50 protein-coding genes (1 of these 50 only partly in view) are annotated in these 50,120 nt (G+C 56.0%); 24 read left to right on the top strand and 26 right to left on the bottom strand.

Going from position 1 to position 50,120, the window contains the following annotated elements; all coding sequences use genetic code 11:
- Positions 1-446, top strand: a 446-nt coding sequence (locus tag EE949_RS05140; protein WP_122663289.1) for an isochorismatase family protein, incomplete at its 5' end; no start/stop codon positions are given.
- A gap of 309 nt (positions 447-755) precedes the next feature.
- Complete coding sequence (locus EE949_RS05135) at positions 756-1,349, top strand: GNAT family N-acetyltransferase (protein ID WP_122663288.1); 594 nt, start codon at positions 756-758, stop codon at positions 1,347-1,349.
- Positions 1,350-1,430: 81 nt separating this feature from the next.
- Here the strand turns inward: EE949_RS05135 and EE949_RS05130 are convergent, their stop codons facing one another.
- From EE949_RS05130 to EE949_RS05120, 3 genes are read right to left on the bottom strand one after another with little or no spacing between them, the layout of a single operon-like run.
- Positions 1,431-2,540, bottom strand: a complete 1,110-nt coding sequence (locus EE949_RS05130; RefSeq protein WP_122663287.1) for a beta-glucosidase — start codon at positions 2,538-2,540, stop codon at positions 1,431-1,433.
- A 37-nt stretch (positions 2,541-2,577) separates the two neighbouring features.
- The gene (gene glf / locus EE949_RS05125) at positions 2,578-3,765 is read right to left on the bottom strand and encodes a UDP-galactopyranose mutase (protein WP_122663286.1); all 1,188 of its coding nucleotides are present in this window, start codon (positions 3,763-3,765) and stop codon (positions 2,578-2,580) included.
- Positions 3,753-4,922 (bottom strand): glycosyltransferase family 1 protein, encoded by a 1,170-nt coding sequence (locus EE949_RS05120; protein WP_122663298.1) that lies wholly within the window; start codon positions 4,920-4,922, stop codon positions 3,753-3,755. The genes glf and EE949_RS05120 overlap by 13 nt, the downstream gene beginning before the upstream one ends.
- A gap of 336 nt (positions 4,923-5,258) precedes the next feature.
- Here EE949_RS05120 and galE point away from each other — a divergent pair, with 336 nt between their 5' ends.
- Together galE and yghU are read left to right on the top strand one after the other, a co-directional pair.
- Positions 5,259-6,284 (top strand): UDP-glucose 4-epimerase GalE, encoded by a 1,026-nt coding sequence (galE, locus tag EE949_RS05115; RefSeq protein ID WP_122663285.1) that lies wholly within the window; start codon positions 5,259-5,261, stop codon positions 6,282-6,284.
- 131 nt (positions 6,285-6,415) lie between these two features.
- Entirely contained in the window at positions 6,416-7,252 is an 837-nt protein-coding gene (yghU, locus tag EE949_RS05110; protein WP_122663284.1) for a glutathione-dependent disulfide-bond oxidoreductase, read from the top strand.
- 490 nt (positions 7,253-7,742) lie between these two features.
- On the opposite strand, the gene EE949_RS05100 is transcribed toward yghU, so the two are convergent.
- Both EE949_RS05100 and EE949_RS05095 read right to left on the bottom strand, forming a co-directional pair.
- A complete protein-coding gene (locus tag EE949_RS05100; protein WP_122663282.1) occupies positions 7,743-8,123 on the bottom strand; it encodes a RidA family protein in 381 nt (126 codons plus the stop codon).
- A gap of 336 nt (positions 8,124-8,459) precedes the next feature.
- Complete coding sequence (locus EE949_RS05095) at positions 8,460-9,389, bottom strand: LysR family transcriptional regulator (RefSeq protein ID WP_122663281.1); 930 nt, start codon at positions 9,387-9,389, stop codon at positions 8,460-8,462.
- Between the two features lie 260 nt (positions 9,390-9,649).
- Here EE949_RS05095 and EE949_RS05090 point away from each other — a divergent pair, with 260 nt between their 5' ends.
- The gene (locus tag EE949_RS05090; RefSeq protein ID WP_122663280.1) at positions 9,650-10,777 is read left to right on the top strand and encodes an alkene reductase; all 1,128 of its coding nucleotides are present in this window, start codon (positions 9,650-9,652) and stop codon (positions 10,775-10,777) included.
- A 355-nt stretch (positions 10,778-11,132) separates the two neighbouring features.
- On the opposite strand, the gene EE949_RS05085 is transcribed toward EE949_RS05090, so the two are convergent.
- The gene (locus EE949_RS05085; protein ID WP_122663279.1) at positions 11,133-11,546 is read right to left on the bottom strand and encodes a winged helix-turn-helix transcriptional regulator; all 414 of its coding nucleotides are present in this window, start codon (positions 11,544-11,546) and stop codon (positions 11,133-11,135) included.
- A 102-nt stretch (positions 11,547-11,648) separates the two neighbouring features.
- On the opposite strand from EE949_RS05085, the gene EE949_RS05080 reads away from it, so the two are divergent.
- Positions 11,649-12,605, top strand: a complete 957-nt coding sequence (locus EE949_RS05080) for an aromatic alcohol reductase (protein WP_122663278.1) — start codon at positions 11,649-11,651, stop codon at positions 12,603-12,605.
- Here EE949_RS05080 and EE949_RS05075 read toward each other — a convergent pair.
- Positions 12,576-13,505, bottom strand: a complete 930-nt coding sequence (locus EE949_RS05075) for a DMT family transporter (RefSeq protein WP_122663297.1) — start codon at positions 13,503-13,505, stop codon at positions 12,576-12,578. The genes EE949_RS05080 and EE949_RS05075 overlap by 30 nt on opposite strands.
- 132 nt (positions 13,506-13,637) lie before the next feature.
- Positions 13,638-14,105: a DUF1203 domain-containing protein gene (locus EE949_RS05070; protein ID WP_122663296.1), complete on the bottom strand. Its 468-nt coding sequence runs from the start codon at positions 14,103-14,105 to the stop codon at positions 13,638-13,640.
- Positions 14,106-14,283: 178 nt separating this feature from the next.
- Here EE949_RS05070 and EE949_RS05065 point away from each other — a divergent pair, with 178 nt between their 5' ends.
- The 3 genes from EE949_RS05065 (at position 14,284) to EE949_RS05055 (ending at position 17,210) form a co-directional block, all read left to right on the top strand.
- The gene (locus EE949_RS05065; protein ID WP_122663277.1) at positions 14,284-16,005 is read left to right on the top strand and encodes a PAS domain-containing hybrid sensor histidine kinase/response regulator; all 1,722 of its coding nucleotides are present in this window, start codon (positions 14,284-14,286) and stop codon (positions 16,003-16,005) included.
- A 111-nt stretch (positions 16,006-16,116) separates the two neighbouring features.
- Positions 16,117-16,455 carry a hypothetical protein gene (locus tag EE949_RS05060; RefSeq protein WP_122663276.1) on the top strand — a complete coding sequence of 113 codons (339 nt, stop codon included), beginning with the start codon at positions 16,117-16,119 and terminating at the stop codon, positions 16,453-16,455.
- A 224-nt stretch (positions 16,456-16,679) separates the two neighbouring features.
- On the top strand, positions 16,680-17,210 hold the full coding sequence (locus EE949_RS05055) for a glyoxalase superfamily protein (protein WP_162874487.1): 531 nt from the start codon (positions 16,680-16,682) through the stop codon (positions 17,208-17,210).
- 141 nt (positions 17,211-17,351) lie between these two features.
- On the opposite strand, the gene EE949_RS05050 is transcribed toward EE949_RS05055, so the two are convergent.
- The 7 genes from EE949_RS05050 to EE949_RS05020 all read right to left on the bottom strand — a co-directional run bounded on the left by EE949_RS05050 (position 17,352) and on the right by EE949_RS05020 (position 23,918).
- Positions 17,352-18,773, bottom strand: a complete 1,422-nt coding sequence (locus tag EE949_RS05050) for an FAD-binding oxidoreductase (protein WP_122663275.1) — start codon at positions 18,771-18,773, stop codon at positions 17,352-17,354.
- Between the two features lie 406 nt (positions 18,774-19,179).
- The gene (locus tag EE949_RS05045; RefSeq protein WP_122663274.1) at positions 19,180-19,782 is read right to left on the bottom strand and encodes a hypothetical protein; all 603 of its coding nucleotides are present in this window, start codon (positions 19,780-19,782) and stop codon (positions 19,180-19,182) included.
- Between the two features lie 222 nt (positions 19,783-20,004).
- Positions 20,005-20,328, bottom strand: a complete 324-nt coding sequence (locus tag EE949_RS05040) for a hypothetical protein (RefSeq protein ID WP_122663273.1) — start codon at positions 20,326-20,328, stop codon at positions 20,005-20,007.
- A gap of 12 nt (positions 20,329-20,340) precedes the next feature.
- The gene (locus tag EE949_RS05035) at positions 20,341-21,579 is read right to left on the bottom strand and encodes a hypothetical protein (RefSeq protein WP_162874488.1); all 1,239 of its coding nucleotides are present in this window, start codon (positions 21,577-21,579) and stop codon (positions 20,341-20,343) included.
- Between the two features lie 156 nt (positions 21,580-21,735).
- Positions 21,736-22,917, bottom strand: coding sequence for a hypothetical protein (locus tag EE949_RS05030; RefSeq protein WP_122663271.1), 1,182 nt, complete (start codon positions 22,915-22,917; stop codon positions 21,736-21,738).
- Between the two features lie 231 nt (positions 22,918-23,148).
- Positions 23,149-23,514, bottom strand: coding sequence for a hypothetical protein (locus EE949_RS05025; protein WP_122663270.1), 366 nt, complete (start codon positions 23,512-23,514; stop codon positions 23,149-23,151).
- Positions 23,511-23,918, bottom strand: a complete 408-nt coding sequence (locus EE949_RS05020) for a hypothetical protein (protein ID WP_162874489.1) — start codon at positions 23,916-23,918, stop codon at positions 23,511-23,513. Before EE949_RS05020 ends, EE949_RS05025 begins: the two co-directional genes overlap by 4 nt.
- 500 nt (positions 23,919-24,418) lie before the next feature.
- Between EE949_RS05020 and EE949_RS05015 the strand changes: the two genes are divergently transcribed.
- From EE949_RS05015 to EE949_RS05005, 3 genes are all read left to right on the top strand, one after another.
- Complete coding sequence (locus EE949_RS05015) at positions 24,419-25,147, top strand: helix-turn-helix domain-containing protein (protein ID WP_122663268.1); 729 nt, start codon at positions 24,419-24,421, stop codon at positions 25,145-25,147.
- An 80-nt stretch (positions 25,148-25,227) separates the two neighbouring features.
- Positions 25,228-26,172 (top strand): DMT family transporter, encoded by a 945-nt coding sequence (locus tag EE949_RS05010; protein WP_122663267.1) that lies wholly within the window; start codon positions 25,228-25,230, stop codon positions 26,170-26,172.
- A gap of 304 nt (positions 26,173-26,476) precedes the next feature.
- A complete protein-coding gene (locus EE949_RS05005) occupies positions 26,477-26,995 on the top strand; it encodes a cysteine hydrolase family protein (protein WP_122663266.1) in 519 nt (172 codons plus the stop codon).
- 153 nt (positions 26,996-27,148) lie between these two features.
- Here EE949_RS05005 and EE949_RS05000 read toward each other — a convergent pair whose 3' ends face one another.
- Entirely contained in the window at positions 27,149-28,063 is a 915-nt protein-coding gene (locus EE949_RS05000) for a LysR family transcriptional regulator (RefSeq protein WP_205505024.1), read from the bottom strand.
- 159 nt (positions 28,064-28,222) lie between these two features.
- On the opposite strand from EE949_RS05000, the gene EE949_RS04995 reads away from it, so the two are divergent.
- Entirely contained in the window at positions 28,223-29,233 is a 1,011-nt protein-coding gene (locus tag EE949_RS04995) for a zinc-dependent alcohol dehydrogenase family protein (protein WP_122663265.1), read from the top strand.
- A 173-nt stretch (positions 29,234-29,406) separates the two neighbouring features.
- Here EE949_RS04995 and EE949_RS04990 read toward each other — a convergent pair whose 3' ends face one another.
- Positions 29,407-30,324: a LysR family transcriptional regulator gene (locus tag EE949_RS04990; RefSeq protein ID WP_122663264.1), complete on the bottom strand. Its 918-nt coding sequence runs from the start codon at positions 30,322-30,324 to the stop codon at positions 29,407-29,409.
- Between the two features lie 217 nt (positions 30,325-30,541).
- On the opposite strand from EE949_RS04990, the gene EE949_RS04985 reads away from it, so the two are divergent.
- The 5 genes from EE949_RS04985 to EE949_RS04965 all read left to right on the top strand — a co-directional run bounded on the left by EE949_RS04985 (position 30,542) and on the right by EE949_RS04965 (position 33,427).
- Entirely contained in the window at positions 30,542-31,183 is a 642-nt protein-coding gene (locus tag EE949_RS04985) for a hydrolase (protein ID WP_122663263.1), read from the top strand.
- 72 nt (positions 31,184-31,255) lie between these two features.
- Positions 31,256-31,621 carry a putative quinol monooxygenase gene (locus EE949_RS04980; RefSeq protein ID WP_122663262.1) on the top strand — a complete coding sequence of 122 codons (366 nt, stop codon included), beginning with the start codon at positions 31,256-31,258 and terminating at the stop codon, positions 31,619-31,621.
- Positions 31,622-31,751: 130 nt separating this feature from the next.
- Entirely contained in the window at positions 31,752-32,054 is a 303-nt protein-coding gene (locus tag EE949_RS04975; RefSeq protein ID WP_122663261.1) for an ArsR/SmtB family transcription factor, read from the top strand.
- Between the two features lie 62 nt (positions 32,055-32,116).
- A complete protein-coding gene (locus EE949_RS04970; RefSeq protein ID WP_122663260.1) occupies positions 32,117-33,091 on the top strand; it encodes a zinc-dependent alcohol dehydrogenase family protein in 975 nt (324 codons plus the stop codon).
- 42 nt (positions 33,092-33,133) lie between these two features.
- Positions 33,134-33,427 (top strand): antibiotic biosynthesis monooxygenase family protein, encoded by a 294-nt coding sequence (locus tag EE949_RS04965; RefSeq protein WP_122663259.1) that lies wholly within the window; start codon positions 33,134-33,136, stop codon positions 33,425-33,427.
- A 928-nt stretch (positions 33,428-34,355) separates the two neighbouring features.
- Here EE949_RS04965 and EE949_RS29385 read toward each other — a convergent pair.
- The 3 genes from EE949_RS29385 to EE949_RS04935 all read right to left on the bottom strand — a co-directional run bounded on the left by EE949_RS29385 (position 34,356) and on the right by EE949_RS04935 (position 40,006).
- The gene (locus tag EE949_RS29385; protein WP_430735957.1) at positions 34,356-37,745 is read right to left on the bottom strand and encodes a GAF domain-containing protein; all 3,390 of its coding nucleotides are present in this window, start codon (positions 37,743-37,745) and stop codon (positions 34,356-34,358) included.
- A gap of 262 nt (positions 37,746-38,007) precedes the next feature.
- On the bottom strand, positions 38,008-38,571 hold the full coding sequence (locus tag EE949_RS04940) for a type 1 glutamine amidotransferase domain-containing protein (RefSeq protein WP_122663257.1): 564 nt from the start codon (positions 38,569-38,571) through the stop codon (positions 38,008-38,010).
- A gap of 229 nt (positions 38,572-38,800) precedes the next feature.
- Positions 38,801-40,006 carry an MFS transporter gene (locus EE949_RS04935; RefSeq protein ID WP_122663256.1) on the bottom strand — a complete coding sequence of 402 codons (1,206 nt, stop codon included), beginning with the start codon at positions 40,004-40,006 and terminating at the stop codon, positions 38,801-38,803.
- Positions 40,007-40,128: 122 nt separating this feature from the next.
- Between EE949_RS04935 and EE949_RS04930 the strand changes: the two genes are divergently transcribed.
- The 3 genes from EE949_RS04930 to EE949_RS04920 all read left to right on the top strand — a co-directional run bounded on the left by EE949_RS04930 (position 40,129) and on the right by EE949_RS04920 (position 41,735).
- A complete protein-coding gene (locus EE949_RS04930; protein ID WP_122663255.1) occupies positions 40,129-40,755 on the top strand; it encodes a TetR/AcrR family transcriptional regulator in 627 nt (208 codons plus the stop codon).
- 150 nt (positions 40,756-40,905) lie between these two features.
- Positions 40,906-41,358, top strand: a complete 453-nt coding sequence (locus EE949_RS04925; protein WP_122663254.1) for a thiol-disulfide oxidoreductase DCC family protein — start codon at positions 40,906-40,908, stop codon at positions 41,356-41,358.
- Positions 41,355-41,735 (top strand): DoxX-like family protein, encoded by a 381-nt coding sequence (locus EE949_RS04920; RefSeq protein WP_122663253.1) that lies wholly within the window; start codon positions 41,355-41,357, stop codon positions 41,733-41,735. Before EE949_RS04925 ends, EE949_RS04920 begins: the two co-directional genes overlap by 4 nt.
- A 290-nt stretch (positions 41,736-42,025) precedes the next feature.
- Here EE949_RS04920 and EE949_RS04915 read toward each other — a convergent pair whose 3' ends face one another.
- The 4 genes from EE949_RS04915 to EE949_RS04900 form a co-directional block, all read right to left on the bottom strand.
- Positions 42,026-43,480: a hypothetical protein gene (locus tag EE949_RS04915; RefSeq protein WP_205505026.1), complete on the bottom strand. Its 1,455-nt coding sequence runs from the start codon at positions 43,478-43,480 to the stop codon at positions 42,026-42,028.
- A 223-nt stretch (positions 43,481-43,703) separates the two neighbouring features.
- Positions 43,704-44,240 carry a hypothetical protein gene (locus EE949_RS04910; protein WP_122663252.1) on the bottom strand — a complete coding sequence of 179 codons (537 nt, stop codon included), beginning with the start codon at positions 44,238-44,240 and terminating at the stop codon, positions 43,704-43,706.
- A 110-nt stretch (positions 44,241-44,350) separates the two neighbouring features.
- On the bottom strand, positions 44,351-45,049 hold the full coding sequence (locus EE949_RS04905) for a substrate-binding periplasmic protein (protein WP_430735958.1): 699 nt from the start codon (positions 45,047-45,049) through the stop codon (positions 44,351-44,353).
- 224 nt (positions 45,050-45,273) lie between these two features.
- Complete coding sequence (locus EE949_RS04900) at positions 45,274-46,113, bottom strand: AraC family transcriptional regulator (protein WP_162874491.1); 840 nt, start codon at positions 46,111-46,113, stop codon at positions 45,274-45,276.
- Between the two features lie 148 nt (positions 46,114-46,261).
- Here EE949_RS04900 and EE949_RS04895 point away from each other — a divergent pair, with 148 nt between their 5' ends.
- Positions 46,262-47,128: a sensor histidine kinase gene (locus tag EE949_RS04895; RefSeq protein WP_122663249.1), complete on the top strand. Its 867-nt coding sequence runs from the start codon at positions 46,262-46,264 to the stop codon at positions 47,126-47,128.
- A 151-nt stretch (positions 47,129-47,279) separates the two neighbouring features.
- On the opposite strand, the gene EE949_RS04890 is transcribed toward EE949_RS04895, so the two are convergent.
- Together EE949_RS04890 and EE949_RS04885 are read right to left on the bottom strand one after the other, a co-directional pair.
- Positions 47,280-48,641, bottom strand: coding sequence for a heavy metal sensor histidine kinase (locus tag EE949_RS04890; protein WP_122663248.1), 1,362 nt, complete (start codon positions 48,639-48,641; stop codon positions 47,280-47,282).
- Positions 48,638-49,309 (bottom strand): heavy metal response regulator transcription factor, encoded by a 672-nt coding sequence (locus EE949_RS04885; RefSeq protein WP_122663247.1) that lies wholly within the window; start codon positions 49,307-49,309, stop codon positions 48,638-48,640. The genes EE949_RS04890 and EE949_RS04885 overlap by 4 nt, the downstream gene beginning before the upstream one ends.
- Before the next feature lie 146 nt (positions 49,310-49,455).
- Between EE949_RS04885 and EE949_RS04880 the strand changes: the two genes are divergently transcribed.
- Both EE949_RS04880 and uraH read left to right on the top strand, forming a co-directional pair.
- Entirely contained in the window at positions 49,456-49,956 is a 501-nt protein-coding gene (locus EE949_RS04880) for a GlcG/HbpS family heme-binding protein (protein WP_122663246.1), read from the top strand.
- A gap of 13 nt (positions 49,957-49,969) precedes the next feature.
- Positions 49,970-50,120, top strand: the start of a protein-coding gene (gene uraH, locus EE949_RS04875; protein WP_122663245.1) for a hydroxyisourate hydrolase. It continues 260 nt past the right edge of the window; 151 of the gene's 411 nt are visible here — the first part of the coding sequence; it begins with the start codon at positions 49,970-49,972; its stop codon lies beyond the right edge, outside the window.

The raw sequence follows: 50,120 nt of genomic DNA, 5'->3' as shown, positions 1-50,120 counted from the left end.
TCGAACAAGGTCCTAACGGCCCGCTGGTACCAGAGCTCAAAGAGATGTTCCCGGATGCTCCTTACATCGCTCGCCCTGGTCAGATCAACGCTTGGGACAACGAAGATTTCGTCAAAGCGATCAAGGCTACCGGCCGCAAGCAACTGATCATTGCCGGTGTGGTGACTGATGTATGCGTAGCCTTCCCGACGCTGTCGGCACTGGCTGAAGGGTTTGATGTGTTCGTGGTGACTGACTCGTCCGGGACCTTCAACACTGCGGTGCAGCAAGCTGCCTGGAACCGCATGACCCAAGCGGGCGCGCAGATGATGAACTGGTTCTCGGTGGCCTGTGAGCTGCAACGCGACTGGCGCAACGATATCGAAGGCCTGGGCAACCTGTTGTCCCAGCGTATCCCGAACTACCGCAACCTGATGAACAGCTACTCGGCGCTGACTGCTCGTTGATCGAGTTGTAGTGAGCAAATAACAAAGCCCGCTTTTTAGAGCGGGCTTTTTTGTGGCTGTTTTCCGATCCGTACGCCTTTTCCCTGACACAGTGCTGTCGCGCAGCAAACTTGGACCTGTAGGAACTCACCGAGGTTACGAGGCCAGCGATAGCGGCGTGTCAGGCAAACCTCCATCGCTGGCCTCGTAACCTCGGTGAGCGACAGGATTGAGATCAATCTGGGAGAGTACAGGTAAGGATGAAAACTTGCCTGAAAAAGCCGGGCGGCCCTACGATGCATGCCCCACTGCCCCGTGATCACAATCGCCATGAACGAGCACACTCCCACCCTGATCGGCCAGACTATCGAGCTGCGCCCGCTCACTGAACATGATGCCCCTGCCCTGCTCCGCGCCGCAGCCGATGGCGAGTTGTGGAACATGAATATGACGGTTATTCCGGGGCCGGATACGGTCGATCAGTATCTCGACAAAGCCATGCAGGGCCTGCAATCCGGGACTGTTATGCCATTTCTGATTGTTCGGCGCGAGACGCAGGAAGCCTTGGGCAGCACACGGTTCTGGAAGATTGATCGAGCCAACCGAAAGATGGAAATCGGTCACACATGGCTGGCTCAATCCGCGCAACGTTCGAGCGTAAATACCGAGGCGAAATACCTGCTACTTTGTCACGCCTTTGAGGTGATGAACGCGGTACGGGTGCAGTTCACCACTGACGAGCTCAACGAAAAATCACGCGCTGCGATTCTGCGTATTGGTGCCACTCAAGAAGGCATCGTGCGCCACGAAAGGATCATGCCCGATGGCCGCAAGCGTAACTCGGTACGTTTCAGCATTATCGATACGGAATGGCCCGAGATGAAACTGGCTTTGGAGCAAAAGCTGGCGAGTTATTCACAGTAAGTTCTGTAGGAGCTGCCGCAGGCTGCGAAAGCAATCTCCCAGCCCCTCAGCCATCGCAGCCTGCGGCAGCTCCTACAAGGATCACGTTTGCCTCTGCAACGCCTGCATCTGTACATGCAATGGGTGATACGACGCGCGATGACCCTCGCCATCCGCATAGCCGAATACACCAGCGGGACAGTATCGGCCGTCGTCCCAACCGGGATAATCCAGAAATGGATACCAACACAGCGCCTCAACCACGACGCCCCTCTGTTGCGCGAGGGCAATCTGCTCGCTGATGTAACTCAGCCATGGCACACGCTCATCACTCTCCGCGCCGGTTTCTGAAATCAGCAGCGGCCTTTGATAGCGTTGCTGCAACTCCTTGAGCATGCCCGCCAGTGGACGAAAATGACGATCGCCCCGCAGGATCTTCACGCCATTCAGGAACCATTGGTTATGCGGGTAAAAATTGGCACCGATGATGTCCAGATACTCTTCACGCCCACCCAGCCCGGGCCACTGACGCCCCGCCAACATGTCCCACGTTTCAAACTGCGAAAGCCGATGACGCTCTGCGTTGTTGACCTCATCGGTCCGACTTGAAGCAGCCCTGACGTTGATCAACGGCTCGCATTGCACAAACCGCGCGGCAGGCACCTGCTCACGAATGGCTACGGTAGCTGCAATACTTGCGCGCACCAGTTGATGCTTGAGTTCCTGTCCTCGCCCACACATGCCTGGGTTGAAATAGCCGACCTCGCCACCCGCCCAGCTCCAGAAGGACACTTCGTTAAGGGGCGAAAAAAATGGATCATCAACCCCCTCCTCCTTCATCAACCTGGCCACAGCACCCGCGAACCGGGCAAAACGCTCGACGAACTCCGGACGCCAGATATCCAGACCGTCGGGATAGCCGTAATGACACAGGTCCCAAACCACCTGAATGTGATAATCCCTGGCAGCCCGCAACATCGGCAAAAAGCTGCTCCAGTCGTAGTGGTACGGCTGCGTTTCAATCAAATGCCAGCGCAGCCCGTCTCGTGCGCAGCCAATGCCCAGCCCGGCGAGTTGAGCGTAGTCTTTATCAACCCATCTGGCGTGTCCCGTCATGGTGAGTAAATCCAGCCTCAAACCGTCCTTTCGACGCTGAGTCGAGCACTCATAACCGGCCATCAGAAATGAACTGAAAAGGCGCTTGTTTTTCATGTTGCGCCCCCTGACGACAGTGCCGTCAGGCGACCCATCATCCGGCCTCCACCGCAGACGCAGCTACCCGTGCTTGCTGCTCGATACGCTGATACAACGCCAACGCCTGGCCCACCACCTGATCCATGTTGTAGTACTTGTAGGTGCCCAGCCGACCGAGGAACGTCACGCCCGGTGTGGCGTCGGCCAGCGCGCTGTAGCGCTTGTACAGTTCGGCGTTTTCCGGCCGCGGAATCGGGTAATACGGGTCACCTTGCGCACAGGGAAATTCATAGCTGATGCTGGTCAGAGGGTGCGCCTGGCCCGTCAAATGTTTGTACTCGGTAATCCGGGTATAGGGCACGCTCTGATCCGGATAATTAATCACCGCGACAGTCTGAAACTGCCTGGTCGGCAAGGTCTCGTGCTTGAACTGCAGACACCGATACGGCAATCGCCCGAAGCAGTAATCGAAATACTCATCGACGGGCCCACAGTAGATCAACTGCTTGTAGTTGACGCGCTCACGCACCGCTGCGAAATCAGTCTCAAGCAACAGGTCGATACGCGGGTGATCAAGCATGTGCTCGAACATTTGCGTATAGCCGTGCAGCGGCATTCTCTGGAAAGAGTCAGTGAAGTAACGGTCATCCGTATCGGTGCGTGTGGGGATCCGTGACGTGACCGACTTGTCGAGTTCCGATGGGTCCAGCCCCCATTGTTTGCGGGTGTAGCCACGGAAAAACTTTTCATAAAGCTCACGGCCGATCTGATTGATCACCACGTCTTCAGAGGTGCGGATATCGGCAACAGGCTCGGCGCGCTCCGCGAGAAAAACCTCTGCTTCATGTTCATCCATCGACCGACCGTACAAGGTGTTCAACGTCGTCAGGTTGATCGGAATCGGCAGTAGATGTTCATCCACGCGGGCGAGCACGCGATGCTCATAAGACCGCCACTCAGTGAACCGTGACAGGTAATCGACAATACGTTGCGCATTGGTGTGGAAGATATGGGGCCCGTAGCGATGCACCATGACGCCGGCAGCATCGAGATGGTCATAGGCATTACCGCCAATGTGCTCGCGGCGATCGATCAACAGCACGTTTTGGCCAAGGCCCTCAGCCAGACGCTCGGCAATCACCGAACCGGCAAACCCCGCGCCGACGATCAGGTAGTCATATGCACGCTTGTTACTCGCCTGTGAAGGTCCTTTGCAGGCCCTTTCAATCGTTACCTTAGGCATTCGATGTGCTCCTTCATCACTGCGCAGGTTTTATCCCACGACATACCATCAAGCACCGCGTCAGCGCGCTCAGTGAAGGAGACGTCTGCCCTGGATAGCAGGGCCGCGTTTATGGCGACAATAAAAGTCTGCGCTGAGTCCGCAATCGATACCACGCCTGAATCGCCATAGCCGTTGACCACATCGCGAATCGCCGTCGATACCACAGGACAGCCGCCCGCCAGGTATTCAGGTGTTTTGGTAGGACTGATGAAACGTGTCGATTCGTTGATCGCAAACGGCATCAATGCCACGTCCCATCCGGACAGATAAACCGGTAACTCGTCGTAACGCTTGGCTCCCAGGTAGTGAATATTGGGCTGACGCGGCAGCGTATCGGGGTCAATTTTCACCACAGGGCCGATCAATACGATCTGCCAGTCAGGCCGGAGTGTTGCCAGTTCGCTGACGAGATCAATATCAAAACGCTCGTCAATGACGCCAAAGAAACCTAATCGCGGATGACCGATATCAGCTTGATCGGCAGGCTCGGGCAATCTGTCGCGAGCGGCCGCGAAATGCGTAATGTCGACACTACTGGGGACTGCATGAGCGTTTTGATGCTGACGTCGTTTGGCCTCCCAAAGGCTGTGACCGCCCGTGAATACCACGTCGGCCTTGGCCATCAATTGCCGCTCCTTGACGATAAGATCCGGCGGTGCGCCCTTGAACGCCGACAGCTCATCCATGCAATCAAAGATCGTCACCTGAGCCTTCAAGTGCTCAGTAAACGCAAGGCTCATGGGCGTCAGGTACCACAGCAGCAGTTCACGCGAAGCCTGCCCGGCCAACCAGGCATCGAGCAACTGTCGCTGGGCATCCGCAATCTGTTGCGGATCCATACCCCACGGAAGGCGCGGCACCATGACCGTAATCCCGTTGACCGGCCGGGATAATTCCAGCTCAGGTTGCTGGGCTTCAGCGAAAATCGGTTCTTCGAAAAACACCACGTCGTAGTCCTTGGCCAGACGCGACATGACGTGTTGCGGACGCTGATAGACGAACCCCCAACGCAAATGAGAGAGGCACAACAGTAAAGGCCTGGCCAGCGCGGTTGCGGTGGAGCGGGCATCAAGCCGGGCGGGTAAAAGATGATCAGGCTGCTCTAGAAGATTCATCGCGAATTCCTTTTTAAAATCGGAATCGAGACTGAAGCCCATGAATCCTCTGGCTTCGACCACACTCGGTTGCATTACCAAATGCGGCGGGTGATCAGGTCACCCTTTTGCGCACTTCTGAAACTTGGAGGTGTGCAGCTCATCCAGCGTTCAACGGCGCTGCATGTAAAGCCGATGAACTGCACTGACCGGTCAGCAACACACCTTGAACTCCTGCGCAGCGGGAGCGCCCATACCTTCACATGCTTCGAAGTCGCCGCGCAGGCCAGGAGACGAACAAGAACATGTCCGGCAGTTTGAAGTCGCCGCTCACAGGTGATCGAACGAGGACAGCACATGATCCTGGTAACCGGCGGTGCAGGCTATATCGGCGCTCACGTAGTGCTTGAGTTAATGGATCACGGCGAAGACGTGGTGATTCTCGACAATCTCTGTAACAGCGCTCGCTCGGTGCTGAAACGGATTGCCCGTGTCAGTGGTCGACGTCCAGGCTTTGTACTGGGCGACATCAGAAACAGCGGGGTGCTTGCCGCTCTGTTCGATAACTACGCGATTGATGCCGTCGTTCATTGCGCCGGGCTCAAGGCGGTGGGGGAAAGCGTGCGTGAGCCGTTGCGTTATTACGACACCAATGTTGGCGGCAGTGTGACCCTGTGCCAGGCGATGGCCAATGCCGGTGTCTTCACGCTGGTATTCAGCTCCTCGGCGACCGTCTATGGCGACTGCGCGGTGATGCCCATCGATGAATCCTGCAAGACCGGCCCGCCCTCGAATCCTTACGGGCAATCCAAACTGATGACGGAAAACATCATGAAAAGTCTGGTGGTTTCCGACAGCCGCTGGTCAGTGGGTTTGCTGCGTTACTTCAATCCGATTGGGGCCCATGACTCAGGGGAGTTAGGCGAAGCCCCAACCGACATCCCCAACAATCTGCTGCCCTATCTGCTGCAAGTCGCCAGTGGGCAACGTCCGGCACTGAGCATCTACGGTAACGACTACCCCACCCCTGATGGCACAGGCGTTCGTGATTATGTGCATGTCATGGACCTGGCTGAAGGTCATGTCAAAGCTCTGGAAGCACTGCGTTTGAAGCCCGGTGTTCATATCTGGAATTTTGGCACCGGCCAGGGATATTCCGTGCTGGAAGTCGTCCAGGCGTTCGAGCGGGTCAGCGGGGTGAGCGTGCCGCTGATTTACGAACCGCGCCGCCCAGGCGATATCGCCCGCTGCTGGGCGGCCCCTGACAAGGCTTCGCTGGAGCTCGGCTGGAGCGCTAAACGCTCACTCGATTGCATGCTGACCGATGCCTGGCGCTGGCAGTGCCGCAGTCAGCCGACGTCGATTACGACGCTCGCCAGTTAAGCGAGCTTTGTTGCACGGTTTAACAAACACCATTGATTACAGGTCAATGCACTGGCAGGGTATGGCACTGATCAGACATGTCGCGCCCATTGCGCTCACGTTATCGCTTCGAACAATCAAGAGGTTCGTCCATGAGCAAAGCACCTTATGTTCCGCCCAAGGTTTGGAAAAACGAAGCGTCCGGCGGACAGTTCGCAAGCATCAACCGGCCTGTCGCCGGGCCGACCCACGACAAGACGCTGCCCAAAGGCAAGCACCCGTTGCAGCTCTATTCGCTGGCTACGCCCAACGGCATCAAGGTCACCGTCTTGCTGGAAGAGCTGCTGGCATTGGGGCACACCGATGCCGAGTACGATGCCTGGCTAATCCGCATCAATGAAGGTGATCAGTTCTCCAGCGGCTTCGTCGACATCAACCCCAACTCGAAGATACCGGCACTGGTGGATTACAGCGCAGAACCAGCCATTCGCGTATTCGAATCGGGTTCGATCCTGCTTTATCTCGCCGAGAAATTCGGCCGTTTCCTGCCCACCGATCCGGCTGGCCGCACTGAAACCCTGAACTGGCTGTTCTGGCAAATGGGCGCAGCGCCTTACCTTGGCGGTGGCTTCGGACACTTTTACGCCTACGCGCCAGAGAAGCTCGAATACCCGATCAACCGTTTCGCCATGGAAGCCAAACGTCAGCTGGACGTGCTGGATCGCCGCCTGAGTGAAAGCGCCTATCTGGCAGGCGACGAATACACGATTGCCGATATTGCAGTCTGGTCGTGGTACGGCCAACTGATACTGGGTGGCCTGTATTCGGCGGCTGAGTTTCTGGCGGTGCATGAATACACCCATGTACAGCGCTGGGCGCATGAGATCGCCAAACGGCCCGCCGTCATCCGTGGCACCCGGGTCAACCGCACCTGGGGCGATGAAGCGACCCGCGTACCGGAACGGCACGACGCTGCGGATCTGGATTGACGAACCTGTGGGAGCAGAGCTTGCTCGCGATGCAGGCGCTGCAGTCTATCAGGCAGATCGCATTGTCGTTATCGCGAGCAAGCTCTGCTCCCACAGTTGATCACCGCCCACAGGCATCGAGCAGACGACACAAATGCTGCTAATGCACCGGCCCGTTCGCGAATGAATTCGCTCCCACAGGTTTTGCGCCCGGTTCAAGCTCATGACGCTCCTGCGGGACTGTCGGGTTGGCGCTGCACGTAAACCTGTGGGAGCAGAGCTTGCTCGCGATGCAGGCGCTGCAGTCCATCAGGCAGATCGCGTTGTCGTTTATCGCGAGCAAGCTCTGCTCCCACAGTTGATCAACGCCCGCAGGCATCGAGCAGACGACAAAAATGCTGCTAATGCACCGGCCCTTTCGCGAATGAATTCGCTCCCACAGGGTTGCAGGCAGGTATGGAGTCGCCCGGATAATCCGCATTTCAGGCGACTCACATCACTGCGTTTTACCTCAGCCTTTCGCCGCCATCGCCGTGACTTCCACACGCATGCCTTCAACCGCCAGCGCGGCGACACCCACGGCGGCGCGCACCGGCCAGGGCTTGGCGAAGAAGCGTTTGTAGACTTCGTTGAAAGCGGCGCGATCAGCCATGTCGGTGAGGTAGATGGTCAGGTGCAACACCCGGTCCATTGAGCTGCCGGCTTTTTCCAACGCTACTTTCAGCGCTTGCAGCGTGCACTCGCTCTGCAGCGTGATATCGCCCAATTCCAGACTGCCGTCGGCGTGCGTCGGAATCTGCGTCGAAACCAGCAGCCCGCCAAAACCTGCGACGTCAGAAGAGATGGAGTCCGAATCAGGATCAGGGACGAAAGTGATGTCGTGATTTGCCATGAGGGTCTCTTGTCGGAAATAAAAAGGTCACTTGCGAAGCGACGTCTTTTTTGCGAGACCAGTTTACAGTCGGCTTGAGGTAAAACGCAGCCATGAAAAAACCCGCCGAAGCGGGTCATTTTTCATCAATACCATTCCAACATCCTGTCGGTAGCCGTCCCGGCAATGGTGGTCATCCTTTACCTCCGAAGCGCTTCCTGCGTTTCGGTTGATGGGTTTAGATTGCGCTTACCCCACCGCTGCGTAAATGGACAATCGCCATTACGCTTTGTAAGCCTTTCGCCATTAGCAGCGGAATCAGATGACTTACAGACGTCAGATTTGAGGGCGACGCCCTTAAGAATCCTCCCGATCCCAGTAAGGCGGCGTGCCGATGGCATTCAAAAAGTAATCCCACACCACCCTGACTTTCTGTGAACGCAGCCGATTCTCTGGCGATATCAGGTGAATCTGGCTCGGTGAAGGTTCCACGGAACCCTCCCACTCTGGCAACAGCTGGATCAGCTGTTTAGTTTTGAAGTGCGCCTGTTTGAACAACCACGACGGGAAAAATACGATTCCCCGGCCCTCCAGCGCCGCTTCCATCAACACCTGGCCGTTATTGCTTCGCAGCGGGCCATCGACGTCAATCGTCTCTACGGCATCGTGCCCTGGGTGGCGGAAATGCCAGCGTTGTATACCGCTCACGCCTTTATAAACGAGGCAAGAGTGATTGCGCAGATCCTGCGGCGAAGCAGGCACCCCGTGTTTTTCCACATAGTCGCTACTGGCGCACAGCAGGTAGCGCTGGTCGCAAATTTTTCGCCCGATCAAACCCGAGTCCTGCAACTGCCCAACCCGGAAAATAATATCGGTACCCTCCAGCACGGGGTCGATAAACGCATCGGTGACGTTCAGCTCGACGCTCAGCCTGGGGTATTTTTCATAGAGGCCATTCAGGAGCTTAACGATGTGCAAATGGCCGAACGCAACCGGTGCGTTGATTCGCACCAGGCCGTGAATATCTCCCACCTTGCCGGTCACTTCTTCATCAGCTGCGTCGAGCAAATCCAGTACTTCGCGAATCTGCGCGTAGTAGCGTTCGCCCGCATCGGTGAGTTTCACGGCGCGGGTATTTCGATACAGCAGTTGCTGCCCCAGCTCTTTTTCCAGCGCCGCAATGAAGCGCGACACTGAAGAGGCAGGCACCTGAAAGTGCCGCGCCGTTGCGGAGAAGCTACCCGTGACGGCAACCATGGCGAAAAATCTGTGGGACTTCAGGTGCATGGGAGCCTGCTCTGATCGAAACGTAACGATGACCTGAAATAAGATCTATTGTGGGAGCGATCACCAGGAATACTACTCAGTGTCGGCCTCCGCATTTAAAACCACCCATTGCTAAAACAGCAATAGTCTTTTGCTTTTAGCCTCAATTGTGGCTGCTACAGCAACAACCTACCATGACGGTGACTTTCATCCGCCGAGAAAGCCCTGCGCTTGCGGGCCTCTCCTCGGGACCTGATTCCCGTCCATGGAGACTTAAATTTATGACCGACCTCTTTGACACTTACGACCTGAGCGGCCTGACATTGAGCAACCGATTCGTCATGGCGCCAATGACTCGTTCCCGCGCGCCAAACGACATTGCCAACGAGCAGATTGCGCTGCATTACACCCAACGCGGCACCGCTGGCCTTATCGTTTCCGAAGGCACGCCCATTTCCCGCGAAGGCCAGGGCTACCTGTTCAACCCCGGTATTTTCACCGAAGAGCAAATTCAGGGCTGGAAGCTCGTGACTGATTCTGTACACAGCGTTGGCGGCAAAATGTTTGCTCAGCTCTGGCACGTCGGTCGGGTCTCCCATACCTCGATTCAGGTCGATGGCAAAGCCCCGGTCAGTTCCACCAACAAGCCTGCTGAAGGCGGCAAAGCATTCGGCTACACCGAGAATGGTGAGCCTGGCTTTGTCGACACCTCCATCCCGCGAGCGCTGACCACCGATGAAGTCGGTCGAGTCGTTGAGGACTTTGCACAGGCCGCCGCGAATGCTATTGCTGCCGGTTTTGACGGTGTGGAAATCCACGGCGCAAATGGCTATCTGCTTGAGCAGTTCCTGAACCCGCTGGTTAACGATCGCACGGATCGATATAGCGCCAAGAATCTCGATGATCGCCTGCGATTCGTGTTTGAAGTGGTCGATGCGGTCAGCGCCCGGATTGGCAAGAATCGAGTAGGCATTCGCATCTCACCTTACGGCCAGCTGTTCGATATGCCGATCTATCCCGAGATCGACGAAACCTATGCAGCGCTGTGCTCCGGCATGAACGAGCGCGGCATCGCTTACGTGCATGTCATGGACCAGACGCACTTCTTCATGGCCGGTGAAAGCTCTGCCGCACAGGAAAAAGCGCTGCGTGAATTGCTCAAGGAGTGCAAAGCCAGACTGGGCAACACGGCACTGATCATCGCCGGTGACATGACCCTGGAGCGCGCTCAGGATCTGGTCGATGCCGGCCTGATCGACCTTGCCGCATTCGGCCAGCCGTTCATTGGCAACCCGGACCTCGTCGCCCGTCTGAAAAACGGCTGGCCGCTGACCACGCCGGATCGCGACACCTACTACGGTGGCGACGCCAAAGGCTACGTGGATTACTCGCCGTACGAACCGGCCTGAGGTAGCAAACGAAGGCTCTGTGGGAGCGGATTTATCCGGAAAGGCGATACGCCTGACAATACACATGCGTCGGCTATACCGGCCTCTTCCCGGATGAATCCGGTCCCACTGAGTTGCGTAGACACCTGTGGGAGAGAGGCTTGCCCGCGATGATACGCCTGACAATACACATGCGTCGGCTGTACCGGCCTCTTCCCGGATGAATCCGGTCCCACTGAATTGCGTAGACACCTGTGGGAGCGAGGCTTGCCCGCGATAAAAGCGCTGAGGTTTATCAGATAAACCGCGGCGGCCTTATCGCGGGCAAGCCTCGCTCCCACAGGTGTGATGTAAGCCGCGATTGTGGAGCAACCACTCATTCCACCTTCGCCAGACCCGCTGCATCGTAGCGCTCACGGGCTTCACGAAAGCCTTCTGCATTGCCCGCCACCCACATCCACAACGGGATCATCTGCCTGAGCAGCCCGCGGCCAAGTTCGGATAACTCGTAGTCGACGCGTGGCGGAACTTCGTTGTGATCTCGACGCAAAACCAGACCGTCCCTTTCCAGTTGGCGCAAGCTGCGGGTCAACATCCGCTGTGTCACGCCATCCATGCGTCTGGCGATTTCCGCGTGTCTCAATCGCCCTTCAACACCCAGTGTATGGACGATGCCGAGTGACCAGCGATTACCGGCGTGGGTCAGCACCTCTCGCTTCAAACCGTCGTCTTCTGCACTCAGCGCTTCGCACGCCGCTTGCGATTGCCTGATGATTTCTTCGTTGTTCATTCGCCCCCCCCCAGGATCACTCGTGTGCCTACTTATGGCCGCGTCTCAATGGTGACAGGATAACAACCACTCACTTATTGATCCGCGATCCGGAGGAAATTCATGCAACTCACTACCACCGTGAAAACCGAAAATATTCTTGTGCTGGGTGCTGGTGAACTGGGTACGCAGGTCCTGCGTGAACTGGCTTCGATGGCTGCTGGCAGGGAGAAAACACACATCAGCGTGCTGCTGCGTGCCTCGGCCATTACCACTCAAGACGTCATGAAAAAACGCGCCCTTGAAGAATTCCAAAGCCTTGGCATCCGCATTGTGCAAGCTGACGTGATTAACGATACCGTCGAGAAGCTTGCCGAGTATTTCCGGCCATTTGATACGGTGATCAGTTGCGTCGGGTTCATAGCAGGCGCGGGCACCCAGTTGAAACTGACACACGCGGCACTCAAGGCTGAAGTGAAGCGCTACGTGCCTTGGCAGTTTGGCGTGGACTACGACGTAATCGGCAAAGGCAGCCCGCAAGACCTGTTTGATGAGCAGCTTGAGGTGCGCGAGCTGTTACGGGCACAACGCACCACCGAATGGCTCATTATCTCAACCGGGATGTTTACCAGCTTTCTGTTTGAACCCGTGTTCGGCGTCGTCGACCTGGCCAAAAACACTGTTCGTGCATTGGGCACTTGGGACACACAGGTCACCGTTACCACGCCCGAGGACATCGGCAAGCTGACTGCGAACATCATCTTTACTGAGCCACACCTGGCTAATCAGGTGATTTTCGTCGCAGGAGACACGCTGAGCTACCGGCAATTAGCTGACACCCTTGATCAGAAGCTTGATCGCACCCTGTCGCGGGTGCAATGGAGTGTCTCTGAACTCAACGATGAACTCGCAACTGCACCTGACGACTCGATGCGCAAATACCGGGCAGTGTTCGCTCATGGCAAGGGCGTCGCCTGGGATAAAACCCAGACTTTCAACGCCGCGCATGGCCTTGATCTGACCACAACGGCAGACTGGATCGAGCAGAATTTACTGCCTGGCAAGCGCTCTTCTGTGTAGAACCTGCCGCAGAAGATCATGCCCGCTGACAAGCACGATTCCCGCCAGCACCAGTGCTGCCCCCAGTACAAACGAGGACTCCAGCGTCTCATCCAGCAGCCACACGCCAAATACCACACCGAACAGTGGTGTCATGAACGACAGCACGCCCAGACGGGAACCGAGGTAGCGGCCCAGCAACCAGAACCAGGCGAGGAAACTCAGGAACGAGACCCCGATGGTCTGATAAGCCAGGCTGCCAATCGCGACAGCAGTCAGGTGGACGCTGCTTTGTCCACTGACCAACGCCATGAATGCGAGGATTACAAACGCCCCGGCCAACTGATAGAAAAGTGTTAAAGGCGCCGGGGCATCCGACAATTTTGAGCTGCGGATTGTAAGCGTGGTGCCCGCCCACAATATCGCGCCCAATAAGCCCAAAGCATCACCAATACGCTGATGCACCACGTCGACACCGGGCGCCGCCGGAGCATAAAAAGCCAGGACAACACCAGAAAAGGCGATCAGGATTCCAATCCATTGCAAGACAGTCAGGCGTTCGCTCGCAAAGCGAAAGTGCAGGCCGATGGCGACGAATATCGGCGCTGTGTAAAGGAAGATCACCATGTGCGCGGCCGAGGTGTAGCGCAGACCTTCGCCCACCGCGAGATACTCCAGCGCAAACAACGCGCCGACCATGAGGCCCGCCTGCCAGGTGCCGGGGCGTTTCATCTTCCGCCAGCGCAGCATCAACAGCACGCCGACCATCAGCGCAGCAAAACCTGAACGCAGGGCAATCTGCAGAATCGGCGCTATGTCCGGTGCTGCAACTTTGATTGCGACTTGCTGAAGGCCCCATACGATGCACAGCACGGTCATCATCACCGCTGCCTGCCCGTCGATAGGCTTACGAATGTTCACAGCACTCGATCTCACACATGATTTGATCGGCGCATTATGACGTTTGGCGACGGCAAAATGTTGAAACATCTGAATGGGTTTGTCTGTGAAGGCCCCCTGTTTCACCGCAACCTGACGTGCGACCGGCGATGCCTACCCCCGATCAACCCGCCCCGCATAACATCCTCTTCTGGCGTTATGGACATGAATGTAGCTCACCTCAGGGTTGGCAAATATCTGCTCAATCACCGCTTCTATCGCGACGCCCTCCACTACATCAGCCTCGATCATCATCCCGTCGGCGTCATAGCCTCTGAGCGACAACAGGCGAACACGCATGGACTCAGGCACTTGATTGATCGCGTCGTAAGTCTGGCTCGCGCCTTCGCGTATGAAAATCGCATGGGTCGCTCGATAAGGCGTGGAGGCCGGTTGGCAAACGTGGTTCAGCAACAGGACGGTCTCTCCGATCTCCGCATCCAGCAATTCGATGCGGTCAGGGAAGCCTGGTTTTTTGTCGACGTGGTAACGCTTCACACCGAGCGCTTTCAAGGCCTCATCAGACAAACCAAAAAACGCCTGGAAGGGTTCCGGGGGTAGACCTGTTATTCGAAAATTCATACTGAGCTCCTCTCGGGATAGAACCTGCATCTAAGCCGCTATCCAGCAGGATCACTACCCGCTTCTTGCTGACGAATTCGAATTGCAATCAAAGTGGCCTGTCGCCTTTCGCGGCTTTTCCCCACGCTTGTGTGATAATCCCCGACTCGCTCACCTTCCCCCGTACAGAGAACTGCGCATGTCCTACCGGGCACCCCAGGACCTGGCTTTAGACCTTGCACTTTCCGCACTGCTCGAGACGCAGGTGCGCGACGGCCATTACGCAAGCATCGATGACGCGCGCCAGGCCGCTCTGCGAATCATGCAAGTCCGGAAGGCCGGGGGGCGGGATGTGACAGCCGAACAGGAAGACGAAACAGCGCTGCATGACTCCATGGACTTCGCCCGCCTGGCCCTGTCGGCGGTAAGCGGTGTCGGGGTCTGGACCTACGAAGTGTCCAATGACTGTTTCTACTGTGACGCGGGCATCAGCGAGTTGTACGGGATCGACCCGGTGCAGGCTGCAGCGGGTATCAAACGTCAGGACTTTCTCGCCAACGTACACGCCGATGACCTGGCAGCACTACGCAAAACCATGGCGGGCGGGTTGGTCAACAGCGGCGATCTCGAGCTGGAATACCGCATCATTCATCCTGACGGCTCAGTGCGCTGGGTACTCTCTCGCGGCCATACCTACTTCAACAATGCCGGCCAGCCTGTGCGGCGTACGGGTGTCGGCATCGAGATGACCGCCCAGCGTTTGCTGGAGCAGCAACTGCGACAAAGCCAGAAAATGGAGGCCGTGGGTCAACTCACGGGCGGCCTGGCTCACGACTTCAACAACCTGCTCACCGGGATCATCGGAAGTCTGGAAATGATCAGGCTGCGGGTTGCCCAGAATCGCGCTGGCGAAATGGATCGCTACCTCGATGCGGCACAGGGTGCCTCTCGACGGGCTGCAGCGTTGACGCATCGATTGCTGGCTTTTTCACGCCGCCAGACGCTGGAGCCCAGCGCCACCGACGTTAACCGTCTGGTCGCAGGGATGCTTGAGCTGATTCGCAGCACCATAGGCCCTTCTATTGATGTGCAGGTCTACAACGAAGCCGACCTGTGGTTGACTCAGGTCGATCCCAACCAGCTGGAAAACGCCCTGCTCAACCTTTGCATCAATGCCCGCGATGCCATGGCTTCGGGGGGCAGCCTGACCATTCGCACCGGCAACTGCATCCTGCAAGCAAAGGCTGCCGCAGAGCACGAACTGCCGGTCGGCGAGTACCTGACCTTGAGTGTCAGCGACACCGGCAGCGGCATGAGCAGCGACGTGATTGCCCACGCGTTCGACCCGTTCTTCACCACCAAACCCATGGGCGAAGGAACGGGCCTGGGCCTGTCGATGATCTACGGTTTTGTGCGGCAATCCGGTGGCAGCGTACAGATACATTCGGTGATAGGCGTGGGCACCACCATGACCTTGTACCTGCCGAGGTCGCGCGTAGAAACCATAACCCCAGACACGCCATTTGCTCCGCCCTCTCTGCCTGCGACCGGAAAAGGCGAAACGGTTCTGCTGATCGACGACGAACACACCGTGCGCATGCTGATCCGCGAAGTGCTCGAAGATCTGGGCTACACCGCCATTGAAGCGGCCGATGGCGCCAGCGGCCTGAATGTACTGCAATCCAGCCAGCAAATTGATCTGTTGGTGACCGATGTCGGCCTGCCCGGCGGCATCAATGGCCGACAGGTCGCGGACGCGGGACGCAGCCTGCGCCCCGATCTCAAAGTCCTGTTCATCACTGGCTATGCGCACAACGCGCTGGGCTGGGGAGACCACCTGGAACAAGGCATGCACCTGCTGACCAAGCCGTTCTCGATGGACGAGCTGACCAGCCGCATCAAAAGCGTGATCAGCGACTGACGTTTACGCCACGCTTTACCTAACCTTTACCGAATCCAGACCTCCGTTTACATGAAATGGGTGTTTCATACGTCCATGGCGATCCCCCACATTTTCGCCAAAGGAGACACCATGTTTTCGAAGATGACCCAAGTCCTGATCCTGTCCGGTAGCCTGCTCGTTGCCGGAGCCGCCACCGCCAATGAACGTGACGTGATCGTCCCCGTCATCGCCGGTGCAGCCGTGGGCGCGGTATTGGCCACTGTGATCAGCAACTCAAGCCGGGACCATGACCGCCCGCGCTATCAGCAATACCGGCCACAGCCGCGTTATCAACCGCAATATCAGGCCGTACGCTACGTTCCGGTGCGCCCGGTTGAGTACCGCCGCTATGACCCACCGCGCCGCGGCTACTACGATCATGGCCCCCGCCGCGACTACGACCATGGCCGCGGCTATGGTCGCTGGTAACTCCTGAGCGTGAAGAGCCGCCGGCATTTGCCAGCGGCTTTTTTTCGCCTCTGCATTCCGTCGTTGGTAGTGCCTGTGTATGATCGCCACAGGCCAATGCTGCCTGCCGCTCGCTCCCGATGGGAAAGGTGAAAGCATGTATTTTTTCCCGAACCCTGTCGCATCTCTTGATAGTCCAGGTTTGGCAACGCGAGCACCAGAATGCCTCGACTACTGGAGGAACGATGTTTTCAATCGAACAAGCCAAACAAATGGCCAAGCGCCTGCGCGCCGATCTGGCCACGTCCGGTCAGGACACTTCCCACTCCGCGGCACTTGAACTGGTCGCCCATCAACTGGGCCATAAAGACTGGAACACTGCGTCAGCGCTACTGCCTCAAGAAGCCGCCCAACCGGGCATAACCTTCGAAAAACCAATCCCTATCCTGCGATCATTCGACGAAGCCAAGGCACGCGAGTTTTATCTCGACTTCCTCGGTTTCAGCGTCGAGTTCGAGCACCGGTTCGAAGCAGACTTGCCGCTGTATCTGGGGATAACCCGCAACGGCCTGCAACTGCACCTTTCCGAACACCACGGCGACGCCAGCCCCGGCGCCACAGTCTTCATCCCCACGCAGAACATCGAACTGCTTCGTGATGAATTGCAGGCCAAGCGTTATGGGTTCGGACGGCCGGATATTGTCGAGCAAGGCTGGGGTAAAGAGCTGCAGGTTTATGACCCATTCGGTAATCGTTTGAGGTTCTGCGAGGGGTAACTCTCTGCTCAGAGTCTGAAGGCTCTGCGCCCTTGGCAGGAGCGAACTTGTTCGCGAGGCTTCGGTTCTGCGAACTCAGGAATATCGTCTCGCGAACAAGTTCGCTCCTACCGGTTTTGCATTTCAGCTCGAGGCAGTCGTTCAGGAAAGCATCTTGCCGGGATTCATCATGCCGCTTGGGTCCAGCGCCTGTTTAAGGGTGCGCATCAGTTCCAGCTCAAGCGGCGCTTTATACAGTTGGGCTGCCTCACGTTTGGCCTGACCCAGGCCGTGCTCAGCGCTGATGCTGCCTGCGAACGCCATGGTCGCCTCGTAGATGACATGCATAATCGCCTCAGCCTGCGCCTTGAACGGAGCATCCTCGGCACACGGTGGTTTGCTGATGTTGTAATGCAGATTTCCGTCGCCCACGTGCCCGTAAGAAACGATTCGCACGCCGAGAAAAGCCTCCGACAGCTTGCGATCCGTTGCCTCAATGAACGCTGGGATACTGCTGACAGGTACGCTGATATCGTGTTTCAGGCTGGGCCCTTCATGGTTCTGGGCTTCCGAAATCCCCTCGCGCAATGCCCACAATCCAGCAACTTGCGCCTGGTTACTGGCAACTACCGCATCTAGAGCTTCACCGTGTTCGAAGGCTTCGCCGAGGCCGGTTTCCAGCATTTCTGCCAATGGCGCATCGACCAGGGTGTCGCTCAGTTCGATCAGCACGTACCAGGGATGAATCTGACCGAACAGATCACTGCACCCAGCCACATGCTTGAGAACGAAGTCCACGCTTTGCCGCGACATCAATTCGAAACCAGTCAGACGGTCGCCACACAGCGCGCGCATGCGCCCAATCAAATCAACCGCCGCCTGAGGACTGGGCAGCGCCACCCACGCCGTGGTCAGACTGCGTACGGCGGGAAACAGCTTGAGCACCGCAGCAGTGATAATCCCTAACGTGCCTTCAGAGCCGATGAACATATGCTTGAGGTCGTAACCGGTATTGTCTTTGCGCAACCCCTTCAAACCGTCCCATATACGGCCGTCCGGCAGCACCACCTCCAAGCCCAGCGTGAGGTCGCGCATGTTGCCGTAACGCAACACAGCGGTGCCGCCAGCATTGGTAGCCAGGTTGCCGCCAACCGTACAACTGCCCTCGGCGCCGAGTGATAGCGGGAACAGCCGCCCGGCTTCTGCGGCAGCTTCCTGCAGGCGCTGCAGAATGACGCCGGCCTCGACCGTAATGGTTTCGTTGGCCGGGTCGATAGCGCGAATCGTGTTCATGCGGGTCAACGACAGCACTACCTGAGTGCCCGAATCGTCGGGTATCGAACCGCCACACAAACCGGTATTGCCACCCTGCGGCACCAGCGCAACACCGGCCTCATGGCATAGACGTACCACTTCGGCGACCTGAGCGGTGGTGGCCGGACGAACCACCAAAGCAGCCTGCCCCCGATAGGCGTTGCGCCAATCGCTGAGATAACTGTGCATGTCTTCAGCATTACTGATCAAACCCGCAGGGCCGACGACCTGCTCAATGGCCTGCATCAGCGCTTCGTTCAATTGGCGCATTTCACGCTCCTTGTTATTTGAGTCCAGCATTCAAGACGGCATCAGCCTAGTAGTTATCGTACAACCTGAAAACCACTAATCACCTGAACTGAACCCAAGCCCTGAGCAGCCCCCACGGTCCTGCAGCAAACACTGGATCTGTAGGAGCTGCCGAAGGCTGCGATCTTCGGGTTGTCGGGATGAATGCTTCGCAGCCTTCGGCAGCTCCTACAAAGAATTAAATAATCTGACACGTGCTGGCGATGCGGTCTGTCATTAACTCGCGACTGCCAGCCGAGACATAAATCCAGGGTCAGATCGGCACAATGGACGCGACGAACAAGCCACCCAGCAACACGGCACTCAACCCACCCGCCGGCAACGTTATCGCGTCACCGGGGCTTACGGTGGCCATTCAGCTAGCTCACTACCTGACATCCGTGCCGGGATAGAGCTCCGGATTTGGCTGGTACTTAGGATCCTCGAAGCGACTGTTGCTGTAATGCGTTTTGGCCGTTGGCCCGTCGCCGTCGTAAGTCACGCTGGGGTTAGGGGTGAGATGCCAGCCGGTCCCGTCTCTGTCGCGCTCGATCAGCGAGGGGTACAACGTGCAGGTGCCTCCTGAACCGGAGGTCAGCCTGAATTGATAATAACGCCCGGCCTGGGGGGTGAACTTTGTTGTGACGTAGCAAGACTGGGTGCGCGAACCCTCCCAGAACATGCCCACCTTCGTTTCGATACCAGGCCGGATTCGTGTCTCAAAATAGTCCCACGTCAGGTCTTGTCCTGCTTTGGGCATCCCCTCATCCTGCGTATGAGTGAACGGAAGCGGCCCTCTGCGTATGACGCCCCCCGAACGCACACCGTTTTCGTATTGATAGATATCGGCATGCTGAGTGAAGTTGACGATGCGTATCCAGGCAGGATTGGCCTCGTTTTCAGGTGCGGTGAAGTAGTTTGTGTGAGGGAGAAATTGGCATCCTGCGAACAACGGCAGGACCAGCAAGCAGAGCGTAGAGCGAATTGACATAGAGCCTGTCCTTTGCAGAGTCGTGGTAAAGACCACAAGAACAGAGATGTATTCCGTAAGCGGCGCGAACGTTACTAGAGGCCGTCGACTACGCACTGGATCGCTTTTTTTTTTTGCGGCCAGTTAATGCCTGAGGATCAGCTGACCTGAAAAACAGGAACCAGCCCAACGTTCGTAGGTGTTCAAGAAGGGATTTTTCGCCCAGAGCTGCTTAGCAAATGCTTAGAAATAAATCATAGCGTGAGTGTTGCCTGTACTCACGGTGTATTGAGTGAAGCCTGCCGCAGATGCTTGCTCTTTTCGGGTACTCAGTAGACTGTCAGGTATTTCAATAAGTATCTTTACCTTTCCAGAGGTGCCGAGAGTTTTGCACAACGTTATGATTTTACTGGACTTGTTTGAAGTAGCCCAAAATACTTTATAACTCCAGTTTTTTGCTGAGCCCGACTCAAGGAGCATATCAAATATTGCATCTTCCGCATTACCGTCATTTAGGTCGATTAGGGCGCAAATGATGTTTGAATTTTTTTCGAAAATCTGGCTCATGGTGTTGCCTGCCTATTTAGGATTTTTTGTAAATGGGTCTGCGTCTGGCACGCCAGAATCTACAGGTGATGATCCCGGCGTTGTGTTTGAAATTTCATAAGCCCTGGCTTCTAATTCTTTATAAAGCTTTGGATTGTCAATAACCTCTTGGACCTCCCCAACAGGAATGAGACCACCGTCTCGCCTGACCAGATATTGAGATGCCCAATATCCAATGACCAACGGTTTTTTGAATGTTTCATCCATCGTGACTCCGCGCTCAGAACGAGAGGCTATTTTTATCGAAGCGCCGGGGAGAAGATAACCACCAAACTTGCTTTCCATGGCCGCACTGGAAATCTGTTGTCTTATGGCTTGAAGTTGTTGTTGAGTTTTTAGACGTTTAATTAATTCAATGTCTGCCTGCAATGCGGCAAGCTCAGGATCCTTGCTTATTACGTCAGACTCATTAGGTGCAGTCGGTAAATCGCCAACATTTGAACCGGTTTTTAGTGCGACCTGAGTATTGAGATTGCTTATGAGCGCATCATAGCTGGCGGAAGAAGTACTGACGAGGTCAGGGGTGCTTGCGGGAGCACCTACATTCAGTGACCCTCCGGAGACAGCGCTGAATGTAAGTGAAACCGTCGCTCCAGTAATGCTGAAAACACGAGTGATGACTCTTAACATCGGGGGAGAAGACGTTAATTTCGAGGCACGACTCAGCCAGGCTTTGTTAAGGGGCGCGCTGGCCCATGCTCGAACAATTTCATCCATTTTTTGGTTAGGTAACCCCAGGCTTGTAGCACCTTTTAGAACTACAGACCCTGTCGCGCCTTGCGCTCCAGCGGCGGACAGTGCAATGGGCACGGAAGCGAGCGGGAGCGCAAACCCCGCTGATCCGCGACTGTCAACGGTGAAGCTATAGCTGGGAAATGCTGCCGCGGGAGGGTGTGCAAAAGACGGCCGGTTTTCAGACGCTCCACGTGAGTAATATTCGTTGTAGTAAGTCGTGCTGATTGGAATGTAATTGTCCCGGTTGACAAGTGGCAGGAAACCTTTTTCTTTCCAGGTTTCAATTTCAGCATCAACGGATTGATGTGACAGATAAAGATCGCCGGGAAGTATGTACTCTTCCAAGGGATAAATCGGCATTACTTGTGCAGCTCGAACAGTCATACTCCAATCTTTTGCAACCTGTTCAAGATGCTGTTGAGGCAGCTTCGATTGACACGCTGCCATTACAAGGCTGTTCGCCGCAAGAAAAGCCATGATCAAGATTCTTGGGGGCATAGAAAACTCCCGAGGCGCAGAAAGTTAAGCCAGACGTTGACTGTAAACTTCTTGAAACACTCGGGACGGCGGAGTGGTTTAAAAAAAGAAGACTGCTTATTCTTATAGCCAGGAAAAATAAAAATGCAAGCTCCATCAATGCATCCTTAAATACTCCTCCGGTTTGAATCCTATCGCACGGTATCCAAACGCCATCGGTCTTGGAAATACCTGTGTCAAGGTGACACCCGAGTTGGAGACCGACTTCACCGACCCCGTAACGCCTGGGACTCCCGGTAAAATAGCTTTAGACAGCCTGTCAACCTCATTCTCTTTTTCATCTATTTGCTGGGCAAGCGCCTTCATGGCCTCTGTCTGAGCTTCCACATTAGACTCATGCTTACCTTGCGGCGGAGTAACTTCACCCTTCATGATTTTTAGCTGATCGCGCAAGTCTTTGAGCTGGTCAAACCGTTCAACCAGTGCCTGGGTGTTGACTGAGAGATTCGACGCCTTAGCAGCCGAGCTTACAATGGAAATATCTATGGCATTCGCATAATAAACTTCCGTCACAACGAGTAGCTCAGGCAAGGAGCGATGACCGCTCTTGTCGCTGACGGTCTGAACATTCATCATTCGCTCTAAAATAACTTGCACATCTTTAACCCCTCCAGCCGTGCTGTAGCTATAACTATTTAAGGCTGACAGGAGGTAATGTAAGTCAACCCTGATAACCGTGGCACTAGGAATCGAAACCGTCATCCGATACTCATCATTTCCCACCAGACTCCCCAATAGGCCAGTCACTCCGCTCAATATATTACCGCTAATGCCCGACTCGGTGAGTGATCCAAACTGAAAAGCAGGGAACGCCATGACGCGATTGACTCTGAAATCAGCATCTGTATAGCCACTGCATTTGAAGTGTGAGTATTTTATTTCAGTGGGCTGCCATGGAGTGAATGGTTTCCCTCCGACTGACTCGCCACCATTAGGCTCGTAGCCAGAAACGGGCGGAATTTCCGGTGCGTTCCGGAGTGACAAATACAACTGACAAAGATCAAGCGAACCGATTCTAACAATGTATTTAGTGTAAAAAACCGCAGGCTTTTCCTCAAACCAATTAATTTTATCAGGATAAGTAGGAACCAGGAGCATATTCCCTGGATATAAACTCTCTTGCAAAGGATAGATCGCTCGAACGCCAAGGTTCTGTATACTTTCCGACCAGGCTTTCAACATGGTCCCCGCTTCTGGCTTCGAAGCTCCGCGCCACCACATAATGGTCACAAACCCTGCGATCACAATCGAAAAAGATATAAAAATTTTGTAGCGCATAAAACCTCCATGGAGCACGAGGTAGCACGAGCGACCTGATTCCGTCATGAACCGAAAAATCCTGAATTGAATAAATCAACGATTGCTGACCACTGCCACCCGATCCTCGTGAAGACTTTGAAGTTCTCTTAAATAGCCCGCACCCAAAACAAAACGACCCATAACCGCCTCCATGGATTCGTTATATTTAATTCGCCGATACTCTGAAAACACTCCAGCGGCGCGGAAAATCTAGCGGGGTGGAAGAAGAAACATATCAATGGCACCTGAACCGGTCGCTTGTAAATAGTACCTCTTGCCAGACTCCATGTACTTTTCTATCGGCGGCTGCCCGACGATATAAATAAATACATTCATCCACGTTTCGCCCGGACTGCCAGAATACAACTTCCCCTCTCCACCTTTCAGCTGTGCCTCGGTCCTAGCCAGGCTCTGTGTCTCAAGATAAAACACAACGTCCCGACCAGCTTGGTTTACCAAATAAAATTGCGCAGCCTCCACTCCGGTCGAAGGAATATCTAATGATCCCTCCCCACTTGAAGCTGCACGCATTGAAAATAGTAAAACGACAAACAATCCATAGGTAAATGTTTTCATGGAGCCTCTCCTTCTTTGCCTGCCTGAGAGCGTCCAAGCATGTAACCTGCGACAGTGCCAAACAACCCCATTGCGGGAGCAATTTGCTCGCTACTAAACCCAGCCGTAATAATAAATAATGTCGAGACAACGATCAGCGTCACCGCCATCAACTTGATAGACTGCTCAGGTTGAAAAGAGATAAATCGCATCAAATACAGCTCAGCTAAAAACACCAACAAACCAAAAATCAATACGCTTGAAGACATCCAGAATTCATAATTGCTTAACCAGGTCACTGCTGAGACATTAGGCTTTTGCGGAGCCGCCGCGGCAGCATTTTGCACCGCAGCAGACACAGAATTCTCTCTTGGTTGCTCGGCAGAATACGCCAATACCTGCCCGCCCAACAAAAAAGCGAGCATAACGGCCGCAAACCTTAATCGATACCTTGGGCTTCGCATGTTCAGCTGCTCTAGACAATACGTATTAATGTAAGATTATTGAAACACTCAACATAGCCGGATTTTTTTCCACTAAGACGGCCCGTTAATAACACATAGTAAACCGCACCTACAATGTCAAGTAATCTGCCAAAATCTCATCGCTAACCGCTCCACAAAAGACGATGTAGAGGGAATCAGTAAACTTAACGATAGCAACCTAACATTAACAACTGAAACGAGGAGCGTGACGCCCCAGAGAATAGTGAAATGAATTAGTCAGTTACTGGAATAAATACTCAACCTCCTGACAAATTAATCACCATAGGCACCAATCGGATGCTATTGGCCGAGCGCATTTTCACAACGCGTTGATGTCCGCATTGGGTCGATAGACGTCAACAGAACCTCTTCGCGTAATCAACAGCCCGGCCCAAGTGGTAGGATCCCCCCATCCCCGGACTGCCCCGAGTGATGCACCCATGCTCCTGAATATAGAAATCCGCAGCTACGAGAGTGAAAACGCTAACCACTCCCATGACCACGCTCAGTTGGTCCTGCCAATTCGTGGCCAAATGGAAATCGATGTGGACGGTCGCGGCGGGAGCATTGATCAATCATTGGCAGCCCTGGTCAGGCCGGGGTCGGTGCACTCCCAGCTAAGCCACGCAGGAAGCCGTTTTTTGGTGTTCGACTGCGCGCCGGCACTGCTGGAAACACCCCAGATGGCGCGTCTGGCTCAGAAGACATACGTGCCTATTTCCGCTGCAACACGGCGGCTGATCGAGTTCGCCGATCTGATTGGCAAAAAGCAACTGGCCTTGGGCACTCCACAATTAGGCGCGCTGCTTCTCTCATCCCTCGGCCCTGACACCTTCAGTTCCCCATCCGCCATCGAGCAGTTGATCGCCCGTTTGCGGGCGAACCCAGGTGCAAACTGGAGCAACGAGGTCATGGCCCAGGTTGCGAACATGAGCATGAGTCAATTACACCAAAGATTTCGGCAGATGTTTGGGATGAGTCCTCAAGCCTGGTTAACGGAGTTACGCATCCAGGAAGCTCAGAGATGGCTGCGTGGCACTTCATTGCCGATAGTCGAGATTGCCTTGCGTACAGGTTTTTCCGACCAGGCATCGCTGACCCGAACCATGCAACGTGTGAGCGCCACCACTCCGTCGGTTTATCGCAAAGCACAAAAACATTCCGGGTAAAAAATCCCACAGCTACTGACAATACTCCCGCAGTTCAGCGCTTCAGACTTTCCCCCTTCAAGCTATGGAGCGCGGGTGGAATGTTTACTGATCGATCGCTGTTAAAGGGCATCGTTTACGGAGTTTGCGCGGGGCTGTGCTGGGGAGTGATTTTCCTTGGGCCACAGCTCACCCAGGGCTCGAGCGGTCTGCAATTCGCGGTGCTCAGATTCCTCTGCTACGGTGCGATTTCGGCTGCTCTGCTCATGCCCCGCTGGCGCCGGGTTTGCGCCAGTCTTACCCGAGCCGACTGGAAGTCACTCTTCTGGCTCAGCCTGATCGGGAATCTCGTCTACTACACGTTGGTGGGCACCGGCGTGCAGCTGGTGGGCATTGCGACGACGTCTCTGATTGTCGGGCTCATCCCTGTGTTTTTAGCCTTGGCAGGTCGGCATGACGCAAACGCCGTCTCCTTGCGCAAACTCTTACCCTCCCTGTGCTGCGCAATGGCCGGCGTCGTACTTATCAGTTGGCATGCACTGATCAATGGCGATGCGCCTGAAACATCAACAAGCATCGCCGGTATTCTGTGCGCGACAGGGGCGTTGGTGACGTGGAGTTGGTTCGCCGTCGGCAATGCCCGACGGCTGATTCAGCTCAACAGCATTTCCTCCAATGACTGGGCACTGCTGACCGGTATCATGACGGGCGCTCAGTCGCTGCTTTTGGCGGTGCCTGTCCTGGCTCTTCAGGCAGATACCCATGGCAGCGACGAATGGCTGCATTTTTTCCTGGTGGCCTGTGGCGTAGCCCTTTTGTCTTCGGTTGTGGGGGGCGCGTGCTGGAATCAGGCAAGCCGGCTTCTACCGTTGGCACTTAGTGGGCAAGTACTGGTGATCGAGACACTGGCGGCGCTGGCTTTTGGATTTCTATGGGAGCATCGGTTACCCGACACGTACGAGATGGCGGCCATTGCGCTGCTGGTAGCCGGGGTTGTCTGGTGTCTAAATAGTCATCGTGCTCCCCTGCACTCACAAGCTGTTTAGCTCCGACACTGACCCCGAACGCAAGCTCGAGCAGCGGCAATCGGCCAGGAGCCGTCATTGAGTCCGATCCCTACGAAATGACTTTCTTCCTGGGCATGTTCACTTGCAAGGCCGTCCCGTCAAAGTTAAGGTCGGTCTTATGATTACGCCACGCTTCGAATCGACCACAACCTTCACGACCGCCACGGGCGGGTCGTGGGAGGTTGTGTGAGTTAAAACAGTACACGATCCCTAAAGACCCGCCAGCAATGGACCGGGTCTTTTTTTTGCCCCGGTTTGCTGGCACCCACGTAAGGAAACGCACATGTATGCACTTCTGATTCTCGACATGCAGGTAGGGCTCGTTCACGGCCCGGATAGACCTTGGGCGGGTCAAGCGCTTATTAATACATTGAATGGACTCATGAGAAGTGCGCGTGAAACAGGCGCACCTATCTTTCTTGCCCGCCATATAGGTCCGGCGGGGTCTCCGATTGAGCCGGGTAGCCCGCTCACCGAGATTGTTCAGGAGTTACAGCTAATGGGTGACGAAGTGATTTTCGAGAAAGAACGCCCGAATGCCTTCGCTCAGACTGACCTGGCAGCTCAGCTACGCGAGCGCGGCTGTGAGGGAGTCGTTGTTACAGGCATGAAAACTCAATACTGCGTAGACAGCACTTGCCGGGCTGCCCGCGATTGCGGCTTTGATGCTGTGCTCATCGCCAACGGACATACTTGCTCCGATACTCCATGGCTCAAAGCAGAGGCCATCATTGCCCACCATAATGCAACATTAGCCGGGCCATTCTGCCGAGTCGTCCGGGCCGAAGAATGGAGTTTCTAGTCAAGTCCCATGATCGACTCGGTACAGGGTCGATCAGTCCTTGGTGCTTTCCATGCTACAGGCCTCTGGACCGTTAGCTGATCTACATGAATGACCGCTCTGGGTCGATAGCAGTCCTATAGCAGGTCATCTCCACGACTCAGTATCACCCTTCTAACTCTCCAGCCAGCGCCCATAGAGTTTGGGAAACTGTTCACGCACCCAATCAACAAAGACCTCAACCTGTGGGGGCAGATGCGAGCGACTCGGGTACAGCACCGACACCGGCCTTGGGTGTGGGCGATAGGGGCGCAGCACTTCAACCAGTCTTCCGTCTGCCAGAAAACGGTCCAGCGTTATGCCTGGAGCCTGAAGAATGCCGAAGCCTGCGACTCCACATTCGACATAGGCGTTGGACTCGTTGACGGTAATGCCTTGGCGACTGACGTGTGATCGCTCGCGACCGTCATCCATAAATTGCCAGGCCTGTGGGCGTTGATTGTGTCCTGACAGAAAAGTCACGCCACGGTGTGCGTTCAAATCTTCCAGGGTTGTGGGCTCGCCATATTCCGCGAGGTATCGCGGTGCCGCGCAGGTGACCATGGTCGCCATACCGATGCGGCGGGCCACGAGGCTCGAACTGGGTAACTCACCGATCCGCAATGCACAGTCCACGCCCTCTGCGACCAGATCGACAGTCCGGTCAGTAACCCCTATTGCCAGCTCGATTGCAGGGAAGAGCCGGGTAAACGTACGCAAGCTTTCGATGAGGCCAGGTCCGGAAAACGCAGTAGGGAGATCAACCCGCAGGCGACCACGCAAGGTTGAACGTGGAGACGCGAACATTGCCTTGGCACTCGCGACTTCACCAAGAATCGATTTGACACGCTCGTAGAACTGCTCCCCCTCCGAGGTAAGTCGCACCGTACGGGTGGTGCGCTGAAACAGACGTGCGCCAAGCGAGGTTTCCAACTCCTGTATCGCTCGCGTGACCTGCGGACGGCCGATCTGCATGGCATCGGCCGCGCGGGTGAAGCTGCCAAGTTCGGCCAACCGGGCGAACACCTGCATGGACTGGAGCAGTTCCATAACGTCTCCTCACTTGTGCTTTTTGTTGCCTATCAGGCGCAAGATCACACTCTGATTGTTATCTCCATAAATAACAATCCTGTGCCGGGCCAGGCATTTATCGCACAGGCACGCTTGATGACAATGTCGCCAACAGCTCATCCCATTGGAGATACCCCCATGAAAGCATGGCTTCTGAAAGACTTTGGTCTCGATAATCTGGCCCTCGGCGAAACGGCTACGCCTGAACCCAAAGCTGGCGAGCTACTGGTGAAGGTCGGTGCGGTGTCGTTGAATTTTCGCGACAAGGCCATCGTCGATGGTTTCTACGAACCTCATTTGGTGCCGAAACCGCTGATCCCGGTCAGCGATGCTTCGGGCACGGTCGTTGCCGTGGGTGAAGGCGTAAGCCGGTTCAAGGTAAGCGACCGCGTTAACTCGCACCTGTACTCGCGCTGGATAGACGGTGAGCCAGGGCCGGACGAACCCGCTTACTGCTTTGGCATGCCCCTGCCCGGTGGCTTGGCCGAGTACATGATCATTCACGAAGACAGCGCCGTGCCTGCGCCGGACAACATGTCCGACGAAGAAGCCTCGACGCTTCCCATCGCAGCGCTGACAGCATGGTTCTCATTGGTTGATTACGGTCAGATCCAGCCAGGCCAGACCGTTCTGGTACAGGGCACCGGCGGCGTGTCGATTTTCGCCGTGCAACTGGCAACCGCACTTGGCGCCAAGGTAATCGTCACCTCCAGCAGCGACACTAACCTTGAAGCAGTGAAGAAGCTGGGCGCCGTGGCTGGCATCAATTATCGGACCTGTCCGCACTGGGAAGAGGAAGTGCTAAAACTCACCGATGGCAAGGGCGTCGACCTGCTGCTGGACGTCGCCGGTGGCGAGGGCTTGAACCAGTCGATTTTAGCGACCAAAGCCGCTGGCAAGATCGCGCAAATTGGTTTCCTGACCGGGCAGACCACAACGCTGAGCCTGATGCCGTTGATCTTCCGCCAGACCACCATCCGAGGCATCGCCGTGGCACCTCGCTCGGCGTTTGATCGCATGAACGCATTCCTCAACAAGCACGCGATCCGCCCTGTGATCGACCAGATCTACTCGTTCGACGACGCTCACAAAGCGTTCGAGCATCTGGCAAGAGGCGCCTTCGGCAAAGTGGTCATCAAGGTTTCCTGACTCAGTACGTAACGCCAGAATGGCGGCCAGCGTGCGACGGGTGGCTGTAGTAGTCACGCAGCGGTGGCTGCTCGTACGATAGAAGCTGGGATTGGCCATGCCAAACACTACCAGCTATCGGGGCGTAGACTACCAGCCGCCAATACTGACCGGCAGAAATCGGCCAGAAACAGTCATGGAGCAGAATCGGAGGGTAATGTAGAGGCGGGCCCTGCAAAGTGTGGAGACTTTCCGAAATACTCGATCAGGAGTTCGGTGAGAACACGGATCTTTCGCGCGGGATGCTGACCAGGAGGGCGGACTAAATATGCTCCAGCGGGAGGCGGTGGATAACTCGTCATAATGGGCACCAGTGCCCCCGAAGCAAGACTGTCATGGGTGAGGCTATCAGGCAAGTAAGCGACCCCAAGCCCTGCTACGGCGGCGGCAACTAGCGCGACGCCGTTGTCGGCCTTGAATCGCCCCTGAGGGCGAACTGAAATAACCTTGCCGCCATCCATAAACTGCCAGGCTTCCGTGCTCTGCATCAGGGCTTGATGGGAGGCCATTTCCTCCGGCCGATGTGGTGAGCCATAGGCCTTTATATAGCCAGGACTCGCGACCAATTGGACTGCGATCGGGCCCACACGTCTGCCGATAAGGTTTGAGTCAGGAAGGTATCCAACCCGTATGCCACAGTCGTATCCCTCGGCAATAAGATCTACAAAGCGATCGCTATAGCAGGTCTGAATATTCAGCTGTGGGTGTCGCCGCGCCATCTCTGCCACCACCGGGGCGAAATGCGTCGGTCCGAAAGACAGCGGTGCGGCAACGCGCAGACGACCACGCAGGGGGCCCGCGGGCAGAATTGCTTCCCGTGCCAATTCAATCTCGGCACACACCTTGGCGGCATGTTCCCGAAACGTAGCTCCGGCTTCTGTCAGCGCCGCGCCACGGGTGGACCGTGTCAGCAGTTGCACGCCAAGCTCCGCTTCCAGGCGCGCCAGCCTGCGACTGACGATCGACTTGGATACTCCAAGCCGAATTGCAGCAGGCGAAACGCCTCCGGCATCGGCAACCTCGACAAATGTCTGTAGCTCTTCGATATCCAACCCGGCGTTCCCCTTATCGCGACACAGCTAGTCGAGTGATGCTACTACCGGCTCGCCAAAGGGAACAGCAATATGCCGCTCACAGACAACGACGACCCTGACGCATGGCTTGTTAACGGCCCGCCCCTTACTCGCAGCATTGTCGGGATCGTCGCCTGAGCGAGTGCGATTTCCATCCCGGTGCACGCGTGGATCACATTTATAACGAGGATTTGCCATGACGAGCGAAACGATCCGTAACCCCCACACCGACCAACTCCTGACACCCGATAACTCGGCGTTTGTCATCATCGACTACCAACCGATCCAGGTCTCCTCGATCCGCTCGATGCCGCGCGAGGAACTGGTGTTCAACATCACAAGCGTCGCCAAAGCGGCGGTTAACTTCAATCTCCCCATCATCCACTCGACCGTCAACGTCGGCACCGGTCGCAACAAGCCGCCTATTCAGCAACTGCAAGAAGTGCTTGGTCACTTGCCTACCTACGACCGCACCTCGATCAATAGCTGGGAGGACAGCGAATTCAAGCAGGCAGTCAAAGCGCTGGGCCGCCGCAAGCTGATCATGACCGCGCTCTGGACCGAGGCCTGCCTAACGTTCCCTGCGCTGGATGCGATCCAGGAAGGCTACGAAGTATACGTACCGGTCGATGCGGTCGGCGGCACATCAGTTGCCGCGCACGAGGCAGCGCTGCGCCGCATGGAGCAGGCAGGCGTGAAACTCATTAGCCGTGTGCAAATGTACTGCGAGCTTCAGCGCGACTGGGCACGCGAGACAACTGTCCCAGGGTTCATGGGTGTCTTTGACAACTTCGACGGCTTCAATCCCGAAAAAGGCAATGACCAGGCCAAAAAGTAACTCTCCGGCTATCGTCCGACCACGTCGGCGGTAGCCAGCATTTGCGCCGCAACTCTGAAGGAAAAGATAAGAATGAGCGAATTACTTGTCGTTGTCGGACTTAAAGCCAAACCAGATAAGGAAGACCAGTTGCGCCGTGATCTTTCAGTTCTTGTGGAGCCCTCGCGAAAAGAGGATGGCAATATCAGCTATGACCTTTTTGAAGATCAGAATGAGCCCGGACTGTTTGTCTTTGTCGAGGAGTGGTCGTCAACTGATGCACGCAAAAAACATCATGAGTGCAGTTCACATATTCAGAATTTTCATGCGGGTGGTGTGAGCAACGTCGATACAACCAGGTTCGCGCATATACTCAAGCGTGTAGCGTCGACAGGAACAAGCAGCGAGAAACGGTCATGTTTTGAAGCTGCGTGGGCTCACGCGAAGGGCTATACATGACACGAGGAGGACAAGCTATCGCACAAGCTGGCTTGCCTGAACCGATTTGAACTGCGACTCCCTGTGGTGGGCCATCTTCAAGGCGCAACCTACGCATTGACATATCGGTAAATCTCGATATCATCCGCTCATGGACCTACTCGAAATATTCAAAGCACTCTCAAATCCTGTACGCCTTCAAATCTTGAAAGGCTTGAAGGACCCCGCAAAGAACTTCCCTGCTCAGGATGAAGGTGACGTTCTCACGGTTGGGGTCTGTGTCAGCAGCATCCAGGAAGGTGTAGGGCTGTCGCAGTCGACGGTGTCTGGTTATCTAGCAACTCTGCAACGAGTTGGCCTGGTCGAGGTCAGGCGCATCGGTCAGTGGACTTACTACAAGCGCAATGAAGCAACCATCAGTGCGCTGGCCGAAATCGTAGGGAAAGATCTGTAATTTTTTACCAACATATATCGAGATATCTCGATATACCTTTTTATCGATATGAGGATCTGATCATGAAAGCGATGATACTTAAATCATTTGGCGGACCGGAATCGTTCGAACTCGACAACGTGCCCAAGCCAGTGCCGGGTGTTGGAGAGGTGCTGGTGCGGGTACACGCCACCTCCATCAACCCTTTGGATTTCCAGGTTCGACGTGGCGACTATGCTGACTTGGTGCCACTGCCGACGATTACCGGACACGACGTATCGGGCGTCGTCGAAGAAGTCGGCCCAGGTGTGGAGGCTTTCGCTCCAGGAGACGAAGTCTGGTACACCCCGCAAATATTCGGCGGCCCAGGAAGTTATGCCGAGTACCACGTCGCGGCCGAAAGCATCATCGGGCATAAGCCGCCATCACTGAGCCATCTTGAAGCGGCAAGTCTTACTTTGGTTGGCGGGACTGTGTGGGAAGCCCTGACCGTGCGAGCCGCGCTCAGAGTGGGGGAAAGCATTCTGATACACGGCGGCGCGGGAGGCGTAGGTCATGTAGCGATCCAGGTGGCAAAAGCTATTGGAGCGCGGGTCTTCACGACCGTGCGCGAAGCAAACTTTGAGTTCGCGCGGAGCATGGGTGCCGATGTACTCATTGACTATGGAAAGGAGGACTACGTCGACGCCATCCTGCGGGAAACCGGAGGCCGGGGCGTGGATGTGGTGTTCGACACCATAGGCGGCGACACGTTGTCGCGCAGCCCCGATGTGCTCGCTCAACTGGGCCGCGTGGTCTCGATTGTGGACATAGCAAAACCGCAAAACCTCGTGCAGGCCTGGGGGAAGAACGCCAGTTATCACTTCGTATTCACACGACAAAACCGCGGCAAACTCGATGAGTTGAGCACGTTGATCGCTCGCGGTCAGTTGCGGCCGCATGTGGGCGCGATCTATTCACTTGCCGATATTGGGCTAGCCCATGCCCGGTTGGAGAGTCCGAACAATGGCCTTCAAGGAAAAATCGCGATTGCCGTTGAGCCATCGCTCATTTCGTGAATGCTTACTTCCAGCTGTTTAAGTCATATCAGAGGAAACGCCATGATTTATGAGATTGCTCTGCTCCCCGTGCACAAAGAACGCATTGAACACTTCAGAAGTGCCTTCGCCGAGGTCGCGCCTTTGCTCACCCGCGCAAAGGGTTACGGCGGCCATTTGCTCGCGCAAGGGATCGAAACCCCCGAGCAATTCAACCTCATAGTGCGCTGGGCCTCACTTGAGGATCACACGCCGGGCTTCGAAAAGAGTGAAGACCATCAGATGTTCATGCTGAGCCTGGAGGAATACTTTTCGGAAGAACCGAAGGTCTACCATATTGAAGGGGCCGCTTTTTAAGTGGGTCGATTTTTCAGTAAAAGCGTCTGTGTGAGATGAATAATTTGTTCGAGGGCGAGTTCTTGCCTGGTTCGCCACATTTTTTGTTTTTTGAATGACCGCTTCTGGCGGACTGCTGCCTGTCAGGAGTGCTGCAACCGGCCAGAAGCAGCCACCCAGCAAGCTTTGCAGACTAGACGCTACGCCAAATCAGCAACGCACAAACCGCACTCGGTGAGTTGCTTGACTGCTTCGACCTTGAGATCTTCGGGTTAACTCTGGTTTCTGATGGCACCTCCTGAGGGGCCTAATCAAGAGGCTTGGAGGTGTCTACGAAACCAGGGGCGATTCAGTGTAATCAGTACTCATCGGGGTTGCCCCCGAAACGTTGCCTTTATCTCTTCGTAGGTGTCCATCGTCCTTTCTTACCTGAGCGCAATTTTCCAGCGAGCCATGACAGCGTTATCGCCGGAATTGAGAGCAAGGCCGCATAGATGATACCGACAGCTAGCAAGGGGGATGATGTACCAGAAATCGCCAAAACCACCGGGATCTGAGAGAGCATTACGATTAAGCCTGCGGACCACTGTGAGCTTCTTAGAACGGCTCCAAGGATCACTGACAAAGCTAGCGCGGCGGGATAGATGATGGTCCAGTAACTAGCCAGGTCCCAAGGCTCCTCAGCCCCTGTGATTGCTGAAACAACAGTCCAAAAAAACAGGGACACAACGCAGGTAACAATGAATGCCATGAACAACTCCCAGACCTTCGGGGTAAGTCGGCTTTGGTTGTTATTGTAATTGTTGTCCGGTGACCAAAACCAAAATAACAATAGCCAGCCATGAGTTTTCTAGCCTCTAGCCCACGTCGTCGGCGTTCAAGCCCCGAAGGTTTAAGCGAACTACCGAATAACGTTACCCCGGTTACCTGACCTCTGGCTGTTGCCGTCTCAGGACTCTCCGCCGAGCTGCGCCAGACTGGCCGCCAGCTCATCCTTGCGGAACGGTTTATTGAGGCGCGGGATATCTGCGTCAAGCCCTTCACGCTCGGCATAGCCAGAGACCAGGAGGATCGCAACCTCAGGCCGGGCCGTACGCACCACCCTGGCCAGATCGGTGCCACTCATGCCAGGCATGAGGTGATCCGTCACGATCAGGTTGAACGGCTGCCCCGCGTCCAGCAGTTGCACTGCTTCCTCGCCTGAGGCGGCTTCGATCACGCGGTAGCCCAGGTCGACCAGCATGTCCGAAGTGCTTGCGCGGACAAGTTCTTCATCGTCGACCAGTAACGCGACGCCACGCACCGATTGTCGATCTGGAGTTTCGACAGTGCGCAAGGCCGCTGTCGGCACGTTCATGCTGCGTGGAAGCCAGAGCTCCACGTTTGTCCCCAGACCAGGCGAGCTCTGAATCGTCAGCGCGCCGTTCAGCTGGGATGCCAAGCCATGCACCATCGAAAGACCCAGACCAGTCCCCTTCCCGACGCCCTTGGTTGAAAAGAACGGTTCTACCGCCCGAGCGAGTGTGGCCGCGTCCATCCCTGTGCCGGTGTCCGCGACAGACAGGCAGACATATTCGCCAGCCGGGAGCTTCGAACGGTGCCCCGTGCAGACAACCTCCGTTCTTGCAGATATCCGCATCGTCCCTCCCTCAAGCATCGCGTCGCGCGCGTTCACCGAGAGATTGAGGAGTGCCATTTCGAGCTGGTTTGGATCCGCCATCGCCGCAGGCAGATCCTCTGTTGCATCGACGACTACCTTGATTTGCGGACCGGTAGTGCTGGCCACGAGATCGCCCATGTCGCTCACCAACTTCGACACATCGACCGGGACGGCCTGAAGCGGTTGACGGCGCGCGAAGGCAAGCAGCCTCTGCACAAGCGTCTTGGCACGATCGGCAGATTGCAAAGCGCCGGAGATCAGCCGCTGCTCTCGCTCGCCACCTACGTTTCTTCGTTGAAGCATGTCGAGCGTGCCGACGATCGGGGTGAGCAGGTTGTTGAAATCATGGGCTACACCGCCGGTAAGCTGCCCCATCGCTTCCATCTTCTGACTCTGGCGCAACGCCTGCTGAACCTCTTCCCGCTCGGCGATGGCCCGGGCGATCCTCGCTTCGAGCGTGGCATTGAGTTCCCGTAACTCCTCCTCGGCGGCCTTGCGGGCGGTGACATCAACCGCAGTGCCGGTAAAACGCAGGCAGCGGCCGGCCGCATCGAACACGGCCCGCCCCTTGGCCGCCACCCAACGGACGATGCCGTCTTCCCGGCCAATCGTTCGATAGTCCACTTCGTAGAGCGCGCGGCGGTCAGGGTCGACTGCCGCCTCGAAGGCTTCAATCGTTGCCTCTCGATCTTCGGGGTGCAGGCCGTCATAGAAGTCATGCAACGTGATCGGCACGTCAGCCGAAATGCCGAACATCGCCTTGGTTTGTGGCGGCCAGATCAACGTGTCATGAACGAGATCCACGTCCCAGAAGCCAACATCAGCGCTTTCGACGGCCAGGCGCAGTCGCTCCTCGCTCTCGCGCAGGCGCGCCTCGGCCCCCACTCGCTCGACATAGGCCCAGCAGCGCTCGACGACTTCTCTGACCAGGGATATTTCAGAGGGCGACCAGTCCCGAGGGTGATTTTGATGGACCGCCATCATTGCCGTCAGCCGACCATCCCGGACCAGCGGGCAACAGATGATCGCGTCGATACCAATGGCATGAAAGGTCTCAAGCCCCCCGCTACGGCCAATCTCTGCGCTGACGTCGCGAATGATCAAGGTGCTGCCAGCGCGCATATCATCCGCAGCCCGAGGGCCAAAAAGGTCGAGGCTATAGGTTCCGACAGAGCTCTGGACGCCGGGCGCATTGTAGTCACTGCGAATCCAGAATCGGTCATGATCGATATCAACATCCGCGTAGGCGCAGCGCGAGACGTTTAGCTTTCGTCCAAGCAACTCGGTCGCGGCAAGCATCGCGTCTTCAGCTCGATGGATGCTGAAAAGCTGGCTGTCCAGCTCATCAAAAAAGCGCAGTCGTGCCGTGCTCTCTTGCAGCGCCGCTTCTGCATGGTGCTCGGCCGTGCGGTCACGGAAGATCTTCATAAAGCCGCCGTGATTCATAGCGAGCGGCATCATCAGTCCCGAACCCCAGAAGCGCGTACCGTCCTTGCGAACGTGCCAGCGTTCGTTGACAGCCCGACCTTGCTCTTTGGCGAGTTCGAGCTCGCGCTGGAACACACGCGCGGCCTGGTCATCGTCTGTATAGAAGAGATCGCCCTCGCGGCCCACTGCCTCATCGACGGAGTAGCCGACAACACGCTGGGCACCGATGTTCCAACCCGTCACCGCGCCTTTCGCATCAAAGGTGATAATCGCAAAGTCTTCCGCACCCTCGACGATCTGGCGGTAGCGCGCCTCACTGATCTGGATCGCGGCCTTCGCTTGAGCACGGTGCACAACAAGCCCGACCGTGTGGACAACAAAGTCGACGATCTCGATATCCGACGACAGCGGCTCGCGTGGTTCAGGGTGGAACATGACAAAAGTGCCGAGCACGACGCCCTGCGCCGAACGGATCGGGATGGACCAACAGGCGTGCAGGCCATGGGCGATGGCCAACTCCCGTAGATCGGCCCAAAGCGGGTCATTCGCGATATCGGCCCCAAACACCGGCTCGTTCCTGAGCGCCGCACGGCTGCAGGAGCCAAGACTCGGGCTGATGATGCTGCCTTTGACGGCGCCGTTGAATGCGTCGGGAAGGCTCGGCCCTGCGAAATGCTGCAGTTGCTGACCCTCCTCGTTGAGGAGCAGGATGCTGCCCAGGAAACGAGACGTGGACAACGCTTCCACCTCGCGGACGATTGCATCCAGTGCGAAGTTGAGGGGTGTCTCTTCTACAGCCAGTTTCAGGATGCGGTTTTGTGCGGCCCCGAGTGCGGCAGCGCGATTGCGTGCCTGAGTAAGACGCGCATTCTCGATGGCAATCGTCGCCAGACGCGCCAGGCTTTCCAGCCGTTTTATCGTATCGGGGTCATGGGTACGAATGTCAGACCAGTAGGCGCCAAGTGCTGCGACCGCTACAGGCCTGCCGATAGGCACCATGACGAGGCTACGCACGAAAGTCGGCGCATAGGCGTCCTGCGGGATCCGCGGATCGAGCCGGACGTCACGGATGGCGACCGTCTCACCGTGATGCATAACCCACCCTGAAATGCAGTGGTCAGCCGGAAAAGTCTGGCCTTGCCAGAGCGGAGAGACCGCATCTTCGGCCACATAAGAACAACGCCCGTCATGTTCAATAACGACTGCGATGCCCTCGGCTCCGACAGCAGCACGCGCCGTGTCACGGAGCACGGCGACAACCTCGTCCACAGATGCCGCCGCAGCCAGTCGCTCACTGGCATTCAGCACATGGGACAAGCGCTCATCACCGCCTAACTCTACCGGAACAGATGGCAAACGGATCTCCCAATGGCGCCCACAGAATCTTTATTCCACGGACGGCTTCACAATGAATGATGCCAAAGAGACATTGTATAGGGCATCTCGTTTCGGCATGTTTCAATTTTAGTTTTTCGGCAATGAGACCACCAAGTATCCCGCTGACGTATTTGCCTCAAGCCACCTCAAGTGCCGCAGCGATAGCCTTGTTGAAAGCCGGAATATCATCGGGCGTACGCGAGGTGATCAGCGTCCAGCCATTGGCCCCGCACTGCTTGACCTCGACATCAACCCAACCGGCAGCACCGGCGTTTTCCAGATCAAGCTTGACGCTCGGATAGGAAGTGAGGGTCTTGCCAGTGATAACGCCAGCATTAATCAGCAACCATGGCCCGTGGCAGATCGCAGCAATTACCTTGCCCGCGTCGGCGAACTCCTTGGCCAGACGCTGGGCGTTTTCATCCAGTCGCAAAGTATCGGCATTGACCGTACCGCCCGGAATAACCAGCGCATCAAAATCCGCCGCTTTGAGCCCGGCCAGTGCAACCTGAGATTCGACAGTACGATCTTTCTCTGTGTCCTGAACAAAAGTCTGCACAGTACCGCCGTCGCTTGAGCCATGGGTGACCGAAGCCCCCTGCGCCTTGAGAGCTTCCAGCGGTTTAATCAGCTCATCGCGCTCGATCCCCGTATTAGCGGTGATGAACAGTACTTTTTTGCCTGCCAGTTGATTACTCATAGTAGTCACTCGGTCCTCGTATCAAGGTCATAAAAATCAAGCGTGCGGTTGATGATTCAACCCACTCGTTGAAGATGGGAGGCCAGAGCGGTTTTGAAAGTTCAGCCGGATTTGTCGTGACCACGCCTGGTCTGAATGAAGACCGGAAAACAGGGGATTTCACATTTGTGTGCGAGGAATCGAACAGGCCGAGATTCAACAGGAAAGGCAGCGTAATGCTGCCCTCACGTCAATGACCCACAACCATTGCACCGGACTGCCTGTCCCCTGCTGCAAAACCATGAACTCGCGCCCGCGATGCAATCAGCAGACTCAGCAATATCAACACCACCAAGACCCAGGGAAAGGCACTCACGCCCCATTGGCCGAGCAGAACACCGCCCAGTAGCCCGCCGCCTGCGATGGCGCTGTTCCACACAACTACGTTCATCGAAAGCGCGACGTCAGCGCCCTTGCCTGCCGAGTCGGCAAGTGCGGTTTGCAACAGCGTGGCGGCGCCACCAAAGGTCAGGCCCCAGATAAAGACCCCGAGATAAATAGCCGAGGCTGAGGCTGAAAAGAAGCCGAAGAAAACCGAAACCGCCGCGAAAGTTGCGAGGCTGACCAATACGCTCTTTCGCAAGTGACGATCAACCAGCCGTCCCGTGACCCAGATGCCCGCCAGCGCGGCGACACCAAATGCCAGCAATACCAAATCGACGTCACTCGCCAACCCGGCATTGGCCACAAACGGCGCAACGTAGGTGTAGAGAATGTTGTGAGCCAGCATCCATGTGAAGACGACGCCGAGCACCGAGCGCACACCGGGCGTGAAAAACACCTCGCGCAGTGCCATGCGCTGTGAAGAGGATTGGCCAGGGTAATCCGGCACCTTGATCAGTACCCAGACGATCAGCAGCAGGGTCATTCCGGACATCAATCCAAATGCCATGCGCCAGCCCATAAATCCACCCAGCCAGGTGCCCAAAGGTACGCCCAGCGACAAGGCGATGGGCGTTCCCACCATGGCTACTGCCAACGCACGGCCCTGCAATTTCGGAACAACCATGCGACGCGCGTAACCCGCAATGAGGCTCCAGGCCAGCCCCGCAGAAACGCCCGCGAAAAACCTTGCGACCAGGGTCAGCCAATAATTGGAAGACACTGCGGTGATGGAATTAAAAACCAGAAAACCGACAATCGTCAGCAGCAAGACGGTTCTGCGGCGCCAGCTCTGGGTGGCGATGGTCAGCGGGATGGCTGCCAGCAGCGACCCCAACGCGTAGACCGTCACCATCTGCCCTGCAAACGACGCAGAGACGCCCAGACCACTGCCGATCTCGGGCAGCAAACCCGCTGGCAACGTTTCAGTCACGATGCAAATGAACCCGGTCATAGCCAGTGCCAGTAAAGCTCCGAGCGGAAGTTTGTCGCGCTGTATCTCATCCGTAGTCATTCGATTTCACCCACTAATATACTGATCGGTATAAATATAGGGAGCCGCACCCGGGTAGTCAACGACTTATGTATCGATTAGTATTTAAATGGCTTATTTGATCAATCTTGAGGAAATCCGGCATGGCACAAATGGGACGTCCGCGCACGTTTGACCGTGACGTGGCAATCACTCAGGCACTGCATTTATTTTGGGAGCATGGATACGACGCGACATCGCTCAGCCAGCTGAAGGCCAACATCGGCGGAGGCATCACCGCGCCCAGTTTTTACGCAGCGTTTGGCTCGAAACAAGCCCTGTTCAATGAGGTCATGGAGCGTTACCTCACCACCCATGGCCGCGTGACCGACAGCCTGTTTGATCCGGCTCTGCCGCCCAGAGAGGCGATTGAACTCACCCTTCGCCGCTCAGCGAAAATGCAATGTGAGCCCGATCATCCCAAAGGCTGCCTGGTGTCGCTGGGTTTGATGAGCGCCTGCACGGACGAAAGCAAAGCCATTTCGGAGCCTCTTGCACGGGCGAGAGACTTGAACCGAGCGGGTTTGGTGGCCTGTGTCGAACGCGCCATTGCTGCAGGCGAACTACCTGCGACGGTGATACCGGAGACACTGGCAGCAGCGTTCGACAGTTTCATGCTGGGCCTGTCGACACTGGCGCGCGACGGTATTTCTCATGCCACGCTGGATGCCAGCGTCACGCAAATAATGGGCCTGTGGGACAGCTTGCGCATTGCGACCGATGATCAATGATCCCGGACGTTGAACGGCAAGGCTCATGAGACAGCAATGGTTTTGTGAGCGGCACTTCACCTGTGCACAAGTCTCCACAGTGGACCGTCTGGAAGCGCTGCTACATCTGCCCCTACAATGACCCCGCCCCTGCCCACAGAGAATCCCGCAATGTCTGCCTCTCTGACTCGTCCCTCTCCCGCCCCGTTCTTGGCCCCCGGTGAAACCGTGGTGCTATTCGACGGGGTCTGCAAGTTATGCAATGGCTGGGCGAAATTCCTGATTCGTCATGACCGTCATCAGCGAGTCAGACTCGCCACCGTGCAGTCACCCGAAGGGCAAGCGTTGCTTGCATGGGCAGGTTTGCCACTGGATGCGTTCGACACCATGGCGGTCATCCGGGATAACCATTACTGGGTGCGCTCGGAGGCCTTCTTCGAAGTAGTTGCGCAACTGCCAGCGCCATGGCCCGTCTTGCGCCTGTTTCGGATATTCCCGCGCCCGCTGCGGGATTGGGCCTATGACCGTATCGCATTCAACCGCTACCGCCTGTTTGGAAAATATGATGCGTGCCTGATGCCTACCCCAGACCATCAGCGACGTTTTCTCAAGGCCCAACCATGAGTCGCCTGCACCAAGTGCACTGGCTGGCCCGCGGCAGCCTGGCGTTCATGTTCGCTTACCACGGCCTCGTGCCCAAACTCATCACCCTAAGCCCCGGTGAACGAGTACTGCTGCAAGCCCACGGCCTGGAGAACTTCACCTGGTTGCCGCAAGCCGCCGGGGTAGCTGAACTGGCAATGGCTGCGCTGCTGCTACTGGCTCCGAGAATGAACTGGCCACTGATACTCGCCGGAGTCGTGTTGCTGGGTTTGCTGGTGGATGTGGCTGTGATGCAGCCTTTGATGCTCATTGATGCGTTTAACCCGGTGACAGTGAATGTGGCGGGGATGGCGCTGTGTGCGATTGCATGGGTTACGCGGGTGGGTAGAGAGGGTTGAGGTTGGGCGGAGGGGAGGGGCTGTGTGGGTTTAATGCTCAGTTCCTGTGCGGAAATAGGTGATAGAACGCTTATAGCCGATAGCAGCCTTCAGTGAAAGGCTGCCATCGGCCAAAAGAGCGGCCTCTCGTAATCGACGGTTCAAATCCTGAACTGCTAAACCATGAACGATGAAGACAGGTTTCTTATCGCCCCCGTTCGGGCCTAGCCGTGCAAACTAACGACGCCATCCAGTGCCAACCGGCTCGTTACCCTTTGCCCCCCAAGGGCTAACTGAGCAGCAGGACTTGACTACGCTTCCCCACTGTCAGGTAGCTCGACCTCAGTGACGGGCAGCTTCGGCACGTGCGGCAGCTCAGGAAAGCTCACCTTACCGATAGTAGTTAAAAGTGCTTTTCTACATTCAGCCGCATAATTTTCATCGCGTTCATCTTTTAGGTATTTAGCGACCAGAAACAGATCAGGCGTAAATACGAGCGCAGTAGAACTAGTTGCGGTGGCTGAGATACACTTGGCAGTGAAAGGCTCTGGCCTTTCCTCAACAGGCTGTAATCTGTATGGATTTCCAAAAAGTACCGACTTAGCTGGCTCATTCACTTCATCCCGCTCAAAATCCTCATGAACATTCAGTGCCAGCTGCCGAAGTTTATCTATGTTTATAGCTTTATTGTCCTTACCTTCGGCTTCTCCAATCAGCCTGCCTTCCTTCGACTCAAAAACGGCGTCGAACTCAGATTCACCGTTATCAAATTGCGTGACATTGAACCCAATAACTTTCAATGCGTCTAGAATAGCTAGTTCAAGGGGCTTGCCTTTTTCAAATAAAAGATTTCTTAGGCGTCCTAGGTCACCTGCTTGATCCATCACGGCATCTTTCTCAGCTTGTATTTGCTCAAGACTTTGCTCTAGAAATACTAGTCTTTCAGCTGCCAAAATTTCATCGTTTAATTTATACCTGGGATTTTTTGCCCAATCTGGTTCTGGCGTTAAGTCGGAAGAGGCCCGAAGGGACTTTTCCATCGACACAACCGCTTTGATCATCCTAGATGCAAACTGCTCAGCTTCTAGAGTCCAGTCGCCCTCATTTTCTCCTCCATCCTCATCAATAAAAAACGAGTCGGAATAAAAATCAATATCTGGGAGACATAGCAGCACTCCGTTTGAGTTGTTTGACCGATTGACGTTTCCTACTACCTTGTTACCATGTTTGGTTAGCAGAATTGGTGATGGTGCGCCTTCGAGAATGACCTTGTACGAAGAATAACTTGAAAAGTCATGCCAGTAGGAAGAAACAATTTCAGAGCTTTTCTCCGCCAGCTTGATTTCTTTACCTTTAGAAGCAATCGGCTTCAGATCTAAAGGAATCGCCTGATAGTTATTATAGTTAGTTACGATTCTCGTAACTTTTTGATTTCGGCCCGTTCCAGAGTATTGCTTCTGCCCCGTAGCAATGCTAATCGGGGTAAGATCACTCAAAAACACTATCACCAGCTTGCCATGTTCAACAGCCGCTTTTATCTCCCTTCGCCAATGCTCGGACTGGCTTTTTAGCTTGAATGATTGATCGTCCGAAAGGCAAGGCTTGCCTTCGAAAGTACTTTCGGCCCGATAGATATACTCTCGAATATCCGGTTTAAACAGGATAATATCCCAATCCAAGAGAGAGGTATCAGATTCAAATTCGCAGAATATGGCGCTATCATCAGCTAGTGAGAGTCCAATGGTTAATATTTTTTTCTGTGCCATAAACTATTCAGCGTCCTCGAAATGCGCCCAATTATAGGCGGTGACTTAATTTGTTATTAATCGTACAGCATCTTGATAGACATCGACCGGGTATCCATATGGAGAATCAGGGCCAGACCAATGTCTTTTATATGTGACCTGCCCTAATTTCCGTTCTCTTTATTCTCGAAACTCATCAATGAGGCGTTCAGTTCATACTCTTCTTCTGCCCCATCCCATTCATTTAAAAATCAAACCGCTGATCAAACACCTTCTGCTCACCCACCGCCACGCTGCATTGGCGCGCCACTTCTACGGGGATCACTTTGCCCAGCAATGGCGTCAGCGCGGTGTAGAACGCTTTGTCGCACTCTGCGTCTTTGCTGAAGGCTTGGGAGTTGCCGTTGGCGTCGGCGGTAATTCGGCAGCTTTTGACCAGGTCGGCGGGCAGGTCTTTCACGGCCACCGGTTTGGAGCCTGAGCCTTGCAGTTCGATCAGTTCGTCACATCCGCCTTTGGCCTGTCCTTCCTTGATGGATTTGGTGAAGGCGACACGCTGGTAATCCGTGCCGGAGAACAGCACCTGATCGTTGACGGTCACGCGGTACTGTGACGGTTTGAACGCGACGGTTTTAATGCAGAACTGCGTGGCTACCGGCTTGCCGTTGACTTGAGTCGAGGCCGATTTACAGCCAGGCGTGGCTTGGTTGAAGGAGGTATCAGGGGAACTGGCGCAACCGGCCAGCGACAGCACGCAGATACCGAACAACATTCTTTTCATGAGACTTCCTGTACTCAAACAGACCGCCTCCAGCAGGCGGTTCCGGCCACAGATCATATCAGCGACCTGTCCGTTGAGGGCATCTCAGGATTTAACGTAGACACTGGCTATCACCGCTCCCCCAGATACTCATAGCGCCTCTGAATTCGTCCCACCTCTCCCGACTTGCGCAACGTCTCCAACGCCTTCGTCCACCTCGTCACCACTTCATCTTCACTGTCGTGACTGAACGCGATGTACAACGACGAGCGATACACCTCGACCGGTATTCGTCTTAGCGTGCCGGGCGGGATTTTCAGTTGGCGGCTGTAATAGGCCACTCCAGCGTCGGTGTCGCCGACGATCAGGTCGGTGCGCCCGGCGAGCAGCATGCGGTAGAGCTGGGCGCTTTGGGTGGCGGTTTTGTCGAGGTTGGTGAAATTCAGGGATTGCAATGTGTCGGGCACCAGGCCTGCGTGTCGGGTGGTGACCATGGGCGCCTGACGCAGTTGTTCGAAGGTATTCAGCGGCTCGGCATTGGCCATCTGGTAGGGGTGGATGGACTCCTCCACGATGGGCCCGACCCATTTGTACAATGGCTCGCGCTCTGCGGTGCGGAACATGGAGTACATGATGGTTTTGGGGCGGGAATTCAGTGCGTAGCTGGCGCGCATGCTGGGCAGCAGCACCACCTCAAATTGATCGCCGGTCAGCGCCATAATGGCCTGAACGATTTCGGTGGTCATGCCGGTGAGTGTGTTGTTTTCCAGATAGTTGTAGGGCGCCCATTCTTCGGTGACAACCTGATACGGCCCGGCCTTGGCGGGCATGCCGAGGGACAGGCAGAGACATAGCAGAGCTGCGCTGAATATCGAATGTCTCACATGGTCTGCCTGGTGAGCGGTGCACGGCACGGGTTGGCCTGGGCGGTAAAAAGAAGCATAGACCGTAATAGGCAGCAGACCGCCTGGCAGCTGCAAAGACGAGACTTGTCGCGCAGAATTTGCGAAAAATGTGTGGCCGTCGCCCGAACAGCGTGTGGAGCTCAGTTCGCCTAGCCCCTGCCTCGCCCATACTGACCCGGCGTCGCACCCATTATCGATTTGAATACACGGGTCAGGTGGGGCTGATCTGCAAACCCGGAAGAGATCGCCACGTCCGCCAGACCGACACCGCTTTTCAGCAGTTTATGGGCCTTACGCACACGTGCCTGGAGTTGGTAGACATGCGGGGTCACGCCGCACGTCTGGCGAAAAGCTCTTAGCAGCTGGAAAGCCGGTAGGCCAACGACTCTCGAAAGGTCGTCGAGGGTCACTTTGTCCGAAAGGTTTTCGTCGAGATAGGCTCGCGCCAGAGAGATCGCCGCAGGCTCGGCGAACCCTGACTCCGGCAGTTGAATCAGACAGGTGTGATGAGCGAGCAAACGGATGATCATCGCCGTGATTCGCGACTGGCGCTCAAGCGCCGAGCAGGCGGTTTCCGAAAGGCGATGAAGCTCCAGCAAACTGCCACTCAGTACCGCGTCGTCGACCACCGGGCTGGTGAAGGTTGGCAGCGCAGTGATGCCAAAATTATCTCTGGCCACTCTGAGGAATACGTCTGGGTGAACATGCAGCGTCCGGCATAACCAGCCGCCCACATCAGGGCGCCCGCAATGCAGTTCGTCGGGGTTGATCAAGACGAAACTGCCGCGCTTGGCGATGCCGTCCGATCGTAATGTCTGCAGAAAAACGCCGCCCGCCAGCACGATTCCCAGGCTGAACTCCTCATGAGTATGCCAAGGGTAGCGATGGTCGAAATAAGCGCCTTTCAGCAGTTCGGCGTCATACAGATCAGCCATCGTCCAGACGCTGACTGAGTTTTTTCCTGACCCGGTGTCGAAATCATCATGCACGGAAATTCCCCGAAGCTGTTGCAGGCCTGCCAGCGGAACAATTGTACGCAAATATTTAATGCGCAAATTTAAATTTTGCAGGATTCTTCAAGACTCGACGAATGGTGATCACTAAGGTGCTCATCCATATAGATCAGGAACCGCATCCATGGCGCGCACGCTGGGGCAGTCATCGAATAGAGACCAGGGCGTCGAAGGACAAGCGCCATCGGCAATCCTGTGCCAGCAGAGTTCTCCCGCATTTGTGGCGCTCCGGGGTGCAAAGCCAACGGCAAATCTGACTTACAAGGCTCTCGTTCCTGACCCTCACGCTGGCTCCGCTGTCGCGGCGGTGGTTCATGAATTGCGCCAGCCCCTCGCGTCGATGCTGTGCAATATTCAGGCATCGATTCGCTGGCTGGACCGGGATGAGCCGCAGGTGGCCGAAGCGTTACAAGGCCTGAAAGACTCTGCGGAACTCGCCAGGCAAATGGGCCAGATCAGTAGCGCCTTGCTCGAAACTTATTCCCGGCGTGTGAGCACATGTTGCGACGTTCCGCTGGATTCACTCGTGGCCGAAGTCACGGCGGGATTTGCCGGAGAACTTCAGCAACACGGCATTTCCATCCAGCTCGACCTTCAGCCTGGCATCAGCGTTCAGGCAGACCACACGCAGCTCTATCTGGTGCTGCGTAACCTCGTGTCTAACGCCATCGATGCCATCAGCTCCCAGCCATCAGACCGTCGGCAGATCTGCCTCGCAGCCTATCCCATGACGGACAGGACAGTGATCTGCGTCATCGACACCGGTCCGGGCATCACCGAGAGCTATCAAGCTTTCATCAGTGAACCGTTTTTCACCACCAAAGCCAACGGGATGGGCATGGGGCTTTCCATCTGCGAAACGATTCTCTCGCGTTACGACACAGCGCTTCGACACACGGTCAGCAGACGTGGCGAAACCGTTTTCATGTTCGCAATCCCCGCACCGGGCCAGTGTGGAAAGTCGACGCCGGTCTCATCGAACATAAAATAAATTACTGAATTTAAACGCTTTTCTGTAGGAGCTCACGAGCACCGCGAGGCAGCGATGGCGTCCCGTCTGATACACCGCTGTCGCTGGCCTCGTGACCTCGGTGAGCTCCTACAGGCTTCAATGTTTGCTGCGCGCTGAACGACGAGGCGCACTAGCCAGGCAATGTCAGCCTGAACACCGTTCCCACACTATCGCTCGTCACGCTCACATGCCCGCCATGGGCCTGCATGATTGAGCGCACGATGGCGAGACCCAGTCCTCCCGAGTCGCCAGGCTGATTACGTGAAGGATCACAGCGATAAAACCGCTCGAACAGATGGGACAGATGCTCCGCGCCGATAGGCTCACCCACGTTGTGAACATAGATGTCAATGCCAGTGGCATTCAGTGTGGTGCCGACAGTCACGGCGGTCTGTGGCGTGGCGTAGCGCAGAGCGTTGGCGATCAGGTTGGCCAGTGCTCGGCGCAGTAACTCGGGGTCGGCAGTTAGCATGCCCTGACTGTTGTTGATCAGCGTGATGCCACGCTCTTCGGCGGTGCCTTCGAAGTAATCGCACAGTTGCGTGACCAAGGCTTGCACGTCAACCGGCTGACGAGCGATCGAGTTTTTTGGCTGCTCGGTGCGAGCCAGGAACAGCATGCTGTCGATCATCCGCGCCAGGCGTTCGTACTCTTCCTGATTGGAAACCAGCAGGTCCTGATAATCCTCAACCAAGCGGCTGCGCCCCAATGCCTGCTGGGTCTGGCCCATCAGGTTGCTGAGCGGGGTACGCATTTCATGAGCGAGGTCCTCGCTGAAACGTGTGAGTTGCGCAAAGCCGTCTTCCAGGCGGGCAAGCATCTGGTTAAGCGCATGACTTAACGCAGTCAACTCGCCCACGTCCTTGAACTCATGCAGGCGTAAATGCAGGTGTTGTGCATCGATGGCAGCAGCGCGGGTCGCCAGTTGCCGTACTGGGCGCAAGCCACGCTGGCTGACCATCCAGCCCAGCAGAAATGCCAGCACTGCGCCTACCAGCAAGGCCATGTAGATTTTCATGCGGTAGGCGCTGAGCATTTGCTCGCGCTCATTCACCAGCTTGCCCGCAATCAGCGTGAGGTGCCTGTCTGTGCCTGGCACGTCGAACCACGCCAGTCGCAACGACTCATCGCCCGGGCTATCCCCCAGCTGTGGCGAAGGTGCTGGCGGCAAGTCGGGCACGGGCAACGACAGCGGGTTTACATCGATGAGCAAATGCCCAGCGTCGTCGACGATCCACAACACGTTATCGCGGTTGCCGAGCATGTTTTCGTAAAGCTGCGGACGCTTGCGCAAGGCCTCAATGCTGTCGCTGTCGGTGATGAGCGCCTGCATGCGCTGTACCCGCCCGAGCAATGCCTGGTCATCTCGCCAGGTGATTTCGCGCTGCAGGGATTGATACAGGTAAAACCCTACAGCGCCCAACAGCAGCACGCTGACCAGGGCGAACATCGACGCCAGACGCAGGCTCAGTGTGCGTGGCAAGAAGCTCATGGCTGCAGTTCCAGCAGGTAGCCGATGCCGCGCACCGTGTGGATAAGTTTGGCCTGATAGGGGTCGTCTACTTTGGCGCGCAGACGACGGATTGCGACGTCGACCACGTTGGTGTCGCTGTCGAAATTCATCTGCCAGACGTGAGAGGCAATCAGCGCCCGAGAGAGGACTTCGCCTTCGCGACTGAGCAACAGATGCAGCAGCGCGAACTCCTTGTTGGTCAGGCTCAGGCGCTCGCCATTGCGGGTGACTTTGCGCTTGAGCAAATCCAGATGCAGATCGGCGATCTGAAACTGTTCGACTTCACGGGGCGGACCGCGACGCAGCAAGGTGCGAACCCGAGCCAGCAGTTCCGCATAGGAGAAGGGTTTCACCAGATAATCATCGGCGCCCAGTTCCAATCCTTTGACCCGGTCTTCCACGGCATCGCGCGCAGTCAGGAACAGCACCGGCGTCTGATGTTTACGACGAATGATCTGCAGCAGTTGCCAGCCATCAAGGCCGGGCAACATGACGTCGAGGATGATCAGGTCGAATTCGCTTTCCTGAATAAGATGCAGGCCGTCCAGACCATTCAGGGCCACTTCGACCAGATAGCCGGATTCCCCCAGCCCTTTGCGCAGGTAATCCGCTGTTTTCGCTTCGTCTTCTACAACCAGGATACGCATTGAGTCCTCCGGTACGGGTGCCTAGCGTAAGCCGATCTGCTCACCCATCTCATTACAAATACGTAATCCGCAGGCAATCAGTTTGTGCGGAAGGCTTGGGCAGTATGGCTGGCAATTGCTCAGCCGAGCCTGAACCGGAGATTTGTATGCTGATCCGAAGCGCTGCCCTTTCATTACTGACGTTGGCCTTGGGGTCTGGCGTTGCACTGGCCGACGTGCCGAACGTTGCCCAGCGGCCGGATGTGACCCTGAAGCTGGCCAATGATCTGCTGAACGCGACTCTGGCGGCTTGCCACGCCGAAGGCAAAACGGCCGTTGCGGCGGTGGTGGATCGCGGCGGCAATCTGGTTGCTGTGCAGCGCGATGACAACGTCGGCCCCCACAACACCCTTGCTGCGCAACGTAAGGCGTTTACTGCACTGTCGACCAAAACCCCGACGCGTCTGCTGTCGGAGCGCGCCCGCAATAATCCTGAAGCCGAGAACCTCAACACCCTCAATGAGCTGTTGCTGCTAGGCGGTGGCGTGCCTTTGAAAGTGGGCGAGCAAGTCATCGGCGCCATCGGTGTTGCGGGTGCAGGCGGAGCGGAGACGGATGAAGGCTGCGCATTGAAAGGCATCGACCACGTTTTACCCAACCTCAAATAACAGGAAACATCACATGAAACTGCTGAAGACATTGATTGCGGGCGCTGTATTGAGCGGCCTTTCTTCTATTGCGCTGGCCGCAGGTAATCCGCTGAGCGTACACGTGCTTAACCTGCAGGACGGCTTGCCCTCTTCGGATGTAAACGTGACGCTGGAAAAACAGG

Source organism: Pseudomonas viridiflava (assembly GCF_900602065.1).
GTDB lineage: Bacteria > Pseudomonadota > Gammaproteobacteria > Pseudomonadales > Pseudomonadaceae > Aquipseudomonas.
This window is presented reverse-complemented; position numbering and strand designations above follow the sequence as displayed.

Coding starts and splice junctions, on each gene's coding strand:
- EE949_RS04920 (WP_122663253.1), top strand. CDS start 41,355: ATGAGTCGCCTGCACCAAGTGCACTGGCTGGCCCGCGGCAGCCTGGCG.
- EE949_RS05095 (WP_122663281.1), bottom strand. CDS start 9,389: ATGCACCTGAAGTCCCACAGATTTTTCGCCATGGTTGCCGTCACGGGT.
- EE949_RS04980 (WP_122663262.1), top strand. CDS start 31,256: ATGAGCGAATTACTTGTCGTTGTCGGACTTAAAGCCAAACCAGATAAG.
- EE949_RS05085 (WP_122663279.1), bottom strand. CDS start 11,546: ATGAACAACGAAGAAATCATCAGGCAATCGCAAGCGGCGTGCGAAGCG.
- EE949_RS04885 (WP_122663247.1), bottom strand. CDS start 49,309: ATGCGTATCCTGGTTGTAGAAGACGAAGCGAAAACAGCGGATTACCTG.
- EE949_RS05060 (WP_122663276.1), top strand. CDS start 16,117: ATGTTTTCGAAGATGACCCAAGTCCTGATCCTGTCCGGTAGCCTGCTC.
- EE949_RS05020 (WP_162874489.1), bottom strand. CDS start 23,918: ATGCTCGCTTTTTTGTTGGGCGGGCAGGTATTGGCGTATTCTGCCGAG.
- EE949_RS05025 (WP_122663270.1), bottom strand. CDS start 23,514: ATGAAAACATTTACCTATGGATTGTTTGTCGTTTTACTATTTTCAATG.
- EE949_RS04940 (WP_122663257.1), bottom strand. CDS start 38,571: ATGAGTAATCAACTGGCAGGCAAAAAAGTACTGTTCATCACCGCTAAT.
- EE949_RS05130 (WP_122663287.1), bottom strand. CDS start 2,540: ATGAAAAACAAGCGCCTTTTCAGTTCATTTCTGATGGCCGGTTATGAG.
- EE949_RS05100 (WP_122663282.1), bottom strand. CDS start 8,123: ATGGCAAATCACGACATCACTTTCGTCCCTGATCCTGATTCGGACTCC.
- EE949_RS05045 (WP_122663274.1), bottom strand. CDS start 19,782: ATGTCAATTCGCTCTACGCTCTGCTTGCTGGTCCTGCCGTTGTTCGCA.
- glf (WP_122663286.1), bottom strand. CDS start 3,765: ATGCCTAAGGTAACGATTGAAAGGGCCTGCAAAGGACCTTCACAGGCG.
- EE949_RS05080 (WP_122663278.1), top strand. CDS start 11,649: ATGCAACTCACTACCACCGTGAAAACCGAAAATATTCTTGTGCTGGGT.
- EE949_RS04905 (WP_430735958.1), bottom strand. CDS start 45,049: ATGCCCGCCAAGGCCGGGCCGTATCAGGTTGTCACCGAAGAATGGGCG.
- EE949_RS05090 (WP_122663280.1), top strand. CDS start 9,650: ATGACCGACCTCTTTGACACTTACGACCTGAGCGGCCTGACATTGAGC.
- EE949_RS05005 (WP_122663266.1), top strand. CDS start 26,477: ATGTATGCACTTCTGATTCTCGACATGCAGGTAGGGCTCGTTCACGGC.
- EE949_RS05135 (WP_122663288.1), top strand. CDS start 756: ATGAACGAGCACACTCCCACCCTGATCGGCCAGACTATCGAGCTGCGC.
- EE949_RS05070 (WP_122663296.1), bottom strand. CDS start 14,105: ATGAATTTTCGAATAACAGGTCTACCCCCGGAACCCTTCCAGGCGTTT.
- EE949_RS05035 (WP_162874488.1), bottom strand. CDS start 21,579: ATGGCTTTTCTTGCGGCGAACAGCCTTGTAATGGCAGCGTGTCAATCG.
- EE949_RS05030 (WP_122663271.1), bottom strand. CDS start 22,917: ATGCGCTACAAAATTTTTATATCTTTTTCGATTGTGATCGCAGGGTTT.
- EE949_RS04995 (WP_122663265.1), top strand. CDS start 28,223: ATGAAAGCATGGCTTCTGAAAGACTTTGGTCTCGATAATCTGGCCCTC.
- EE949_RS05120 (WP_122663298.1), bottom strand. CDS start 4,922: ATGAATCTTCTAGAGCAGCCTGATCATCTTTTACCCGCCCGGCTTGAT.
- EE949_RS04975 (WP_122663261.1), top strand. CDS start 31,752: ATGGACCTACTCGAAATATTCAAAGCACTCTCAAATCCTGTACGCCTT.
- EE949_RS04925 (WP_122663254.1), top strand. CDS start 40,906: ATGTCTGCCTCTCTGACTCGTCCCTCTCCCGCCCCGTTCTTGGCCCCC.
- EE949_RS04880 (WP_122663246.1), top strand. CDS start 49,456: ATGCTGATCCGAAGCGCTGCCCTTTCATTACTGACGTTGGCCTTGGGG.
- EE949_RS04890 (WP_122663248.1), bottom strand. CDS start 48,641: ATGAGCTTCTTGCCACGCACACTGAGCCTGCGTCTGGCGTCGATGTTC.
- EE949_RS04910 (WP_122663252.1), bottom strand. CDS start 44,240: ATGAAAAGAATGTTGTTCGGTATCTGCGTGCTGTCGCTGGCCGGTTGC.
- EE949_RS05000 (WP_205505024.1), bottom strand. CDS start 28,063: ATGGAACTGCTCCAGTCCATGCAGGTGTTCGCCCGGTTGGCCGAACTT.
- EE949_RS04965 (WP_122663259.1), top strand. CDS start 33,134: ATGATTTATGAGATTGCTCTGCTCCCCGTGCACAAAGAACGCATTGAA.
- EE949_RS05010 (WP_122663267.1), top strand. CDS start 25,228: ATGTTTACTGATCGATCGCTGTTAAAGGGCATCGTTTACGGAGTTTGC.
- EE949_RS05040 (WP_122663273.1), bottom strand. CDS start 20,328: ATGAGCCAGATTTTCGAAAAAAATTCAAACATCATTTGCGCCCTAATC.
- EE949_RS05015 (WP_122663268.1), top strand. CDS start 24,419: ATGCTCCTGAATATAGAAATCCGCAGCTACGAGAGTGAAAACGCTAAC.
- EE949_RS05065 (WP_122663277.1), top strand. CDS start 14,284: ATGTCCTACCGGGCACCCCAGGACCTGGCTTTAGACCTTGCACTTTCC.
- EE949_RS05055 (WP_162874487.1), top strand. CDS start 16,680: ATGTTTTCAATCGAACAAGCCAAACAAATGGCCAAGCGCCTGCGCGCC.
- EE949_RS04895 (WP_122663249.1), top strand. CDS start 46,262: ATGGCGCGCACGCTGGGGCAGTCATCGAATAGAGACCAGGGCGTCGAA.
- EE949_RS04935 (WP_122663256.1), bottom strand. CDS start 40,006: ATGACTACGGATGAGATACAGCGCGACAAACTTCCGCTCGGAGCTTTA.
- EE949_RS04970 (WP_122663260.1), top strand. CDS start 32,117: ATGAAAGCGATGATACTTAAATCATTTGGCGGACCGGAATCGTTCGAA.
- EE949_RS04915 (WP_205505026.1), bottom strand. CDS start 43,480: ATGGCACAGAAAAAAATATTAACCATTGGACTCTCACTAGCTGATGAT.
- yghU (WP_122663284.1), top strand. CDS start 6,416: ATGAGCAAAGCACCTTATGTTCCGCCCAAGGTTTGGAAAAACGAAGCG.
- EE949_RS04930 (WP_122663255.1), top strand. CDS start 40,129: ATGGCACAAATGGGACGTCCGCGCACGTTTGACCGTGACGTGGCAATC.
- EE949_RS04985 (WP_122663263.1), top strand. CDS start 30,542: ATGACGAGCGAAACGATCCGTAACCCCCACACCGACCAACTCCTGACA.
- galE (WP_122663285.1), top strand. CDS start 5,259: ATGATCCTGGTAACCGGCGGTGCAGGCTATATCGGCGCTCACGTAGTG.
- EE949_RS05050 (WP_122663275.1), bottom strand. CDS start 18,773: ATGCGCCAATTGAACGAAGCGCTGATGCAGGCCATTGAGCAGGTCGTC.